The organism is Thalassobaculum salexigens DSM 19539, assembly GCF_000423805.1.
Taxonomy (GTDB): Bacteria; Pseudomonadota; Alphaproteobacteria; order Thalassobaculales; family Thalassobaculaceae; genus Thalassobaculum; species Thalassobaculum litoreum.
In genome coordinates this window covers 1-55,142 of record NZ_AUIR01000015.1, presented here as the reverse complement: position 1 = coordinate 55,142, position 55,142 = coordinate 1, and the positions used below count along the sequence as shown (strand labels likewise).

54 protein-coding genes are annotated in these 55,142 nt (G+C 67.6%); 24 read left to right on the top strand and 30 right to left on the bottom strand.

Features of this window, described 5'->3' with window-relative positions:
• From tnpA to G578_RS0104120, 3 genes are all read right to left on the bottom strand, one after another.
• The coding region (tnpA, locus tag G578_RS0104130) for an IS66 family insertion sequence element accessory protein TnpA (RefSeq protein WP_028793178.1) at positions 1-162 on the bottom strand (162 nt) is incomplete at its 3' end.
• Positions 163-211: 49 nt separating this feature from the next.
• Complete coding sequence (locus tag G578_RS28150) at positions 212-1,204, bottom strand: pentapeptide repeat-containing protein (RefSeq protein ID WP_051243893.1); 993 nt, start codon at positions 1,202-1,204, stop codon at positions 212-214.
• Between the two features lie 124 nt (positions 1,205-1,328).
• Positions 1,329-2,783, bottom strand: a complete 1,455-nt coding sequence (locus G578_RS0104120; protein ID WP_028793177.1) for an amidase — start codon at positions 2,781-2,783, stop codon at positions 1,329-1,331.
• A 239-nt stretch (positions 2,784-3,022) separates the two neighbouring features.
• Between G578_RS0104120 and G578_RS0104115 the strand changes: the two genes are divergently transcribed.
• Complete coding sequence (locus tag G578_RS0104115; RefSeq protein WP_084618681.1) at positions 3,023-3,493, top strand: PAS domain-containing protein; 471 nt, start codon at positions 3,023-3,025, stop codon at positions 3,491-3,493.
• On the opposite strand, the gene G578_RS0104110 is transcribed toward G578_RS0104115, so the two are convergent.
• Together G578_RS0104110 and G578_RS24615 are read right to left on the bottom strand one after the other, a co-directional pair.
• Positions 3,484-4,725 (bottom strand): MFS transporter, encoded by a 1,242-nt coding sequence (locus G578_RS0104110; RefSeq protein WP_028793175.1) that lies wholly within the window; start codon positions 4,723-4,725, stop codon positions 3,484-3,486. The genes G578_RS0104115 and G578_RS0104110 overlap by 10 nt on opposite strands.
• A 47-nt stretch (positions 4,726-4,772) precedes the next feature.
• The gene (locus G578_RS24615; RefSeq protein ID WP_084618680.1) at positions 4,773-5,657 is read right to left on the bottom strand and encodes a protein-methionine-sulfoxide reductase heme-binding subunit MsrQ; all 885 of its coding nucleotides are present in this window, start codon (positions 5,655-5,657) and stop codon (positions 4,773-4,775) included.
• A gap of 250 nt (positions 5,658-5,907) precedes the next feature.
• Here G578_RS24615 and G578_RS0104100 point away from each other — a divergent pair, with 250 nt between their 5' ends.
• Positions 5,908-6,930 carry an LLM class flavin-dependent oxidoreductase gene (locus G578_RS0104100; protein WP_028793174.1) on the top strand — a complete coding sequence of 341 codons (1,023 nt, stop codon included), beginning with the start codon at positions 5,908-5,910 and terminating at the stop codon, positions 6,928-6,930.
• A gap of 6 nt (positions 6,931-6,936) precedes the next feature.
• Here the strand turns inward: G578_RS0104100 and G578_RS24610 are convergent, their stop codons facing one another.
• From G578_RS24610 to G578_RS0104065, 6 genes are all read right to left on the bottom strand, one after another.
• A complete protein-coding gene (locus G578_RS24610) occupies positions 6,937-7,566 on the bottom strand; it encodes a hypothetical protein (protein WP_051243890.1) in 630 nt (209 codons plus the stop codon).
• 278 nt (positions 7,567-7,844) lie between these two features.
• On the bottom strand, positions 7,845-8,543 hold the full coding sequence (gene rsmI / locus G578_RS24605; protein ID WP_051243886.1) for a 16S rRNA (cytidine(1402)-2'-O)-methyltransferase: 699 nt from the start codon (positions 8,541-8,543) through the stop codon (positions 7,845-7,847).
• Positions 8,540-9,526 (bottom strand): RsmB/NOP family class I SAM-dependent RNA methyltransferase, encoded by a 987-nt coding sequence (locus G578_RS0104085; protein WP_028793173.1) that lies wholly within the window; start codon positions 9,524-9,526, stop codon positions 8,540-8,542. Before G578_RS0104085 ends, rsmI begins: the two co-directional genes overlap by 4 nt.
• A 1-nt stretch (position 9,527) precedes the next feature.
• A complete protein-coding gene (locus G578_RS0104080) occupies positions 9,528-10,352 on the bottom strand; it encodes a TrmH family RNA methyltransferase (RefSeq protein WP_028793172.1) in 825 nt (274 codons plus the stop codon).
• Positions 10,345-11,235, bottom strand: a complete 891-nt coding sequence (locus G578_RS0104075) for a class I SAM-dependent methyltransferase (protein ID WP_245565551.1) — start codon at positions 11,233-11,235, stop codon at positions 10,345-10,347. Before G578_RS0104075 ends, G578_RS0104080 begins: the two co-directional genes overlap by 8 nt.
• Before the next feature lie 264 nt (positions 11,236-11,499).
• Positions 11,500-12,237, bottom strand: a complete 738-nt coding sequence (locus G578_RS0104065) for a proteasome-type protease (RefSeq protein ID WP_028793170.1) — start codon at positions 12,235-12,237, stop codon at positions 11,500-11,502.
• Between the two features lie 112 nt (positions 12,238-12,349).
• Here G578_RS0104065 and G578_RS0104060 point away from each other — a divergent pair, with 112 nt between their 5' ends.
• Positions 12,350-12,820 (top strand): flavodoxin family protein, encoded by a 471-nt coding sequence (locus G578_RS0104060; protein ID WP_028793169.1) that lies wholly within the window; start codon positions 12,350-12,352, stop codon positions 12,818-12,820.
• Here G578_RS0104060 and G578_RS0104055 read toward each other — a convergent pair whose 3' ends face one another.
• A complete protein-coding gene (locus G578_RS0104055; RefSeq protein ID WP_028793168.1) occupies positions 12,821-13,369 on the bottom strand; it encodes an isochorismatase family protein in 549 nt (182 codons plus the stop codon).
• Positions 13,370-13,503: 134 nt separating this feature from the next.
• Between G578_RS0104055 and G578_RS0104050 the strand changes: the two genes are divergently transcribed.
• Positions 13,504-15,051, top strand: a complete 1,548-nt coding sequence (locus tag G578_RS0104050) for a DEAD/DEAH box helicase (protein ID WP_028793167.1) — start codon at positions 13,504-13,506, stop codon at positions 15,049-15,051.
• Between the two features lie 125 nt (positions 15,052-15,176).
• Entirely contained in the window at positions 15,177-15,419 is a 243-nt protein-coding gene (locus tag G578_RS0104045; RefSeq protein ID WP_028793166.1) for an Lrp/AsnC ligand binding domain-containing protein, read from the top strand.
• A 169-nt stretch (positions 15,420-15,588) separates the two neighbouring features.
• Here G578_RS0104045 and G578_RS0104040 read toward each other — a convergent pair whose 3' ends face one another.
• The 11 genes from G578_RS0104040 to G578_RS0103990 all read right to left on the bottom strand — a co-directional run bounded on the left by G578_RS0104040 (position 15,589) and on the right by G578_RS0103990 (position 28,050).
• Positions 15,589-16,476, bottom strand: coding sequence for a polysaccharide deacetylase family protein (locus G578_RS0104040; RefSeq protein ID WP_028793165.1), 888 nt, complete (start codon positions 16,474-16,476; stop codon positions 15,589-15,591).
• Between the two features lie 13 nt (positions 16,477-16,489).
• Complete coding sequence (locus G578_RS0104035) at positions 16,490-17,188, bottom strand: aspartate/glutamate racemase family protein (protein ID WP_028793164.1); 699 nt, start codon at positions 17,186-17,188, stop codon at positions 16,490-16,492.
• Positions 17,189-17,215: 27 nt separating this feature from the next.
• Positions 17,216-19,876: an aminopeptidase N gene (gene pepN, locus G578_RS0104030; RefSeq protein WP_038013544.1), complete on the bottom strand. Its 2,661-nt coding sequence runs from the start codon at positions 19,874-19,876 to the stop codon at positions 17,216-17,218.
• Between the two features lie 58 nt (positions 19,877-19,934).
• The gene (locus tag G578_RS0104025) at positions 19,935-20,711 is read right to left on the bottom strand and encodes an SDR family NAD(P)-dependent oxidoreductase (protein ID WP_028793162.1); all 777 of its coding nucleotides are present in this window, start codon (positions 20,709-20,711) and stop codon (positions 19,935-19,937) included.
• Between the two features lie 153 nt (positions 20,712-20,864).
• Positions 20,865-22,571: a thiamine pyrophosphate-binding protein gene (locus G578_RS0104020; protein WP_028793161.1), complete on the bottom strand. Its 1,707-nt coding sequence runs from the start codon at positions 22,569-22,571 to the stop codon at positions 20,865-20,867.
• On the bottom strand, positions 22,546-23,217 hold the full coding sequence (locus G578_RS0104015) for a hypothetical protein (RefSeq protein ID WP_028793160.1): 672 nt from the start codon (positions 23,215-23,217) through the stop codon (positions 22,546-22,548). The genes G578_RS0104020 and G578_RS0104015 overlap by 26 nt, the downstream gene beginning before the upstream one ends.
• A gap of 38 nt (positions 23,218-23,255) precedes the next feature.
• Entirely contained in the window at positions 23,256-23,900 is a 645-nt protein-coding gene (locus G578_RS0104010) for an ABC transporter ATP-binding protein (protein WP_028793159.1), read from the bottom strand.
• Positions 23,893-24,702: an ABC transporter ATP-binding protein gene (locus tag G578_RS24600; RefSeq protein WP_051243880.1), complete on the bottom strand. Its 810-nt coding sequence runs from the start codon at positions 24,700-24,702 to the stop codon at positions 23,893-23,895. Before G578_RS24600 ends, G578_RS0104010 begins: the two co-directional genes overlap by 8 nt.
• Complete coding sequence (locus G578_RS24595; protein ID WP_038013542.1) at positions 24,699-25,694, bottom strand: branched-chain amino acid ABC transporter permease; 996 nt, start codon at positions 25,692-25,694, stop codon at positions 24,699-24,701. The genes G578_RS24600 and G578_RS24595 overlap by 4 nt, the downstream gene beginning before the upstream one ends.
• Before the next feature lie 9 nt (positions 25,695-25,703).
• Entirely contained in the window at positions 25,704-26,600 is an 897-nt protein-coding gene (locus tag G578_RS0103995) for a branched-chain amino acid ABC transporter permease (protein ID WP_028793158.1), read from the bottom strand.
• Positions 26,601-26,742: 142 nt separating this feature from the next.
• On the bottom strand, positions 26,743-28,050 hold the full coding sequence (locus G578_RS0103990) for an ABC transporter substrate-binding protein (RefSeq protein ID WP_211228867.1): 1,308 nt from the start codon (positions 28,048-28,050) through the stop codon (positions 26,743-26,745).
• 219 nt (positions 28,051-28,269) lie between these two features.
• Between G578_RS0103990 and G578_RS0103985 the strand changes: the two genes are divergently transcribed.
• Positions 28,270-29,703, top strand: a complete 1,434-nt coding sequence (locus G578_RS0103985) for an aldehyde dehydrogenase family protein (protein WP_211228866.1) — start codon at positions 28,270-28,272, stop codon at positions 29,701-29,703.
• Positions 29,704-29,739: 36 nt separating this feature from the next.
• Here G578_RS0103985 and G578_RS0103980 read toward each other — a convergent pair whose 3' ends face one another.
• Positions 29,740-31,041, bottom strand: a complete 1,302-nt coding sequence (locus G578_RS0103980) for a pentapeptide repeat-containing protein (protein ID WP_038013540.1) — start codon at positions 31,039-31,041, stop codon at positions 29,740-29,742.
• Positions 31,042-31,161: 120 nt separating this feature from the next.
• Positions 31,162-31,920 carry a phosphonate metabolism transcriptional regulator PhnF gene (phnF, locus tag G578_RS24590; protein WP_038013537.1) on the bottom strand — a complete coding sequence of 253 codons (759 nt, stop codon included), beginning with the start codon at positions 31,918-31,920 and terminating at the stop codon, positions 31,162-31,164.
• Between the two features lie 111 nt (positions 31,921-32,031).
• Between phnF and phnG the strand changes: the two genes are divergently transcribed.
• The 15 genes from phnG to G578_RS24570 all read left to right on the top strand — a co-directional run bounded on the left by phnG (position 32,032) and on the right by G578_RS24570 (position 47,389).
• Positions 32,032-32,514: a phosphonate C-P lyase system protein PhnG gene (gene phnG / locus G578_RS0103970; protein ID WP_028793154.1), complete on the top strand. Its 483-nt coding sequence runs from the start codon at positions 32,032-32,034 to the stop codon at positions 32,512-32,514.
• Between the two features lie 2 nt (positions 32,515-32,516).
• Positions 32,517-33,113 carry a phosphonate C-P lyase system protein PhnH gene (gene phnH, locus G578_RS0103965; protein ID WP_038013533.1) on the top strand — a complete coding sequence of 199 codons (597 nt, stop codon included), beginning with the start codon at positions 32,517-32,519 and terminating at the stop codon, positions 33,111-33,113.
• Positions 33,114-33,116: 3 nt separating this feature from the next.
• On the top strand, positions 33,117-34,226 hold the full coding sequence (locus G578_RS0103960; protein WP_028793152.1) for a carbon-phosphorus lyase complex subunit: 1,110 nt from the start codon (positions 33,117-33,119) through the stop codon (positions 34,224-34,226).
• Between the two features lie 11 nt (positions 34,227-34,237).
• Positions 34,238-35,218: an alpha-D-ribose 1-methylphosphonate 5-phosphate C-P-lyase PhnJ gene (locus G578_RS24585; protein ID WP_084618678.1), complete on the top strand. Its 981-nt coding sequence runs from the start codon at positions 34,238-34,240 to the stop codon at positions 35,216-35,218.
• The gene (gene phnK / locus G578_RS0103950; RefSeq protein ID WP_342664891.1) at positions 35,215-36,012 is read left to right on the top strand and encodes a phosphonate C-P lyase system protein PhnK; all 798 of its coding nucleotides are present in this window, start codon (positions 35,215-35,217) and stop codon (positions 36,010-36,012) included. The genes G578_RS24585 and phnK overlap by 4 nt, the downstream gene beginning before the upstream one ends.
• A 4-nt stretch (positions 36,013-36,016) precedes the next feature.
• Positions 36,017-36,730 carry a phosphonate C-P lyase system protein PhnL gene (gene phnL, locus G578_RS0103945; RefSeq protein WP_028793150.1) on the top strand — a complete coding sequence of 238 codons (714 nt, stop codon included), beginning with the start codon at positions 36,017-36,019 and terminating at the stop codon, positions 36,728-36,730.
• A complete protein-coding gene (locus tag G578_RS0103940; RefSeq protein WP_028793149.1) occupies positions 36,727-37,872 on the top strand; it encodes an alpha-D-ribose 1-methylphosphonate 5-triphosphate diphosphatase in 1,146 nt (381 codons plus the stop codon). Before phnL ends, G578_RS0103940 begins: the two co-directional genes overlap by 4 nt.
• Positions 37,872-38,507 carry a DapH/DapD/GlmU-related protein gene (locus G578_RS0103935; protein WP_051243877.1) on the top strand — a complete coding sequence of 212 codons (636 nt, stop codon included), beginning with the start codon at positions 37,872-37,874 and terminating at the stop codon, positions 38,505-38,507. Before G578_RS0103940 ends, G578_RS0103935 begins: the two co-directional genes overlap by 1 nt.
• A 7-nt stretch (positions 38,508-38,514) precedes the next feature.
• Positions 38,515-39,078, top strand: coding sequence for a phosphonate metabolism protein/1,5-bisphosphokinase (PRPP-forming) PhnN (phnN, locus tag G578_RS24580; protein ID WP_038013530.1), 564 nt, complete (start codon positions 38,515-38,517; stop codon positions 39,076-39,078).
• Between the two features lie 171 nt (positions 39,079-39,249).
• Positions 39,250-40,074 carry a phosphonate ABC transporter ATP-binding protein gene (gene phnC, locus G578_RS24575; RefSeq protein ID WP_038013527.1) on the top strand — a complete coding sequence of 275 codons (825 nt, stop codon included), beginning with the start codon at positions 39,250-39,252 and terminating at the stop codon, positions 40,072-40,074.
• A gap of 66 nt (positions 40,075-40,140) precedes the next feature.
• The gene (phnD, locus tag G578_RS0103920) at positions 40,141-41,079 is read left to right on the top strand and encodes a phosphonate ABC transporter substrate-binding protein (RefSeq protein WP_156907204.1); all 939 of its coding nucleotides are present in this window, start codon (positions 40,141-40,143) and stop codon (positions 41,077-41,079) included.
• Positions 41,080-41,157: 78 nt separating this feature from the next.
• Positions 41,158-42,096, top strand: coding sequence for a phosphonate ABC transporter, permease protein PhnE (gene phnE, locus G578_RS0103915; RefSeq protein ID WP_211228865.1), 939 nt, complete (start codon positions 41,158-41,160; stop codon positions 42,094-42,096).
• Positions 42,093-42,944: a phosphonate ABC transporter, permease protein PhnE gene (gene phnE, locus G578_RS0103910; protein ID WP_028793145.1), complete on the top strand. Its 852-nt coding sequence runs from the start codon at positions 42,093-42,095 to the stop codon at positions 42,942-42,944. Before phnE (G578_RS0103915) ends, phnE (G578_RS0103910) begins: the two co-directional genes overlap by 4 nt.
• A gap of 59 nt (positions 42,945-43,003) precedes the next feature.
• Positions 43,004-44,038, top strand: coding sequence for an MBL fold metallo-hydrolase (locus G578_RS0103905; RefSeq protein ID WP_028793144.1), 1,035 nt, complete (start codon positions 43,004-43,006; stop codon positions 44,036-44,038).
• Positions 44,039-44,527: 489 nt separating this feature from the next.
• The gene (locus tag G578_RS24570; RefSeq protein ID WP_051243873.1) at positions 44,528-47,389 is read left to right on the top strand and encodes a phosphoenolpyruvate carboxylase; all 2,862 of its coding nucleotides are present in this window, start codon (positions 44,528-44,530) and stop codon (positions 47,387-47,389) included.
• A gap of 333 nt (positions 47,390-47,722) precedes the next feature.
• Here the strand turns inward: G578_RS24570 and G578_RS0103895 are convergent, their stop codons facing one another.
• The gene (locus G578_RS0103895; protein ID WP_028793143.1) at positions 47,723-48,748 is read right to left on the bottom strand and encodes a 5-oxoprolinase subunit C family protein; all 1,026 of its coding nucleotides are present in this window, start codon (positions 48,746-48,748) and stop codon (positions 47,723-47,725) included.
• Positions 48,745-49,512, bottom strand: a complete 768-nt coding sequence (gene pxpB, locus G578_RS0103890; protein ID WP_084618677.1) for a 5-oxoprolinase subunit PxpB — start codon at positions 49,510-49,512, stop codon at positions 48,745-48,747. The genes G578_RS0103895 and pxpB overlap by 4 nt, the downstream gene beginning before the upstream one ends.
• Before the next feature lie 63 nt (positions 49,513-49,575).
• On the opposite strand from pxpB, the gene G578_RS0103885 reads away from it, so the two are divergent.
• The 3 genes from G578_RS0103885 to typA all read left to right on the top strand — a co-directional run bounded on the left by G578_RS0103885 (position 49,576) and on the right by typA (position 53,519).
• Positions 49,576-50,352 (top strand): LamB/YcsF family protein, encoded by a 777-nt coding sequence (locus G578_RS0103885; RefSeq protein ID WP_028793141.1) that lies wholly within the window; start codon positions 49,576-49,578, stop codon positions 50,350-50,352.
• Between the two features lie 3 nt (positions 50,353-50,355).
• Entirely contained in the window at positions 50,356-51,534 is a 1,179-nt protein-coding gene (locus G578_RS0103880; protein WP_028793140.1) for a M24 family metallopeptidase, read from the top strand.
• Between the two features lie 155 nt (positions 51,535-51,689).
• Positions 51,690-53,519: a translational GTPase TypA gene (gene typA / locus G578_RS0103875; RefSeq protein WP_028793139.1), complete on the top strand. Its 1,830-nt coding sequence runs from the start codon at positions 51,690-51,692 to the stop codon at positions 53,517-53,519.
• Between the two features lie 46 nt (positions 53,520-53,565).
• On the opposite strand, the gene G578_RS0103870 is transcribed toward typA, so the two are convergent.
• From G578_RS0103870 to G578_RS0103860, 3 genes are all read right to left on the bottom strand, one after another.
• On the bottom strand, positions 53,566-54,477 hold the full coding sequence (locus G578_RS0103870) for an alpha/beta fold hydrolase (RefSeq protein WP_028793138.1): 912 nt from the start codon (positions 54,475-54,477) through the stop codon (positions 53,566-53,568).
• The gene (locus G578_RS0103865; RefSeq protein ID WP_038013523.1) at positions 54,464-54,769 is read right to left on the bottom strand and encodes an ArsR/SmtB family transcription factor; all 306 of its coding nucleotides are present in this window, start codon (positions 54,767-54,769) and stop codon (positions 54,464-54,466) included. Before G578_RS0103865 ends, G578_RS0103870 begins: the two co-directional genes overlap by 14 nt.
• A gap of 70 nt (positions 54,770-54,839) precedes the next feature.
• Positions 54,840-55,142 (bottom strand): integrase core domain-containing protein (locus G578_RS0103860; protein ID WP_028793136.1); only part of this gene is annotated, 303 nt, incomplete at its 5' end.

Here is a 55,142-nt window from a genome sequence, read left to right as displayed (position 1 = left end):
CTTCGCCTCCGACACCTCAAGGCCGCCGTACTTCGAACGCCACTTGTAGAAGGTCGCATCGCTGATCCCGTGTTTGCGGCAAAGCTCCGCCGCCGACAGGCCTGCCTGATGCTCCTTCAGGATCCCAATGATCTGTTCCTCGCTGAACCGACTGCGCTTCATCGTCCATCTCCTCGTCAGAGGAACAGACTAACCTCACAATGCGGAAGTTTCAGGGGAGCAGGTCAACATGCCCTTGCGTGATCGTGCTGCGCAAGTTGGGTATGCAGGAAAAGATACCTTCCAGAATCACAACGCCGTCGAACCGGCATCTCCGAAACGAGAGCGCCCTCAAACGCTTGGCGCCTGCACTGGTTTGCGGAGAAAACACAAAGGCGCCTCCAACGCTTGCGCCGGTGAAGGAAACGGCGCCGGCCCCGAAGGCCGTGTGGGCGAATGAAACGTCGCCGCCTCCGAACCTCGCGTTGACGAAGTATACGTCGCCATCCCCGAACGTCGCGTTGACGAAGTAGACGTCGCCGTCCCCGAACCTCGCGTTGGCGAAGTTGACGTCGCCGGCCCCAAACGTCGCGTTGGCGAAGGAGACGTTGCCGGCCCCGAACGTCGCATTGGTGAAGGAGACATCGCCGTCCCTAAACGTCGCGTTGGCGAAGGAGACGTGGCCGGCCCCGAAGGTCGTATTGGCGAAGTATACGCCGCAGTCCCCGAACCTCGAATCTTGGAAGGATACGCTGCCGTACCCGAACGTCGCACCGTAGAATGAGACGCGGCTTCCCCGGAATCTCGCGCCCTGGAAGGATACGCCGCCATTCCCGAACGTCGTGTCTTGGAAGTCGACGTCGCCGAACGACACGCTGGCGAAGGAGACATCGCCATCTCCAAACGCCGCGCCGACGAAGTAGACTTCGCCGTTTCCAAACTTCGCGCCGAAGAAGTTGACCTCTCCGTCCTCGAACCTCGCGCCCTGGAAGGATACTCCGCCGTCCCCAAACGTCGTGTTGGCGAAGGAGACGTGGCCAGTCGGAAACTTGTACCAAGAGAACGAAACCTCATCCCCCTCGGCAACGAGCTCGCCGAAGTTGACGCCCGTGAAAAGCACCGTTGCGACCGGATTCGCCTCGACCCAGGCATTCCATGCGTCACGCCCCTGTTTCCAGAGCGCGATTGAGTCGTCCCTGCCAAGTTTGATCGGCTCGTCAGCCATGGCCCGTTCCCCTTCTCAATCTGCAATTGAGCGGGATGGTACCCTGCGTTGATGCGCAGGCCCCAAAGAGTCCGGGAGCGCGCATGGTTATCGTCCGGTCTTTCTCTACCGGCCCGGCTGACGGTTACTCGTAGCCCTTCGGCGCGACGAACCCGCCGATTTCGCGTTCCATCATCTTGGCGAAGGCGATGGCCCGCTTGTCGTGGCCGTGCGGGGCGACGATCTGCAGGCCGACCGGCAGCCCGTCGCTGGCCAGGCCCACCGGCGCCACGGTGCTCGGCAGGTTGAACGCGCCGGTGTAGCCCGCCCAGAAGAGCTGGTCGGTCACCGGCACCAGCTTGTTGTTCACCACGATCTTGCGGTGGATGCGCTCGCCCTCCTGGTCGTGCGGGAAGGCGGTGGTCGAGGCGATCGGGCAGAGCAGCAGGTCGACCTCCTCGAACAGCGCCTGCCAGGTCTCGCGCATCTGGTTGCGGCGGTTGTTCAGCTTGATCCAGTCGCGGTGCAGCATGGTGTTGCCGCGCGCCATCTCGGAGATGTAGCTGTCGTCGTCGTCGCCCAGCTCGGCCAGCAGCGCGTGCTGCTTGGCCATCTCCTCGTCGTTCACACGGCCGGAGGTGGCGGCGCGCAGCAGGCGGATATAGAGGCTGTGCGCCTCCTTGGTGTCAAAGGCCGGCTTGGCGCCCGACACGATCTTCATGCCCTTGGCCGCCAGCGCATCGATCGCCTTCTGCAGGGCGTCGGTGAGCACCGTGTCCTGGTCGAGGTTCTGGTCCTCCAGCACCACCGCGACCTTGAAGTCGCCCGGCTCGCGCTGGGTGGCTTCCGGCAGGGTCAGGGTCCAGCAGGCGGCGTCGAGCCCGTGCGGTCCGGCCATGATGTCGAGGGAGATCTCCAGATCCTCGGCCGAGCGGGCGAGCGGGCCGATCACCGAGATGTCGGACGGGGTGATGGTGCCCGGCATCGCGTGGCCGCGCGGCGGCAGGATGCCCCAGGTCGGCTTGTGGCCGTACACGCCGCAGTAATGGGCCGGGTTGCGGATCGACGCGCCGATGTCGGATCCCGCCTCCAGCCCGGTCAGCCCGGCCGCCAGCGCCGCCGCCGATCCGCCGGAGGACCCGCCCGGCGTGCGGCTCAGATCCCAGGGGTTGTTGGTGCTGCCATAGACCGGATTGAAGCTCTGCCAGTCGGCCAGCAAGACCGGCACGTTGGTCTTGCCGAACACCACCGCCCCGGCCGCCTTCATGCGGGCGACGGGCACGCTGTCCTCGTCGGGGACATTCTTCGCCAGATGCTCCAACCCCCAGGTCGTCGGCATGTGGACCGCGTCGTAGCTCTCCTTGAAGGTCATCGGCACGCCGTGCAGCGGGCCGGAGACCTCGCCCCGCGCCAGGGCGGCATCGGCGTCGTCCGCCGCCTTCCGCGCGCCCTCGTAATCGGTGGCGATGATCGCGTTCAGCGGCGGATTGTACTTCTCCACCCGCGCCAGATAGTGCTCGAGCAACTCGCGCGACCCGATCTCCTTGGAGCGGATCTTGGCGGCGAGTTCATGCGCGGGCGCGAAAGCGATGTCGGTCATGGGACGGCTCCGGAAAACGGACGGACGGGGTGTCGAGGCGGGTCCTGCAGGCAGGGCCGTTAGCGTGACCCAGTCCCGCACGGCGATCAACTCACCGATCCGGTCGCGCCTCTGGCTTTCGAAAATGCGAAAATTATCATAGGGTGTGCGATATCGCACAAACTTCAGTTGACGCGCGACTCCTGCATACCGTCGTATGTCAATCCTTGGCGCAGAGTGACTTGGCACGGATACCTGGAATGGATGGCGACCAAAATTGGCCCGCTGAGCTGGATCTCACAGCTCCCGCGCACGTGGCCGCCTATGCCTACTGGCGCGCGCGCAAGCCGAGCGAGTCCCTGGTGCCGTCGCGCCACGACATCGACCCGCTGGAGATGCCGCGCACGCTGCTGCCCTGGATCAATCTGATCGAGGTCCACCGGAAGCATGGGAACCTGAGCTACCGCCATCGGCTGGTCGGGACCGGTATCGTCGACATGCGCAACCGCGACGGCACCGGGCGCTGGTTCGAGGACCTCTACGACCACGCCCGCCTGGCGCGGGTCCACCGGGTGCTCGATCCCGTCGTCCAGGACGGCCAGCCACGCGTCCTGCAGGACGATCTGGGCAATACCGGCCGCGCCTACCGCACCCTGCATTCCCTGGTGCTGCCGCTGGCCGCCGACGGGGTCACCATCGACATGCTGATGGCGGTCGCCCATTACGAGTAGGCGTCGTCACGCCGCCGCCGTGTCGCCAGTTCCGGCACCACCCAGAAGACCGTCATCGCCGCCAACATGAAGCCGCTCGAGATCACGAAGCCGACCGTATAGCCGCCGGTGAGGTCGTGCAGGAAACCGGCGAGCCAGGTGCCGATCGCCGCCCCCAGCCCCTGCCCCGTGGTGATCGTCCCGTAGATCGCGCCGATGCCCCGCCCGCTGAAGATCGTGGCGGCCAGGGTGGAGATGATCGGCCCGCGCGCGCCCATGGACCCGCCGAAGAACAGCACGAAGCCGACGACGAAGGCGAAGCCCGGATGCACCTGCACCAGGGCGAGCGACACGATCCCCACCAGGGTCGCGATATAGGTGACGCTGACCGTCACCCGGTTGCCGTAGCGGTCGGCGGCGGCCCCGACCACGAGCATGCCGAAGATCGACAGCATGCCGGCGAAACCGAAGGCGCTGGCGGCCTGGATCGGCGCGAAGCCCTGCTCGACCAGATAGGCGACGGTCTGCAGGGCGACGCCGTATCCGGCCACGGCGGTGAAGAAGAAGGCGAAGAACAGCGCCCAGAACGGCCGGGTCCGGATCGCCCGGGCGATGCCTTGAGTCGGCAGCCCGGCACTCGCCGCCGGTGCGCGCTCGACCACCCCCGCCGTGATCCGGCGCCAGGGCAGTAGCGCCACCGGCACGGCGAGCAGCAGGATCGTGCCGCCGATCAGCCCGTACCCGCCGCGCCAGCCGACGCTGTCCACCATCACCTGGGCCAGCGGCGCCAGCACCAGGGTGCCGGTGCCGAGCCCGGCCGAGGCGATCGCCATGGCCGTGCCCATGCGGGCGTCGAACCAGCGGCTGATCAGGATCGAGCCCGGAATCATGCCCAGGGACGCGATCCCCAGCCCGCCCATGACCCCGACGGTCATCGTCAGGTGCCACAGGTTCTGCATCTGCCCGGCGAGCCAGAACCCGCCGCCCAGGGAGATCAGGCCGAAGACATAGAGCGCACGGCCGCCGAACCGGTCGAACGCCGCCCCGACGAAGGGCGAGGCCAGGCCATTGGCCAGCATGTAGACGGAATAGACCGAGGTGAGATCGGCACGGTGCCAACCGGTCTCCTCGCCGATCGGCAGCAGGAAGACCGCGTAGGTCTCTCCCGCCCCGCGGGCCAGAGCATTCAGCAGAAAGCAGAGGGCGAGCACGCCGAGAGCGGCCCAGCCAGTCTTGGAGCCGGTCTTGCGCATGGGCGAAGTCTAGAAGGGCCGTTCCGCCCTGCCTACCCACCACGCGCCTAGGCCGTCCGCTCTACCGTCCGCTCGGCCGTCCGCTCGGCCGTCGACCGGGTGCCCGCCCTGATGCGCCGGCGCAGCGGCGTGAGCAGAAGCGGCAGCAGCGCGACCGCGAGCCCCGCCGCCAGCACCCACCAGGCCGGCCGGATGGTGTCGGGCAGCATCAGGTTCGCCTCCAGCACCCGCAGCGGCGGCACACTGGTGCCGGCCCAGAACCACAGCGCCTCGACCCCGGCCGTCAGCAGGCCGCCGGCCACGGCGATCGCCGCGAGAACCAGGGGCGACGTAAGGGACATCCGGCGCTTTGCCGCCAGCCGATACATCCCAAGCACCAGCAGGAAGCCGGCGATCAGGCTGGCCTCGTAGGCCTGGATCTTGGTCTGCATGAAGAAATGCACCGCCCCCAGGGCCGCCGCCGGATAGACCAGCATGTGCAGCTGGTTCCAGCGCCGCCCCAGGCGCCGGACCATGCCGTCGAAGCTGGTCGCGCCCAGCGCCGCCAGGATGACCAGGGCCACGAACCCGATGGTGAGGTAGGTCCGCAGTACGACCTCGCTGGCGACCTTCGGCAGGTCGAAGCCCTGATCGGCGATGTAGAGCCCGACATGCAGCAGCAGGTAGGCGAGCGCACTGACCCCGAGCATGCGGCGGACGGAGATCAGCCGGGGATAGGACAGGATCCGGATCGCCGGGCTGACCGCGAGCGAGACGGTGAGGATGCGGATCGCCCAGTCGCCGCTGCGGTGGATCGCCTCGTCGAACGGCCGCGCCCCGAGCCCGCCCAGCACCGCGTCGGCACCGAGGAGAACCGCCGGGACCGACACGGCGACCAGCGTCGCGATCTTCAGTCCGGAAACCCGTCCGGCCCGGTCATGCCACAGCGCCATGCGATCCTTCCGATGGAAATTGTCTTGGTCCGCCGGGGTTTGCCGGCGGTGTCGAGCCGAACATGAGGGGCGGACGCCCCGCCGTCCAGGCATCCGGCGACACACGGCCGATCACCATCGCGGCATCCTGGCCGGGCCTTATGTAGGTCCAGGCCTGCGGTTCACGACACTCGTGCCACGGCACCGGTTGGCAGCGGCGCGCGACACCCCCACCATAAGGGGCGATCGACCTCACAGCCTGTCCGGTGCCATGCCCCTGATTTCAGTTCTCGACCAGTCCCCGATCCGTGCCGGCGCCACGCCGGGCGATGCGGTCGCCGAAACCATCGAGCTCGCCCGCCTGGCCGACCGGCTGGGCTTCCACCGTTACTGGGTGGCCGAACACCATTCGTCGGAGGGTCTCGCCGGCTCGGTGCCGGAGATCCTGATCACCCGGCTGGCGAACGAGACCCGGCGGATCCGGGTCGGGTCCGGCGGGGTGATGCTGCCGCATTACGCGCCGCTGAAGGTGGCGGAGACGTTCCGCATGCTGGAGGCGATGTATCCCGGCCGCATCGATCTCGGCATCGGCCGCGCCCCCGGCTCCGACCAGCGCACCGCCCGGGCGCTCGCCTATACCCGCGATCCGATCCCGATCGAGTATTTCCCGCGCCAGGTCCAGGACCTGATGGACTGGATGGACGGGCGGCTGGAGGACGACCACCCGTTCCGCGGCGTCACCGCCCAGCCGGCCGGCCCCTCCTCGCCGCCGGTCTGGCTGCTCGGCTCCAGCGACCAGGGCGCCCAGGTGGCGGCCCATTTCGGCACCGCCTTCTCCTTCGCCCATTTCATCACCGAGGGCGGCGAGCCGGTGGTGGAGATGTACAGGAAGCGGTTCCAGCCCTCCTCGACCCTGTCCGAGCCCCAGGCCAATATCGGCGTCTTCGTGATCTGTGCGGAGACCGAGGAGGAGGCGAAGTACCACGCCGCCTCGCGCGATCTGTGGCGGGTGCGGCTCGACCAGGGCCACATCACCCCGATTCCGACGCCGGAGGAGGCGCTGAACTACGACTTCACCGAGTCCGAACGCGAGCGCGCCGCCTTCCACCGCCGCCGCAACATCGTCGGCACCCCGGAGCAGGTCCGCGAGAAGCTGGACGCGGTGATGGCGCGCTACGGCGTCGACGAGGCAGTGGTGGTGACGATCACCCACGACCATCAGGCCCGGCTGAAATCCTACGAACTGCTGGCCCAGGCCTACGACCTGGCCCCGGCGGCGCAGGCGGCGGAGTAGCCGGGGTCAGTCGGCGTACAGCTCGTCGCGCAGGGTGTTCCAGAGCCGCTTGCGTTCGCGCGAGGAGCGGATCTGACGGGTGCGTGGACTGCTCGGGACGATGCGCGGATCGTCGCCGTCCGGCCGGATGTCGAAGCTGCGGGTCGCGGCGATCGGCAGGTTCTCGGAGGCGTAGTGGGCCATGACCAGGATCTCGACGCAGTAGCGCCCGGTCTCCAGGTCCAGCGAGCCCGAGCCGGCGCTGTCATAGGCGCGCTCGATCACGCTCTCGAACGATCCCAGATCCATCATCTCGCCGGGCTGCAGCGGTCCCTGATGGGTCTGCTCGCGCACGTCGCCGCCCTTGCCGGTATCGGACGGGCGGCGGACATCGGTGATCGGGTGGGTCGAGGCACCGTTGTCGGAGCGGATCGAGACGGTGACGCTCATCACGTAGATGATCTGGGCGCTCATGTTGCAGATCATGCAATGGGCGCTCGCCCGCTGGCCGCCGCCGCGGGTGATCAGGATGGACGATCGCTCGTTCCGGCGGATGGTCTGGATGAACAGCCGCAGATAGATCAGCCAGATCAGCACCATCGCCGCGTTCACGCCGACGCTGAGAAGCTGGGAGTGGTTCTGGATCCAGGACAGCATGGGGCACTCTGAGGTCATGAAACGCACACGGCGCGGGACCTTCTGCTAACGGCGCAGCAGGCGGATCGTTCCGAGATCGATGTCGCCCAGGCCAACCCACATCACTCCCCGGCCTTGTGCCGGGGCAACCGCCGGGAGGTGGACGGGCCGGTGAGAATCAGCCGCTTGCCCGTCACGCCGCCCCGCTCACCCCGGCACAAGGCCGGGGAGCAGGGGATGGTGGGTTGGAGATATCGAGGAGAAGGAATGAAGGTGCCCGTTCGAACCGGGCACGCGCGTCACTCCGCCTCGAACCAGTCCGCCGCGACCTCGGCGCCGGCGATCACCAGACAGCATTCGCCGGTCGGCTGGGTGCCGCGACCGGCGAGGAACGCCTTCACCTCGCTCAGCCGCCCGCGCACCACCTCCTCGTGCAGCTTGGTCAGCTCGCGCGCCAGGGCCGCGGGCCGGTCGCCATAGACCTCCAGACACGCGTCCACCAGCTTGCCGATGCGATGCGGGCTCTCGTACAGCACCAGGGTGTGCGGGCTGGCGAGGTCCACTTCCAGGAAACGCTGGCGCTGGCCGGATTTCTTCGGCGGGAAACCGCGGAAGGTGATGCCGTGCACCGGCAGACCCGACAGCACCGCCGCCATCACGAAGGCCACCGGGCCCGGCACCATGGTGATCTCCACGCCAGCCCGCGCCGCCGCGCGTACCAGGGTGAAGCCCGGATCGCTGACCCCCGGCGTGCCGCCGTCGGTCGCCACCGCGATCCGCTGGCCCTGCCCGGCCCATTCGACCAGGGTCGCGGACATGTGGCGCTCGTTGTGCTCGTGATAGGCGACCATGCGCTTCTTCAGCCCGGCCGCCTGCAGCAGCCGGCCGGTGCGCCGGGTGTCCTCCGCCGCCACCACGTCGGCCTTCTCGAAGGCCTCGCGGGCACGCGGGCTCAGGTCGTCCAGGTTGCCGATCGGTGTGGCCACCAGCTCGATCATGCCGTCTCTCCAGTGGGCAGCTTGCCGGGGGGAAGCTTGCGGATCCGGCAGACGAAGAACGCCTCCAGAAAGTCGCTCGGCACCACCCGCATGGCATGGCGCAGGTCGGGATGGTAGCTGCGCCCCTCCCATTTCGCGAGGCCGGGACGGCCCTCCGGCACGTCGACGCCGATCGGCTCGATCGCCGCGTCGGCGTTGTGCCGGACCAGATGGTCGACCGGGGCCTCGTTCTCCTCCGGCGCGATGGTGCAGGTGGAATACACCAGCACCCCGCCGGGGCGGAGCTGCTTGAAGGCGGCGACCAGCATGCGCTGCTGCAGCCGGCTCATCTTCTCGATGCGGTCGGGCGTCCAGAATTTCAGCGCGTCGGGCCGCGACAGATCGGCCATGCCCTCGCCCGAACACTGGGCGTCGAGCAGGATGCGGTCGAAGGTGGCGTCGAGGAACTTGTCCAGGTACTGGCCCTGGATTTCCGTCATATCTGTGATCTCGACACCCAACAAATCAACCACTTCCTGGAGTTTCTTCAGACGCGCCCTGATCCCGTCATTGACGTGCAGCCGGGCCTTGTTGCCGGTGAGTGCGGCGATATGGGCCGCCTTGCCGCCGGGCGAGGAACAGATGTCGAGGATGTCCTCCCCGGGTTGGGGGTCCATGGCGAGGCCGGGGATCAGCGACGCAGCGTTCATCACATAGACCTCGCCGGCCGCATGGATCGCGCTCTCGGTCACCGCCTTGCGGTCGCCCAGGATGTGGAAGGCATTCGGGCACCAGGGAATCGCCTCGACCTCGGTGAGCGATTCAAGATCGGCCCGGATCTCGTCGACGGAGCGGGATTTCAGCGGGTTGATCCGCACGCTGGAGCGCAGCCCTCCGCTGGCGAGCCGCTCGGCCTCATAGGGCTTCACCTCCCAGACGGAAGCCGCACGGGCCAGGAAGGCGTCGCGCCGGCGCTGGTCGGCGGGATGGGGGCGCTTCGCCATGCTACTCCAGCCCCCCGGCCCCGCCGGCGAGGCCGTGCAGCATGATCGCCGTCGCCGCCGCCAGGTTCAGGCTGTCCGCCCCCGGCCGCATCGGAATGCGCACCAGGGTATCGCAGGCCCGCGCCATTTCGGTCGGCAGCCCGGCCTGCTCGTTGCCCATCAGCAGCACGGTCGGCGTCGGCGCGCGGAGGCCCTCGGGCCGGTGCGGCCCTGCCAGGTGGGTGCCGACGACCCGTCCCGGCCAGGAGGTGCGCCAGTCCAGGAACGCCGCCGCGTCGCAGCGCACCAGGGGCACGTTGACGATGGCGCCCATGGTCGCGCGTACCGACTCGATGGAGAACGGATCGACCGTATGGCCGACCAGAATCACGCCCTTCGCCCCGAAGGCGTCGGCGCTGCGCATGACCGAGCCGAGATTGCCCGGATCGCGCACGCTCTCCAGCGCCACCCACAACGCCCCCGGCTCCGGCGTGACGTCCGAGAGCGGGGACGTCTTCTGTTCGATCACGGCGATGACGCTCTGGGCGTTGTCGCGCTTGGCGATGCGGGTCATCAGCTCGCCGCTGACGGTGATCACCCGGCCGCCGGCGTCGAGGCAGGCCTGGCGCGCCTCGTCCATCACCGGGCTCGGCGCCTGTGTGTCGGCGACGATCAGCCGGCGGATCACCCAGCCGGCGCGGGCCGCCTCCACCACATGGCGCAGGCCTTCGGAGACGAAGGCGTTCTGCTGCTGACGGCCCTTCTTAGTAGCCAGCGCCTTGACCGCCTTGATCTCGGGATTGGCGGAACTGGTGATGACGAGATCAGCCCGTGTCTGCTCAGCCATGGCGGTCCCACCGCACGAACAGCGAGGTCGGCAGCAGCCGGCCGCTGCCCTCCTCCCGGATGGTCATCTCGCCATGGGTGATCGCACCGCCCAGCCCGGCCAGCGCATCCTCGACCAGCCGGCGCAGGGTGATCGCCGACAGGTGGGTGGCATAGGCGGTCAGCACCATGAAGGACGATCCGCCGTCCAGCATCGCCCGCACATCGGCCAGCAGGGTCGGCAACTGTTCCTCCAGGCGCCAGATCTCGTTCTTCGGGCCGCGGCCGTATTTCGGCGGGTCGAGCACGATGCCGTCGTAGCGGTTGCCGCGCCGTACCTCCCGGGCGGCGAAGCGGGCGGCATCGTCGCAGATCCAGCGCACCGGCGCCTCGGCCATGCCCGACGCCTCCTGGTTGGTGCGGGCCCAGGCGATCGCCTTCTTCGACGCATCCACATGGGTGACCTTCGCCCCCTTCGCCGCCGGCAGCAGCGAGGCGAGGCCGGTATAGCCGAACAGGTTCAGCAGGCTGAACTCCGGCCCCACGCGTTCTTCCATGAAGTCCCAGTGCACCCGCTGCTCGGGAAAGATGCCCACATGGCGGAAGCCGGAGAGCTGCGCCTCGCAGCGCACGTCGCCATAGGTCAGCGGCCAGGTACTGTCGGCGTGGCGTTTGAGGATGTCCCAGTTGCCCTGGCCTTCCTCGTCCTTGCCGCCGGTGAAGCGGGCATCGGCGGCGCCCCAGGCCTCGGCCGGCTGGCTGCGCGCCCACAGCGCCTGGCTGTCCGGCCGGTCGAGGATGCGGGCGCCGAAGCGCTCCAGCTTTCGACCCTCGCCGCTGTCCAGCAGAGCGTAGTCGCGCCAGGGCTCGGCGACGAGCGTTTCGGAGGAAGACAGGGTCGGCACGTGGAAAATCCGGCGGGTTGCGACGGGCCGGACAATAGCGCCGGCGGGGCCGAAATCCAAACCGCTCGGCAGCAGTCCCCGGCGCCGTCGTCCCGATGCAAATCAGGACCGAGCTTCAGACCTATCCGCGGTACCGGCTTCCGATCCTGACGGTCCTCAGGGTGACGGGAGAGGTGGAGAGGGAGGCCGCACGGTCCTGATCGTCATCAGGACGACGGGGAGAGTTGGACGGGTTGGTGCGCCAGGTTGACAGTCACCGCCCCCTCACCCCTCCGGACACAGCCTCGGTTCCGGGATGGCGTCCACCGTGGCCTGGATGCCGTCCGAATAGCGCTGCTTCAGCTCGGTGAAGTACGGGTCGCTGTTCTTGTACTTGATCAGGTTGCGCGTGGAGAAACTGTCCGTCTGGTAGCACAGCACGTCGATCGGCGGGCCGACCGACAGGTTGCTTCGGATCGTCGCGTCGAAGGAAATCAGCGCCAGCTTGGCCGCCCGGGCTAGTCCGTTGTCGAAGCGCAGGGCGCGGTCGAGGATCGGCTTGCCGTACTTGGTCTCGCCGATCTGGAGGTAGTGATTGCGCGGGGTCGCCTCCACGAAATTGCCGGCGGAATAGACCTGGAACAGCCGCGGCGGCTCGCCCCGGATCTGACCGGCCAGCAGGAAGGTGCCGTTCGGGTCGCCGAATCGCTCCACGTATGGCCCGTCGCGCTCCAGGATCCGGCGCAGCAAGCCGCCGACGGTCTGGGCCACGTCGAACATGGAATTATGCAGGAACAGGTCGCGGTCGGGCGTGCCGGTGCCGGCCGCCTGTTTCAGCGTGGTGACCACGGTCTGGGTGGTGGCGAGGTTGCCGGCGGACATCAGGGCGATGACCGCCTTGTCCGGGTTCTCCAGGATCGCGAGCTTTCGCACGGTGGCGATCTGGTCGACGCCGGCGTTGGTTCGGGAGTCGGAAGCGAGCACGAGGCCCTCCGGCAGGAGGATGCCAAGGCAGTAGGTCATGTCGGTCTCTCCCTCCGGCGCCCGTCCCACGATCCAATTTTCGGGCGTGCCGGCGGGCATCCGGGCGACGACACGTTGACCTTCCGGCCCCTGTGATGCAATGCCGTCGACCATGACCGAGCGCAAATGTCTGCTGATCGTTGCCCATGCCCCCTCGCCGAACACGCAGCGGCTGCGCGACGCGGTGGTCGAAGGCGCACGGAGCGAGGACGTGGACGGGGTCGAGGTGGTCGTGCTGTCGCCGTTCGACACCACACCGGAACACGTGCTGGCGGCCGACGCCATCATCCTGGGGACGACGGAGAACCTCGGCTACATGAGCGGCGCGCTGAAGGACTTCTTCGACCGCTGCTACTACCCCTGCCTGGAAGAGACTCAGGGTCGGCCCTATGCGCTGTACATCCGCGCCGGCCATGACGGCACCGGCACACGGCGCGGGGTGGAGACCATCGTCACCGGCCTGCGCTGGAAGGCGGTGCAGGAACCGCTGCTGTGCCGCGGCGATTGGGACGAGGCGTTCCTCGAGCAGGCCCGCGAGCTCGGCCTGTACCTGGCCGCCGGGCTGGAGGCCGGTGTTCTGTAGTCAACTCTCCTTGACGATCGCCAGTGCCTCGCGGAACGCCGGGTGGTCCGCGTTCTCCAGCCATTCGAAGATCAGCGCCTCCACGGTCACCGGCACCGCCCCCGCGGCGCGCAGCCGGGCGAGACCGACGGCCCTGTCCTCCGGCCGGCGGCTGCCGCAGGCATCCTCGACCACCGCCACCCGCCAGCCCAGCCGGCCGAGCCCGAGGACGGTCTGGGCGACGCAGACATGGGCTTCCACCCCCGCCACCACGGCGATCGGCCGCTCCAGCGCCGACAGCGCATCGGCCAGCCCAGGCTCCCGGGTCGCGTCGAAATGACGCTTGGCCAGGACCTCGTGCGACCCGAGGCGGTCGACGAGCGGCGAAACCGTCGCCCCGATCGCCTCCGGACAATGCTCGGTGGCGCGGATCGGAACGCCGAGAATCCGGGCGGCGCGGGTCAGGCGATCCATGGCCGCAACCAGGTCATCCCTCCGCGAAATCGCCGGAACCAGACGGGCTTGGGCGTCGATCACAAGAACGAAACAAGACTTAGCCGGACATGACATCCGGTCAATTGCGTTAATCGCCAATGAATCCGCGCCTTTCAGCGTCTCTTGGATTGACATGAAAGGTTTTGTCCTTATAGTCCGCTCGCATCTCGACCGGGACGATACCGGAAGAGTCCACAACCTAAGCCGACATGTCAGACACACAAAAAACATTCGCCGATCTCGGCCTTTCGGACGAGATTGTTGAGGCTGTTACCTCAGCCGGTTACGCCACCCCAACCCCGATCCAGGAAAAGGCGATCCCTTATGTCCTGATGGGCCGCGACGTGCTGGGATGCGCGCAGACGGGCACGGGCAAGACGGCGTCCTTTACCCTTCCGATGATCGACATCCTGTCGGCAGGCCGCGCCAAGGCGCGCATGCCGCGCTCGTTGATCATCGCGCCGACCCGGGAGCTTGCTGCCCAGGTTTCGGAGAACTTCACCAAGTACGGTGCCAACACCAAGCTGACGATGGCGCTGCTGATCGGGGGTGTATCCTTCGACGATCAGGAGTCCAAGCTGGACCGTGGCGTCGATGTGCTGATCGCCACGCCGGGCCGCCTGCTCGACCATTTCGAGCGGGGCAAGGTGCTGCTGACCGACGTCAAGGTGCTGGTCATCGACGAGGCCGACCGCATGCTGGACATGGGGTTCATCCCCGACGTCGAGCGGATCGTGTCGCTGCTGCCGACCATCCGGCAGACCCTGTTCTTCTCCGCCACCATGGCGCCGGAGATCAAGCGCATCGCCGACAAGTTCCTGATGAATCCGAAGGAAGTGACCGTCGCCCCGCCGACCTCCACAGCGGACACGGTCGCTCAGCACCTGGTGCGCTGCGATCCCAAGGACAAGCGCGACGTCCTGCGCAACATCATCAACCGCGAGAACGTCGAAAGCGCGCTGATCTTCTGCAACCGCAAGCGCGATATCGGCGTCCTGCACCGGTCCCTGGTGCGCCATGGCTTCGACGCAGTGCAGCTGCACGGCGACATGACCCAGCCGGCGCGCATGGAGACCCTGAAGAAGTTCAAGAACAACGAAGCCCGCCTGGTGGTGTGCAGCGACGTCGCCGCGCGCGGCCTCGACATCAAGGGGCTGAGCCACGTCTTCAACTTCGACGTGCCCTCCAACGCCGAGGACTACATCCACCGGATCGGCCGTACCGGCCGCGCCGGCATGACCGGACGCGCCTTCACGCTGACGACGTCGGACGACTCCAAGTTCCTGGCTGCCGTCCATCGCCTGATCAAGAAGGACATCCCGGAGATCGACGCCGACGGCAACCCGGTCGGCGCTTCCGCGAAGTCCGCCCCCAAGAAGGCCGACAACGCCAGGAATAAGGCGAAGCCCGAGGCAGCACCTGAGGCAGCCGAGGACACGCGTCCGACCGCCGCGGCCGAGGAGAAGCCCGAGGGCGAGAAGCGTTCGCGCCGGTCCCGCGGCGGCCGCAGGTCCGCCGGCAAGGACACGGCTCAGCAGAAGGACGCCGCCCCCCAGAAGGAGGCAGCGACCCAGAACGAAGCCCCTGCGGCCAAGACCGAGCGGGAGCCGTCGGTCACCGGCGGCGGCGTGGTCGAGCAGTTCCCGGACAAGCGCCGGCGCGGCGGTCGCGACGACAGCTCGCGCGTCGTCGGGTTCGGCGACGATGTGCCGGCGTTCGTGCTGCGCCCGGTGCCCAAGAAGGCGATGGGCGGCTGAGCCGCCCTTCCCCTGTCGTTTCCAAGACGGCAGTTTCCCGTTCCGCCCCTTGATTCGAACCGGCCGCTGACCGATCCTGCGGTCGCCCCGGTTCGACGGTGGACGGCAACGCGCGGTGACCCGACATGCAAACCATCTTCATCCAGGTCAAATGCGAGCTCGGCAAGGCCTATGACGTGGCCGACGCCGCCGTGCTCGACGTGGAGGAGGTCTCCGAGGTCTACTCGACCTCGGGCCAGTACGATCTGCTGATGAAGTGCTATCTGGGCGACGATCACGATATCGGCCGCTTCGTCACCGAAAACGTCCAGACCCTGCCCGGGGTAAAGGACACCTTCACGCTGATCACGTTCAAGGCCTTCGGGTAGCGAGCTCCGTTTCCATCGACGTCCTCTAAACAACCCCACCCGGGCGCGTCGAAGCGCCGCCCCTGAGCGTTCGAGCTGGGTTCCGGCCCGCGCCTGGATCAAGTCCGGGGCCGTCCGGAATGACGGGTCGGGGTTTAGAATCCGATCGTCGTCCCGGTGAGCGCCAGGCCTACCCCGCCTGTTCCCGCCAATGAGCGGCGATCTCGCCCGCCTCGCAGAGCCAGATGTCGTCGCGGTGCCGCGCGATGTGCTCCAACGCCGCCCGCAGCGGCCGCAACCGGTGCGGCTGGCCGACGATATACGGATGCAGCGCGATCCCCAGCACCAGCGGCTGCTTGGCGGACTGCGCGAGTTGCTCGTCGAATCCGTCGATGATCATCTCGGCGAAGGCGCGGCCCTCGACCTTGCGGGCGACCACCGCCGGAATGTCGTTCAGTTCCTGGGGATAGGGCACCGACAGGATGCGGCCGCCGTCGCGGGTCGCCATCCAGACCGGCTGATCGTCATGGCACCAGTCCAGCAGGTAGTCGTAGCCGGCCTCAGCCAGCAGGTCCGGAGTGGCGCGGCTCTGGGAGATCCAGGGGCCGAGCCAGCCCTTGGGCGGCCGCCCCTCCTCGCGCGCGATCACCTCGGTGGTCTCGGCGATCAGTGCCCGCTCGCCCGCCTCGTCCAGCACGCCCTGGCGTTCGGAGTTGGTGCGGCCGTGGGCCACCACCTCGTCGCCGCGCTTGCGGAACGCCTCCATGATGCCGGGAGCGGCGGTGTAGGTCTCGCTGTTGGCGAGCACGCTGACCGGCAGTTCCAGGCGGTAGAACTCGTCGAGCAGCCGCCAAACCCCGACCCGGTTGCCGTAGTCGCGCCACGCATAGTTCAGCACGTCGGGCTGCGGAATGCCGACCGACGCGCCCGGCGCCAGCTCCGCCCCCAGCCCCTCGCCGAAACCGAAAACCTCTACGTTCAGCGCGATGTAGACCGCCAGCCGCTTGCCGCCGGGCCAGTCCGGTGCGGCGCGGCTCTCGATGGCGGAATAGGCGTAGCGGCCGTGATCGGCGAGCACCGGGCGGCGCGCCTTACTCGGCAGCCATGGCCGGCGCGGCGGCAAGGCCGTTGGTCTGGCGCAGCATCACCGCGCCGATCGCCATGGAGACCGCCGCCTGGGTCGGATCGACCACGGGGATGCCGAGCCGGTCGGAGAGGCGCTCGCGGTAGCGCGCCATGCCGGCACAGCCCATGACCAGGACGTTGGCGCCGTCGGTGTCGCGCAGGGTGGTGCCGACCTGAACCATGCGCTCGAAGGTCTTGGACTCGTCGGACAGTTCCACGACGCCGAGCTCGATGCCCCGGTCGCCGGCCACCCTTCCCTCCACCCCGATGCCGCGGAAATAGCGCATGTGACGCGGCACCGAGCGGCTGAGGATGGCGATCACCCCGACCTTGGCGCCCAGCGACATGGCCGTCAGCATCCCGCTCTCGGCGATCCCGAAGACCGGTCGGCTGGTCGCCTCGCGGGCGGCGTAGATGCCCGGGTCGGAGAAGCAGGCGATGACGAAGGCGGCCGCGTCGGCATCGCGCTCGGCGATGATTCGGCGGATGTCGCGCGACACGTCGTCGGCATGGGCTTGGCATTCGATCCCGGCCGGACCTTTGGCGTTCGTCACGCTCTCGATCTCCGGCGCGCCGGCCAGGCGCAGCGGATCCAGCGCCCGGTCCATCGCCTCGGTCACGGCCTCGGTGGAGTTCGGATTGATGACGATGATGCGTCCGGTCATGGCGGGGTCCTCACGGGAGAGCGGATCTCAGGACAGGCCCTTCGAGGCGATCTCGAAGACGTCCTTCGACAGAGTGGGCTGCTCGACGATCCGGCGCAAGGCACCGGTCATCGCCTTGGCCCGCTCGCCGTCGAACCGGCGCCAGCGCACCAGCGGCTGGCACAGGCGTGAGGCGATCTGCGGATTGAGCTGGTCGATGCGCAGCACCTCGTCCGCCAGGAACGCATAGCCGGAGCCGTCACTGGCGTGGAAGCGCACCGGGTTGCCCATGGTGAAGCCGCCCACGAGCGCCCGGATGCGGTTCGGGTTCTTCGGATCGAAGCGCGGATGGGACTGCAGTTCCTTCACCCGGTCCAGCGTGCCCGGCAGGGCGGAGGACGCCTCCAGGGTGAACCACTTGTCGAGGACCAGCGGGTTGTCCTGCCAGCGGTCGTGGAACGCCTGAAGCGCCTCGGTACGCTCCGGACAATCGGTGTCGTTCAGCGCCGCCAGCGCGCTCATGACATCGGTCATGGACGCCGCCGCCTGCACCTGCGCCGCCGCCCGTGCCAGCCCTTCCGGCCGGCCGGACGAGACAAGGAACTGCAGCGCCCGGTTGCGCAGGGCCCGACGCCCCATGGCGGCGGTGGAGAGGTCGTCTGCCGCCGTCTCGCCGGACAGCCGGTCGTAAAGCGCCAGCCAGGTGTCGAACAGCGTGTCGCCCAGGGTCCGGATCGCGTCCTCGCGGGCCTCGTGCACCGCGTCCACATGCCAGACATCCATCGCCTGCCCCAGCATGGACTCGCCCGGCAGTGCCAGCAGTTCGGCCAGGAAGGCCGGCTCCAGCCGCGCGTCCTCCAGCCCGTCGCGCACGGCGGAGACCACCGCCGCGTCCAGCGACATCGGTCGGCCGGCGCGCTTGGCCTCGACCATAGCCAGGATGGCGCGGGTGGCGAGGGTCTGCAGCGCCTCCCAGCGCGAGAACGGGTCGTCGTCGGTTGCCGCCAGGAAGCCGAGATCGGCATCGCTCCAGGCGGCGTCCAACTTCACCGGAGCGGAGAAGCCGCGCAGCAGGGACGGCACCGCGCCCTTGGGCACGTCGCTGAAGGTCACGCGGCGCTCGGCCTCGTCCAGCACCAGCACGGTCTCGTCGCCGCTCTCCTCGCCGTCGACGGTCAGCGGCAGGCGCTGGCCGTTCTCGCCGATCAGCGCCGTGCGCAACGGGATAACCACCGGCTGCTTGTCCGGCTGGCCAGGGGTCGGGTCGGTCGTCTGGGCAAGGTCGAGGGTCAGGGTGCGGGCGGCCTCGTCGTAGCGCCAATCGGCCGAGACCCGCGGCGTGCCGGCCTGGGCGTACCAGCGCTTGAAGCGGGTCAGGTCGATGCCGCTGGCATCCTGCATGGCGGCGACGAAATCGTCGCAGGTCACCGCCTGGCCGTCATGGCGCTCGACATAGAGGTCGATGCCCTTGCGGTAGGCCTCGGCGCCGAGCAGGGAGTGGATCATCCGCACCACCTCGGCCCCCTTCTCGTAGACCGTGACGGTGTAGAAGTTGTTGATCTCGATATAGCTGTCGGGGCGCACCGGGTGGGCGGTCGGACCGCCATCCTCGGGGAACTGGGCGGCGCGCAGCAGGCGCACGTCGCCGACCCGTTTCACCCCGCGGTCATGGGTGTCGGCGGAGAATTCCTGGTCGCGGAAGACCGTCAGCCCCTCCTTCAGGGAGAGCTGGAACCAGTCGCGGCAGGTGATGCGGTTGCCGGTCCAGTTGTGGAAATACTCATGCGCGACGATCGCCTCGATGCGCTGGAAGTCGGCGTCGGTCGCCGTGGAGAGATCGGCCAGGATGAATTTATCATTAAATATATTCAGCCCCTTATTCTCCATTGCTCCCATATTGAATGAAGAAACGGCGACGATCATGAAGATGTCGAGATCGTACTCGAACCCGTACACCTCCTCGTCCCAGGCCATGGAGCGCTTCAGCGAATCCATGGCATGGCCGGTGCGACCCTCGTTGCCCGGCTCGACATAGATCTCCAGCGCCACCTCGCGGCCCGAGCGGGTGGTGAAGCTGTCGCGGTCGACCATGAGGTCGCCGGCCACCATGGCGAAGAGATAGGCAGGCTTGCGGAACGGGTCGTGCCACACGGCGTAGTGGCGGCCCTCCTCAAGGTCGCCCGTCTCGATCCGATTGCCGTTGGACAGCAGCACCGGGTAGCGCGCCTTGTCGGCCTCGATCCGCACGGTATAGACGGCCATCACGTCGGGCCGGTCGGGGAAATAGGTGATGCGGCGAAAGCCTTCCGCCTCGCACTGGGTGCAGTACATGCCGCCGGCCTTGTACAGGCCCTCCAGCCGGGTGTTGTCCTGCGGCTTGATCCGACCTTCCACCTCTAAGGTGAAATCGCCGGCGATGCCGGGGACGACGATCCCCTCCGGCTTCTGGCGCCAGTCGCCCTTCTCCAGCGTGCGGCCGTCCAGGGTGAGCGAGACCAGTTCCTGGTCCTCGCCGTCGAGATAGAGGTCCGCCGGACCGGAACCCGACGCCGGGTTGCGCCGGCCGACCAGCCTGCTGGACACGGTGGTGACGTCGTCGTTCAGACGGACGGTGAGCTCGATCGTGTCGATCAGGTGGGTCGGCGGGGTGTAGTCCTTCAGGAAGATCGTGCTCGGGTCGGTCTTCACGGCGGCGTCGGCGCGGTCCATCGGGATCCTCGGGGGGTTCAGTCCAGTCGGTTGGAGAAACCTATGTGGGTCGGCGGCCTCAGTTTGCCATCCAGCCGCCATCCACCATCAGGTTCTCGCCGGTAATGTAGCTCGCCTCGTCGCTGGCCAGGAACAGGGCCGCATTCGCCACGTCCAACGGCCGGCCAAGGCGCGGCCAGGGGGTGCGGCTGTGGGAGTACTCCAGCATTTCCGGGGCGATGGCACGGCCGGACTTGCCGGTCAGGATCTTGCCGGGTGCTACGGCGTTGCAGACGATGCCGTGCCCGGCATAGTCGCCGGCGATCTGCCGGGTCATGTAGACCACGGCGGCCTTGCCCACTCCGTAGGCGAAATCATGGGGCGCGCGGATCATGCCGTGCTGGGAGGAGATGTTGACGATCCGTCCCCGGACCTCCCCGTCGCCCTGCGGATCCTGCCCCATCATCTGGCGGACAGCGGCGCGGCAGCCGAGGAAGACACCCTTGGCGTTGACCGCCATGACCCGGTCGAAATCCTCCTCCGAGGTCTCGTGCAGCGGCGTGTCGGTGCCGATGGCGGCGTTGTTCACGATGACGTCGAGCCGCCCGCCGATCTCGACCGCGCGGGCCACGGCGGCCTCAAGGTCGGCCGGTCTGGTGACGTCGCATTTGAGAAACTCGGCCGTGCCGCCGGCCTCGATGATCGCATCGACCGTCGGCATGCCGCCCTCGCGCGGCTCCTCGGTGAGGTCGGCGACGATCACGCTCGCCCCTTCCTGGGCGAACCGGAGGGCGATGGCCTTGCCGATGCCGCCGGCGGCACCCGTGACGATGGCAGTTCGGTTGGCGAGGCGCATGGGGGCTCCCGTCGAATTCTCTCCGTCATCCCGGGAGACCCCGGACGTTTCCGGGGGCTGCCCGGGATCTTGCTGAGCTGTTCTGTACCCGGTCCCGGCCGAACCCCGGGTCGCGCCCGGGGTTCATCGGGATGACGTAGAAGAGATAGGAAGTTACAGCCCCGCCGCCAGGGCGGTCTCGCGGATCGAGGACAGCGACTTGGCGATGGTGAGGGCTTCCGGATCGACCTGGATCTCGATCAGGGCCGGCGTGCCCGCCGCCTTGGCCCGCTCAAAGGCCTGGGCGAAGTCGGCGGTGCGGGTCACCGTCTCGCCATGCGCCCCGTAGGCGCGCGCCAGGGCGGCGAAATCCGGGTTCTTCAGCCCCGTAGCGCTGACACGCCCCGGATACTCGCGCTCCTGGTGCATGCGGATGGTGCCGTACATGCCGTTGTTCACCACGATGAAGATGGTGTTCACGCCGTACTGCACCGCCGTGGCCAGCTCCTGGCCGTGCATCATGTAGCAGCCATCGCCATTGAACGAGATCACCGTACGCTCCGGATGCACCAGCTTGGCCGCCACGCCCGCCGGCACCCCATAGCCCATGGAGCCGCAGGTCGGCGCCAGGCAGCTGCGCCACGCCTTGTAGCCGTAGTAGCGGTGCACCCAGGTGGCGTAGTTGCCGGCGCCGTTGGTGATGATCGAATCCTCCGGCAGCATCTCGTCGAGATACTTCACGATCTCGGCCATCTGCACGTCGCCCGGGCCGTGCAGCACGGTGCGGGTCGCCTCGTACTCCGAGCGCGCGACCTTGGTGTCCTCGGCCCAGGCCGAGCTGTCCACCGGCTCCAGGGCGGCGGCCGCCTTGAAGAAGCTGCGCTGGCTGGCGTTGATCAGCAGGTCTCCCTGGTAGACCTGACCGAGCTCGTCGGAGCCGGCATGGACATGGACCAGGCCCTGGCGCGGCCGCGGGATGTCGAGCAGCGTGTAGCCGCTGGTGGTCATCTCGCCCAGGCGGGAGCCGACCACGATCAGAAGGTCGGAGTCCCGGACCCGGGCACCGAGCTTCGGATCGATGCCGATGCCCACATGGCCGACATAGTTCGGGTGCCGGTTGTCGAGATAATCCTGGCAACGGAACGAGGCGCCGACCGGCAGATTGTTGGCCTCGGCGAAGCGCGCCACGTCGGCGGCAACACCCTCATCCCAGCCGCCGCCGCCGATGATCACCAGCGGCGTCTTCGCCTTGGCCAGCAGCTCGCGGAACCGGGCCATGTCCTCCGCGCCCACATGGGGCTCGGTGCGCTTGTAGCGGTCGAAATCGCCGGTCTCCGCCCGCTCGGTCAGCATGTCCTCGGGCAGCGCCAGAACCACGGGTCCCGGTCGGCCGGAGGTGGCGACATGGAACGCGCGGCTGACGTACTCGGGAATGCGGGCCGGATCGTCGATCTGCGCCACCCACTTGGCCATCTGGCCGAACATGCGGCGATAGTCGAGCTCCTGGAAGGCCTCGCGGTCGAACATCTCGCGGCCGACCTGGCCGACCAGCAGGATCATCGGGGTGCTGTCCTGCATGGCGATGTGGACGCCGGCGCTGGCATTGGTGGCGCCCGGTCCACGGGTGACCATGCAGATGCCCGGCTTGCCGGTCAGCTTGCCATAGGCCTCGGCCATCATCGCGGCCCCGCCTTCCTGGCGGCACACGATCGTCTTGATCTCCGGCGCGTCGACCAGACCGTCGAGCACGGCGAGATAGCTCTCGCCCGGGACCGCGAAGGCGAGGTCGGCGCCATGGGCGCGCAGGCTCTCAACCAGGATGTGACCGCCGATCTTGCCGGCGTTGCGTCGTTGCTCAGTGCTCGATGGGTTCGTCGACATAATGCTGGTACCGCTGTGACTTAGGTTTATCGATGTCGTCCGGATTGACGTATTGGATGGAGCTCTTACCACGCAGCTCGGCGGGCAGCACCATGACCCGGACGAAGGAGGTGCAGCGCTCCGAGCAGGCCTGGGCGAAGACCGGCTCCGGCCCCGGCTCGAACCAGGCGTCGCCCGGCTGGTATTCCCTGGTCCGGCCCGCCGTCTCGATCCGGATCTTACCCTCGCGCAGGCAGCGGATGCCCGGACCCTGGTGGATATGCGAGAACGCCTGGCCGCCCATCGGGAACTTCACCCCGTCGCAGCGCAGGATCCAGTCGCCGGAGGGATCGGGCCCCTCGATCTCGGATTCAAGCGTGAGCACCGACGAAACTCCGGTGCCGGCCGCCATCTTCGCCGACGAACCGCTGTCCGCCAGCTCGTAGCGCCAGATCACCGCGCCGTCGTCCCCCGCCTGTACCGTGACGCTGCCGGACCCGAACCAGGCCCGATCCTCGCCGACCGTCTCGTCTTCCTTGCCGACCACCGCGAAGGATCCCTCGCGGCAGTACAGAACGCGGTTGAGTGCCGGCAGGGGCTCGAAATACGCCGCCCCCGGAGCCAGCCGATCGACGATGTGGCGGAGTTTGTACCCCGTTCTCGACATCGCTTCCTCCCTGAGACCCTTGCGGTCTTCGTTATCAATCACTGGTCCTGCACGCTCCCGCGTTCGATCACGTAGGTGCGATCGAGCAGACCGTGCAGATGTGTATCGTTGGACTCGGCGATGAGGACCGACAACCCCTCTTGTTTCAAATCCGATAGAACCTCGACAATTCGCCGCGCCAGAACCGGCGCGATGCCCTCGGTCGGCTCGTCCAGAAGCAGCAGCCGCTCGCCCACCATCAGCGCGCGGGCCAGGGCCACCAGCTTCTGCTGCCCGCCGGACAGGCTGGTGGATGCGCGCGCCCGGAAATCCGCGACTTCCGGCATCAGCTTGTAGACCCAGGCCAGCCGGTCCTCGGCATCGGGGATCTCGGTCGACCAGACCGGCAGCAGGATGTTCTCCTCGGCCGTCAGGGACGGCACCAGCTTGCGGTCCTCCGGCATGTAACCAATTCCGAAATGCGCACGCTTGAAGTCGGCCACCTTGACCAGATCGTGGTGGTCGAAGCCGATGCTGCCGGCCGAGGCGGCCAGCAGGCCCATGACGCTGCGCATGAAAGTGGTCTTGCCCGCCCCATTGCGGCCGATCAGCCCGCACATGGCCCCGGTCGGCACCTGCAGCGAGACCTGCCGCAGGATCGGGATCGGGCCGATATCGACATCGAGCCCCTGAACGTCAAGCATCGCTCCCCTCCCCCGCCGGAGCCAGTCCGGCCCGCTCGCGCATCGCCTGCCCCTGCGGCTCGTCGCCGATGACGAATTCGATGACCTTGGGGTCGATCAGCGCCTGCGCCGGCGGCGCGTCGCAGATGATCTCGCCCTGATAGAAGGCGAGCACCCGGCCGACATAGCGCTCGACGATCTCCATGTCGTGCTCGACGAACAGCACGGTCACCCCGTCCTCCTTCAGCGCCGACATGACGATGTCCATCAGGCCGAACTTCTCCTCCACCGAGATGCCGGAGGTCGGCTCGTCCAGCAGCAGGATCTTCGGCTCGGCCACCATGGCCATGGCAATGTCGAGCAGCTTGCGGATGCCCTGGGGCAGCGTGCTGGCGACCTGGTCGCGGTACTCGTGGATCCGGTAGCGCCGCAGGATTGCGTCCGCCCGCGCCTCGCGCTCGGCCAGGCGCAACGGCTTCAGCACCGCCAGTCCGTGGCTGTCGGCGATGCCGAGCGCGATCATCAGGTTGTCGAACACCGTGGCGGTCATGAACACCTGGGCCACCTGGAACGACCGGCAGATGCCCAGCCGGGTGATCCGGCGCGGCGCGAGTCCGGTGATGTCCCGGCCGTCGAACCGGATGGCCCCCGATGTCGGCGTCAGCCAGCCGGTGACCATATTCACGAACGTGGTCTTGCCGGCCCCGTTGGCGCCGATGATGCCGACGATCTCGTCGCGGGCGACGGCGATGTTGATGTCCTTGGCCGCCGTCACCGCGCCGAAGGTCTTGTTGAGGTCGCTCGCCTCCAGAATGGCGGTCATCGCTCGCCCTCCCCCCGGTTACCGCCCGGCTGTGCCGCCCGGTCACGGCCGCCGAGCTTGGAGATCAGGGACCACAGGCCGCCCGGCAGGAAGAAGATCACGGCCAGCAGGGTACCGCCGACGATCAGCTGCCAGGCATAGGGCACCAGTTCGAAGGCGTAAGTCCGCAGCAGTTCGAACAGCAGGGAGCCGATGAAGGGTGCCGCCACGCTGCCCGGCCCGGACAGCACGGTGACGAAGACCAGCTCGCCCGAGACGGTCCAGTTCACCATCGATTCCGGATCGACCTGTCCGAGCGCCAGCGCCGTGAATCCGCCGGCGAGGCCGGTGAGCGCGGCCGACATCACGTATTTGCCGTGGATCGCCTGGGCTACCGAGTAGCCGAGATACTCGACGCGGATCTCGTTGTCGCGCACCGCCGTGGTCAGGCTGCCCAGGACCGAGCCCAGATAGCGGTGCACCAGCACGGCGGACAGCCAGCCGACGGCGCAGACCGCGAGGAACAGCACCGTCAGCTTGACGGTCGAGTCCTCCGTCCCGATGCCGAACAGGGTCGGCTGCTCGACGCTGAACCCGTCGGTCGAGCCGAGCGCCTCGGTCTTCACCAGGATGCCGAACAGCACCATGGAGAAGGCGAGGTTCAGCATGGCGAAGAAGATCTCGCGGTATTTGCGGATGATGAAGCCGAGCGCGAAGCCGACGACCGCCGCCACCAGCCCCGCGGCCGGCAGGGTGATCAATACCTCGGTCACGCCGAGATCCTTGCCGAGCATCGCCACCGTATAGGCGCCGAGGCCGAAATACAGGGCGTGACCGAAGGAGATCAGCCCGGTGCGCCACAGCACGACGAGGCCGAGCACGGCGAGCGCGCGGGAGAAGGCGATCAGGACCTGGCTCATCAGCCAGTCCGGCAGAACGAAAACGCCGAGCAGGGCGACAAGGGCGAAACCGAGGGTGAGGCCGATCACGGTGCGGTCCATGAACTGTGTCATCTCGGGCCCTCAGATCTTGCGGGCTTTGGCGGGGGCGAACAGGCCCTCCGGGCGGAAGATCAGGACCGCGGCCATGACGGCATAGACCACGAACAGCTCGATCTCGGGCCATTGCAGCACCGCGTAGGCGCGCAGCAGGCCGACCATCAGCGCCCCGATGGCGGCACCGCCGATGCTGCCCATGCCGCCGATCACCACCACTGCGAAGGACAGCACGATGACCTCGACGCCAAAGCCGGGGGAGACCGAGATCGTCGGCGCGATATAGGCCCCGCCCAACGCGCCGAGCACCGCGCCGGCGACGAAGACGACGTAGAAGACGCGGCGCACGTTGACGCCCATGGCGACGGCGAGCTCGCTGTCGAAGATGATCGCGGAGACCAGCTTGCCCCAATGGGTGCGGTTCAGGACGATCCAGGAGATCAGCCCGACGACGAGGCTGAGGGCGATCATCGTCAGCTTGTAGCCGTCCTGGTAGATGCCGCCGATCTGCACGCCCGGCATCGCCAGGGTCGGCTGGAACGCGAAATACGGGTCGACGCCGAACACCAGCAGGATGACGTCCTCCAGCACCAGGAACAGCCCGAAGGTCGCCAGCACGATGATCACCTCGTCGCGGCCGTAGAGGTTGCGGATGATGGTCCGCTCGATGGCCGAGCCGAGCACCACGCCGACCACCAGGGCGGCGATCGGGATCGCGATCATGGTGCCGAGGTCGGACACACCCATCGTCGAGAGCTCGCCGATCAGGAAGGCGCAGGAATAGGCCCCCCAGGCGTAGAACGCCCCGTGGGCGACGTTCAGGATCTTCAGCACGCCGAAGATGATCGTCAGGCCGAGAGAGACGATGAACAGATAGGACGCGTAGCCCAATCCCTCGACCAGAATTGTCAGTGCTAGGTTCATAGGACGATACCCGGCCGGGGCTGCCACGAAGTCCGGGGCCGCCGGCGGTGAGACAAAGGATCCAACGAAAGAGTGACGGCGCCGGGCGCCGTCACTCGCGCTGTAAAATCAGGCGGCAGAGTCAGGCCGCTTGATCAGGCGCTCAGCACTTGGCGCCCGGCATGCCGGCTTCGATCCACTCGACGCTGGTCTTGTCGGCCGGCGGCATGACGCATTCGGCCGGATAGACCTTCACGTCGCGCAGGCCGAGCTCGCCGGCATCCTCGTTCCACTGCACGATGCCGTACATGTGCTCGGTGATCGCCTGGTGCCCGTTGCCCAGCGCCATCTTCACCGGCGCCGCGAAGCTCTCGAACTCCAGCCCGGTCAGCGCGTCGCGCACCTGCTTCTCGTCCGGGAACGAACCGGCCGCCTCGGCCGCCTTGTCATAGGCGATCTTGGTGGCGAGGATCGCCTGGGCGTACTGATAGGCCGCACCCGACGGATACTCGCCATAGGCTTCCTTGTAGGTCTCGACGAACCAGGTGTTCAGCGGCGTGTCGCGGTCGCGGACCAGGATGCCGTACGGACCGCGGCTGCCGATCGCCACGCCGTCCGGCAGGCGCTTGCCGAGCCGGTAGGCGCTGACGCCGCCGACGGTGAGCACCACCTTCTTCTGCTGGAAGAAGCCGCGCGGCGTCGCCTGCAGGATGAAGGCCTCGAAATCGCCGCCCCAGAACGAGGAATGCACCAGCTCGGCGTCGTCCAGCGACAGCGCCGAGATCTCCGACCCGTACTGGCCGGCGAAGATCTTCGGGAACTGCGGCTTGTCGGAGACCTTGGCGTCCGGCATGACGTCGGTCATGGCCAGCGAGAAGTCGCGCCAGCTGTCCTGCCCCCAGGCGTAGTTCTGGTTGATGCCGGTGTAGGACTTCACGTCCGGCATCATCTCCTTGACGTAATGCGCCGCGGCGATGTTGTCGGCCGTGGCGTGGCTCATGGTCCGGAACACGTACTCGCGCGGCGCTTCCTCGAAGATCCGGGGCGTGCCGCAGACCGCCATGACCGTCAGCTTCTGCAGTTCCTCGGCGACCGGCGCGATGGCCGCGCAGGATCCGGAGGACACGTAGCCGACGACCGCGTCGACCTCGCGCTTCTGCACCAGGTTGCGGTACTCGGAGACCTGCTTGGTGTTGCCGCCGGATTCATCGATGTACTCGGCCTCCACGGTCGCGCCTGCGAACCCCTTGGTGTCGTAGGGTGCGGGAAGCGTTCCCTGGTTGATGGCCTCGATGACCATCTCGGCGCCATTGCGCCCGGGAACGCCGTACGGACCCGCCGCCGGACCGGACAGGAACGCAACGATTCCGAGCGATACGGTGTCCTTCGCCGCCACCGACGCCGGCGCGGACAGCGCAAACGCAGCAGCCAGGCCGGCGCCAACAACACCAGCATATCTCATTGGTTTCATGCGATCTTTCCCTCTCTCAAACGGTGAAGCCCGTTACGGAATCGGCGTCGCGGAAGCGGGGTCGTCTCGCCCGTCTTCTCGGCTCCGCGAGGCCGCGGTTCGTGCAAGGGTAACCATGCTCTTCGCTGCGATGCAACGTAGAGGACCGCTTGCATGGGCCCGGCCGGAGGGTTACCTCAGTCTCCCAAATGCTTCTGAACCCCTGAAGGGAGAAAGCACATGGGCGTGCAGCAGAACTATATCGGTGGCAAATGGACCGACGGCGCCACCGCCAAGGACAACGTGAATCCGTCCGATCTTAAGGACGTCATCGGCAGCTATGCGCAGGCCGACGCCACCGGGGTCGCAGCAGCCGTCGATGCCGCCAAGGCGGCGGCCCATGGCTGGAATCGCTCCACGCCGCAGCAGCGCTACGACGTCCTGGAGTTCGTCGGCAACGAGATCATGGCGCGGCGCGAGGAACTCGGCCGCCTGCTCTCCCGCGAGGAAGGCAAGACCCTGCCGGAAGGCATCGGCGAGGCGACCCGTGCGGCGCAGATCTTCAAGTTCTTCGCCGGCGAGGCCCTGCGCATCCAGGGCGAGAAGCTCGCCAGCGTGCGGCCGGGCGTCGAGGTCGAGATCACCCGCGAGCCGGTCGGCATCGTCGGCATCATCACGCCGTGGAACTTCCCGATCGCCATCCCGGCCTGGAAGATCGCCCCGGCCCTGGCCTACGGCAACTGCGTGGTGTTCAAGCCGGCCGATCTGGTCCCGGGCTGCGCCTGGGCGCTGGCCGAGATCCTGTCGCGCGCCGGCCTGCCGGAGGGTGTGTTCAACCTGGTGATGGGCCGCGGCTCCGTCGTCGGCGAGGCGATCCTCAACGCCGACGCGCTGGGTGCCATCAGCTTCACCGGGTCGGTGGAGACCGGCAAGCACGTGGCGGCGACCTGTGCGGGCCGTCTGGCCAAGGTCCAGCTCGAGATGGGCGGCAAGAACCCGTTCGTCGTGCTCGACGACGCCGATCTCAATGTCGCGGTCAACTGCGCGGTCAACAGCGCCTTCTTCTCCACCGGCCAGCGCTGCACCGCGTCCTCGCGCCTGATCGTGACGGAGGGCATCCACGACAAGTTCGTCAAGGCGATGTCCGACCGCATCGGCACCCTCAAGGTCGACGATGCGCTCGCCGAGGGCACCGAGATCGGTCCGGTGGTCGACGAGAACCAGCTCAAGCAGGACATGGACTACCTGGAGATCGGCCGCAAGGAAGGAGCGAAGCTGATCGGCGGCGACCGCCTGACGCTCTCGAAGGACGGCTATTACATGAAGCCGGCCCTGTTCACCGAGACCACGAACGACATGCGGATCAACCGCGAGGAGATCTTCGGTCCGGTGGCGTCGGTCATCCGGGTGAAGGACTACGACGAGGCCCTGGCCGTCGCCAACGACACCAGCTTCGGCCTGTCCTCCGGCATCGCCACGACGTCGCTGAAACTCGCCAGTGACTTCAAGCGGAACGCCGAGGCCGGCATGGTCATGGTCAATCTGCCGACGGCGGGCGTCGACTATCACGTACCGTTCGGCGGCCGGAAGGGCTCCAGCTACGGTCCGCGCGAGCAGGGCCGCTACGCCGCGGAGTTCTACACCACGGTGAAGACCGCCTACATCCAGCCGTAAGGCTTTCCGACCCCCTTCGTTACGGAGCGGCCGGCGTCAGTGGGCGTCGGCCGCAGCCGTATTCTGGGCCGCCTCCGTCTCGGCCGACGGCATCCGGGTGCGGTCCAGATTGGCATTCTCGAAACTGGTCCCGTCGATCGTGCACTCGGCTAGGTGTGCGTGGGACAGGTCGCAGCCGTCCAGCACCGCCCCCGACAGGTTGGCCGACGTGAAATCGACGCGCTGGAAATTGGCGCCGGTCGCCTTGGCCCCGGACAGATCCGCCGCCCAGATCCCCTTCTCCTCCCCCGAGCGTGGATCGACCACCCGCATCGGTGTCAGCACGGCCGCCTGGAAATTGGCCTCGTCGAGGATGGCGTTGCGGAAATTGGCGCCGCGCAGGTCGCTGCGCTGAATCTGCGCGCCGGCGAGGCTGGCGGTGGTGAACTTGGTGAATCGGAACGAGCAGCGCCGCAGGTTGGCGCGGTTCAGATTGGCACCGGTGAAATCCGCCGCCGACAGATCGGCGCCGGAGAAGTTCACGCCCTCCAGGTTACGGCCGGAGAAATCGGCCGGCGCGCCCTTGCGGCCACCGGAACTGATCCAGGCGAAATGCCGGACCAGCAAGTCGCGCACGTCGGCGTCCAATGCCTCCATGTCCGAGGCGATCACGCAGTCGGACAGGTCGGCGCCGGACATGTCCGCACCGTCGAGGTGACAGGACCGCAGGTCGGCCCCGGTCAGGTCGGTATTGGCGAGCCGGGCGTCGGCGAAGTTCACGTCCTGCAGATTGGCGCCGCGCAGGCTGGAATTCTCGAAGGTGGCACCGGTCAGGATCGCGCCCTTCAGGTTGGTCGCGTCCATGGTGCAGCCGTCGAAATGCGCGCCGCTCGCCGTGACGCCCATCATGTTGGCGCGGCCCAGATTGGTGCGCACGGCCCGGGCATTCTCCAGGTCGGCGCCGCCGAGATTGGTGACCGTCTCCTCGCCCTTCTTTGCGCCGATCTTGGTGGACCGGAAATCGGCGTCGGTCAGGTCGGCGGAGGAAAGGCGGGCCTGTTCCAGGTCGGCCCCGCGGAAATCGGTCTTCACCAGCTTCGCCCCGGTCAGGTCCGCCGCGCGGAGCTGCGTGCCGGCGAGCGAAGCCTCCGAGAGGTTGGCGCCGACGAACTGGGCGCCGCGGAAATCGGCGTTACTGATGAGCGCGCGGCGAAGGTCCACACCGTTCAGCAGCGCGCCCCGTTGCTGATAACCGCGCAGGTCCGCCCGCTTGCCGTCACCATAGTTGTTCAGGAAGTTGACATGCTTCCTGATGATGTCGGCGAGTTTCCAGTCCACATTGCTTGGGTCGAATGCCAAGCGCCTTCTCCTTGGATCCCTACTATCCCCGGCTGTGGCCGGATCGCGCATCTTCGGGTATCCGGCCGAGGATACGCTATCTTTTACTGTACCGCATAACCTGCAGCACTGCAGACATTTTCAGTCGCCTTCAAAGTACTTGGCGCCTTCGGAGAGAGTTTCGAACACCATCTGGAAGCGGTCTGCGGCATATCTCACATGGGACAGCTGAACCGGGACACCGTCGGGATCGACATTAACCGCCTCGACGTAAAGCACGGGACGGTTGCGCGGCTGCCCCAGCACCTCGGCTTCGGTCACATCCGGCATGCGGGCCGTCACCTTGGTCACGGCGCGGGCATAGTTCGGGATGCCGTGATGTTCCATCACCCGGGTGATGGAGTGGGTGGCGTCGTAGACCTCCTGGAAATCCGGGAATCGTTTCGCCGGAAACCAGTGGGCACCGACGGACAGAGGGCGGTCATCCACCTGATTGACCGTCTCCACCTGCAGGACCGCGGTCCCCGGGGTCAGCCGCAGAACCTCGGCCACATCCTTCGGCGCCCGCATCCGTTTGAAGGACAGCAGCCGGCCGCTGGCCGACCGGTTGGCGCGGCGGACGTTCTCGGTGAACCGGGTGCGCTGTCCGACCAGGTATTCCAGCACGTTCTCGCGTACGAACGCGCCGCGCCCCTGCTCCACCCGCACCAGCCCGCGGTCGACCAGGGCCGAGACCGCCCGGCGCAGGGTGTGGCGGTTCACGCCGAAGCGCTGCGACAGCTCCGCCTCCGTCGGCAGCCGCTGGCCCTCCGTCCAGCGACGGCTGCGGATCTCCTCGGCGAGCGTCTCCTCGATCTGCCGCCAAACCGCCAGTCCGGAATCCCGATCGATCGCGGTCACGCAGGTCCTCCCGTCACGAAAGCTTAATCATCGACGGCTTTACAGCCGCGGATTTGTTGATCATATTGCGCTCAATAAGTCTGGATGTCTAGACAAATTGGAAATTCGTCGATGACCTCGAAACGCCCCACAGCCTGCTCCCCGGAACAAAGTGCGGAACGCCGCGCGCGCCAGCGCTGGATGTCCGCCCTCGCCAAGGCGGAGTTCGGCGATCTGGATTCGCTCTGGAACAACCTGCCCTCCAAGCCGGCCTGGACGGTGATCCGCGCGCCGGAGGTCGGCATGGTCATGGCCCGCGGCCGCGCCGGCGGCACCGGTGCCCGGTTCAACATCGGCGAGGTGACGGTCACCCGCTGCGCCGTGCAGCTCGACTACGGGGCTGTCGGCTTCGGTTACGTCATGGGCCGCAACAAGCGGCACGCCGAGCTGGCGGCGGTGGTCGACGCGATCATGCAGACGCCGTCGCGCCGCGAGGCGCTGGAACGGGCGGTAATCGCTCCGCTGAGTCTGCGCCAGGACGCGGCGAAGCGGGAACGCGGCCAGAAGGCGGCATCGACCAAGGTCGATTTCTTCACCCTCGTGCGGGAGAGCTGACCATGGCACCGATGACCGACATCAAGCCGGGCTTCCGCGACCCGGTCCTCGACTCCCAGGCCACGTTCCGCGCCGTGCTCGACACCATGGCGCGGCCCGGCAGGCTGCGGACCCTCGCCCTGCTGGAAGACGTCCCCGCCCCGCTGGCGCCGGCCACCGCGGCGGTCTGCCTCGCCCTGGTGGATCAGGACACGCCTTTGTGGATCGCGCCGGACCTGCGCTCCCAGGCGGCGGAGACCTTCCTGAAGTTCCATTGCGGCTGCCCGATCGTCGACGACCGCGCCAAGGCCGCCTTCGCCATCGCCTCGGCTGCCAAACTGCCGTCGCTTGGCGGCTACGCGATCGGCGACGACGCCTATCCGGAGACCTCGACCACGGTGATCGTCCAGACCGGCGGGCTTGCGGCCGGCGACGGTCTCACCCTGAGCGGCCCCGGCATCGAGGACACCCACCGCCTCGCCGTCTCCGGCCTGCGATCCGGGGTCTGGCGCGAGTGGATGGAGAACGGGGTTCTGTTCCCCTGCGGTATCGACCTGATCCTGGTGGACGGCGCCACGCTCGCCGCCCTGCCCCGCACCACCACCGTCACGGAGGCCTGAGCCATGTATGTCGCCGTCAAGGGTGGCGAGAAGGCCATCGCGAATTCCCAGAAGCTGCTGGCCGAGGAGCGCCGGGGCAACCCCAAGGTTCCCGAGCTAAGCCTCGATCAGATCCGAGAGCAGATGAGCCTCGCCGTCGACCGGGTGATGACCGAGGGCTCGCTCTACGATCCCGAACTGGCCGCGCTGGCGATCAAGCAGGCCCGCGGCGATCTGCAGGAGGCGATCTTCCTGCTGCGCGCCTATCGCACCACCCTGCCCCGCTTCGGCGATGGCGAGCCGATCGACACCGCCGAGATGAACGTGCGCCGCCGGATCTCCGCCACCTACAAGGATCTGCCGGGCGGCCAGGTGCTGGGGCCGAGCTTCGACTACACCCACCGGCTGCTCGATTTCGCGCTGGCCGCCGGCGACAACCGGCCGGCCGCCGAGATCGCCGAGGCGCCCGTCGAAGGCGGCATGCCCAGGGTCACCGAAATCCTGAACTACGAAGGCCTGATCGAGACCGAGCAGCCGGACCATCCGAACGACCCGGTCGTCGATCTGACCCGCAACTCGCCGCGCTATCCGGCGGAACGCGCCGCCCGGCTGCAGAACCTGGCGCGCGGCGACGAGGGCTTCCTGCTGGCGCTCGGCTATTCGACCCAGCGCGGCTACGGCAACAACCACCCCTTCGCCGGCGAGATCCGCATGGGCGAGGTCGCGGTCGAATTCGCGCCGGAGGAGCTCGGCTTCCCGATCGAGATCGGCGAGATCACCGTGACCGAGTGCCAGATGATCAACCAGTTCAAGGGCTCGGCCACCCAGCCGCCGCAGTTCACGCAGGGCTACGGCCTGACCTTCGGCCATTGCGAGCGCAAGGCGATGTCCATGGCGCTGGTCGACCGGGCGTTGCGGGCGCGCGAGTTCGACGAACACATCGACGCCCCGGCCCAGGACGAGGAGTTCGTCATGGCCCATTCCGACAATGTGGAGGCGTCCGGCTTCGTTCAGCACCTGAAGCTGCCGCACTACGTCGACTTCCAGGCCGAGCTGGTCACCGTGCGGGCCCTGCGCAAGGCGTTCGAACAACGCGCCGAAGACAGCGACACCGTCTCCGACGCGGCGGAATGAGGAATAGAAGAATGGCTGACGTGATCGACCACCCGAGCCGCACCGCCGCCGCCGAGACGCGCGCCGCGACCGGCTACAACTTCGCGTATCTGGACGAGCAGACGAAGCGGATGATCCGCCGCGCGATCCTCAAGGGCGTGGCCGTCCCCGGCTATCAGGTGCCCTTCGGCTCGCGCGAGATGCCGCTGCCCTACGGCTGGGGCACCGGCGGCATCCAGGTCACCGCCGCCGTGATCGGACCGGACGACACCCTGAAGGTCATCGACCAGGGCGCCGACGACACCACCAACGCCGTCAACATCCGCAGCTTCTTCGCCAAGACCGCCGGCGTGGCGACGACGGAGAAGACGGTGGAGGCCTCGGTGATCCAGACCCGCCACCGCATCCCGGAGACGCCGCTGAGCGAGGATCAGATCCTGGTCTATCAGGTGCCGATCCCGGAGCCCCTGCGCTGGCTGGAGCCCCGCGAGACCGAGACCCGCAAGATGCACGCGCTGGAGGAATACGGCGCGATGCATGTGAGCCTCTACGAGGACATCGCCAAGTACGGCCGCATCACCAAGTCCTACAACTACCCGGTCCGGGTGAACGGCCGCTACGTGATGTCGCCGAGCCCGATCCCGAAATTCGACAACCCGAAGATGGACCGGATGCCGGCCCTGCAGCTCTTCGGCGCCGGGCGGGAGAAGCGGATCTACGCGGTGCCGCCCTATACACGGGTGAAGTCTCTGGATTTCGAGGATCACCCCTTCACCATCGAGACCTGGGACCAGTGCTGCGCGCTCTGCGGCGCCGGCGACAGCTACCTGGACGAGGTCGTGACCGACGACAAGGGCGGCAAGATGTACGTCTGCTCCGACAGCGACTACTGCGAGCAGCGTCGCGAGGCCGGCCATGTGGGCGACGGCGGCGACCCCGCCTATGCCGCGCGCAACCAGATCCCCGCAGGAGACGCGCCGGCAGGAGACGAGCCCGCAGGAGACAAGCAATGACCGCCGCCCCCGCTTTCCGGATGCCCGACCCGCTGCTGCAGGTGCGCGGGCTGACCCATCGCTACGGCCCGCATATCGGCTGCCGCGACGTGTCCTTCGACCTGTATCCGGGCGAGGTGCTCGGCATCGTCGGGGAGTCCGGCTCCGGCAAGACCACCCTGCTGAAATGCGTCTCCGGCCAGATGGAGCCGACCGAAGGCTCGGTGGAATACGAGACCCGCGACGCCGGCCTCATCGACCTGTTCCGCATGAGCGAGGCGCGCCGACGTCTGCTGATGCGCACCGACTGGGGCATCGTCTATCAGAACCCGCGCGACGGCTTGCGCATGCGGGTCTCCGCCGGCGCCAATGTGGGCGAGCGGCTGATGGCGATCGGCGACCGGCATTACGGCCATATCCGGTCGGAGGCGGTCGACTGGCTGGAGCGGGTGGAGATGGATATCGGCCGTATCGACGACATGCCGCACACCTTCTCCGGCGGCATGCAGCAGCGCCTGCAGATCGCCCGCAACCTGGTGACCAAGCCGCGGCTGGTGTTCATGGACGAGCCGACCTCCGGCCTCGACGTGTCGGTGCAGGCCCGCCTGCTCGACCTGGTGCGCGGCCTGGTGCGGACCCTCGGCATCGCCTGCGTGATCGTGACCCACGATCTCGGCGTGGTGCGGCTGCTGTCGCACCGGCTGATGGTGATGAAGGGCGGCAACGTGGTGGAGAGCGGCCTGACCGACCAGGTGCTCGACGACCCGCAGCACCCCTACACCCAGCTCCTCGTCTCCTCGATCCTTCCGGTGTGATGCCATGACCCAATTCGACGACACCGTGATGCTCCATGCCCAGGGCCTGTCGAAGCATTTCGTCCTGCACAATCAGGGCGGGGTGAAGATCGACGTGTTCGAGAAGGTGGAGTTCACCGCCCGCCAGGGCGAATGCGTGATCCTCGCCGGTCCCTCCGGCTCCGGCAAATCGACCCTGCTGCGCTCGCTCTACGCCAACTACAAGCCGCAGGCGGGGTCGATCTACGTGCGCCACGGCGAGGCCTGGGTGGATCTCTGCGCCGCCCGCCCGTTCCAGATCATGGAGGTCCGCCGCGACACGCTGGGCTATGTCAGCCAGTTCCTCCGGGTGATCCCACGCGTCGCGACCCTGGATCTGGTCAGCGAGCCGCTGATCGGACAGGGCCTGACCGAGGAGGCCGCCCGCAAGCGCGCCGAAACGATCCTCACCCGTCTGCGCATTCCCGAGGCGCTCTGGTCGCTGCCGCCCTCCACCTTCTCCGGCGGCGAGCAGCAGCGGGTGAACATCGCCATGACCTTCGTGCAGGACTACCCGATTCTGCTGCTGGACGAGCCGACCGCCTCGCTGGACAAGGACAACCGCGAGACCGTGATCGCGCTGATCAACGAGGCCAAGGGCCGCGGCGCCGCGATCATCGGGATCTTCCACGATGCCGAGGTGCGCGCCGCCGTCGGCACCCGGTCCTACGACGTCACCGAAGCGAGACAGGCCGCATGAACCACGCCCTCACCCTGACCAACGCGCAGATCGTTCTCGACGACGAGATCGTCCACGGCACCCTCCGCATCGAGAACGGCCGCATCGCCGATGTGAGCAACGGCGGCACCGGCACCACGGCCGCCGAGGACCTGGAGGGCGACTACCTCTGCGCCGGGCTGGTGGAGCTGCATACCGACAACCTGGAGAAGCACGTCCAGCCGCGCCCGAAGGTCAAATGGCCGACCTCCTCGGCCCTGCTCGCCCATGACGCCCAGGTGGTCGCCTCCGGCATCACCACCGTGCTCGACGCCATCGCCGTCGGCGGCACGCTGAGCGAAGACGTGCGCGACTATCTGGTGCGGGAATCCTCCGAGGCGATCCACGCCTTCCGGGCCGACGGGCTGCTGCGCGCCGACCACCACCTGCACATGCGCTGCGAGGTGGCGCACAAGGACGTGCTGACCCTGTTCGAGCCGTTCAAGAACGACCCGCTGGTGAAGCTGGTCTCGCTCATGGACCATACCCCCGGCCAGCGCCAGTTCGTGAACCTGGAAAAGCTGCGGGTCTACTACAAGGGCCGCCACCACCTGGACGATGCCGCCTTCGAGCAGATGATCATCGACCGCAAGGAGGCCCAGGCGCTGTATTCCGACAAGCACCGCCGGATCCTGGTGGAGATGGCGCGCGAGGCCGGCTATCCGATCGCCAGCCACGACGATGCCACCGTCGAGCATGTCGACGAGGCGGCGGAGATGGGCCTGACCATCAGCGAGTTCCCCACCACCATGGAAGCCGCCAAGGCCGCCCACGCCAAGGGCCTGCGCACCATCATGGGCGGGCCGAACGTGGTCCGCGGCGGCTCCCATTCCGGCAACGTCTCTGCCGGCGACTTGGCCGAGGCCGGCGTACTCGACGCCCTGTCCAGCGACTACGTGCCGGCGAGCCTGCTGCACGGCGCGCTGCTGCTGACCAGCCAGCACGGCATCGCGCTCCCGAAGGCGCTGGCGACGGTCACCGGCAATCCTGCGGATATGGTGGGCATGGACGACCGGGGCCGGATCGCTTCGGGTAAGCGCGCCGACTTGGTGCGCTTCAGGGCCCTGCCGGACGGGGTGCCGGCGGTGCGGCGGGTTTGGCGCGAAGGGATGCGGGTGCTGTGATGGACGCCCTGAAACCGAGCCCGAAGAAGCTGAAAGCCGACGGCCCGCTGATCCATCCTGAGGCCCATGTGCAGGATAGCACCTTCGGCGCCTGGACCGAGGTCGGCGCGCGCACCAGCGTGGTGGAGAGCAGCTTCGGCGACTACAGCTACGTCGTCTCCGACAGCCAGATCATCTACACCACGGTCGGCAAGTTCGCGAACATCGCCTCCCACACCCGCATCAACCCGGGCAACCACCCGCACTGGCGGGCCAGCCTGCACCACTTCATGTACCGCTCGGCCTCCTACGACCTGGGCGAGGATGACGGGGAGTTCTTCGACTGGCGCCGCGACCATCACTGCACCATCGGCCATGACACCTGGATCGGCCACGGCGCGGTGATCATGGCCGGGGTGAGCGTCGGCGACGGTGCCATCATCGGCTCCGGCGCCATCGTCACCAAGGACGTGCCGGCCTACACCATCGTCGTCGGCAACCCGGCCCGCGTCCTGCGCCGCCGGGTGTCGGAGGCGGCGGAGGAGAAGCTGCGCGCGATCGCCTGGTGGGACTGGAGCCACGACCTGCTGCGCGAGCGTATGGAGGACTTCCGGTCGCTCGACGCCGAGGCCTTTTCCGACAAATACGCGGTCTGACGGTCGAATGGCACGCGGCACGCTCATCCTGGTCGTCGGACCGTCCGGGTCCGGCAAGGACACGCTGATCGACGCGGCCAAGGCGGCGCTGGCGGACGATCCCCGCTTTCACTTCCCCCAACGCGACATCACCCGCCCGGCCGAGGCCGGCGGCGAGGACCATAATCCCGTCGACACCGCCACCTTCAAGAGCCGGCAGGCGGCGAGCGCCTATGCCCTGTCCTGGGGCGCCCACGAGCTGTTCTACGGCGTGCCGACCGCGATTGCCGACCACCTGACGCGCGGCACCTCGGTGGTGGTGAACGTGTCGCGCTCGGTGATCGCCGAGGCCCGAGACGGCTTCCCGCCGACCGCCGTGGTCAGCCTGTCGGTGCCCGAGGACGTGCTGCGCCTGCGCCTAGCCGCCCGTGGGCGAGAGACGGCCGAGCAGATCGACGCCCGGGTCGCCCGCGCCGCCGCCGTGCCGGTCTCCGGACCGCATGTCTTCCAGGTGGTCAACGACGATACGGTTGAGACGGCGGTCGCCCGTTTCCTCGCCGCCCTGGACGCCGCGGCATCCCTCACCGGCTGACGGCCGTCATCAAACCGTCACCCGGACCTCTCTGAAACTTAACAGGGCTGTCACGGGCGTTTTGCCGGCCACGCGTATCCACCTCCCTGCACACATTGAACAGCGTGATCTCCGCCCCGCCGCCGGCCCCGGCGTGGCGGTGCTTTCCGTTCACAAAACGCGGGGCTCGCAATGCTGCAGATCCACCATCTCGACAAGCACTTCGGCACGGTCCGGGCGGTAGACGACGTGTCCTTGCAGATCCCGAACGGCCAGATGGTCGGGGTGATCGGCCGCTCCGGCGCCGGCAAGTCGACCCTGCTGCGCCTGATCAACCGGCTAGCCGAACCGACCGGCGGCAGCATCACCTTCGATGGCCAGGAAGTCAGCACGCTGAAGGGCCGCGACCTGATGGCCTGGCGGGCCCGCTGCTCGATGATCTTCCAGCAGTTCAATCTGGTGAACCGCCTCGACGTGATCACCAACGTCCTGCTCGGCCGCCTGAACTATCACGGCTTCCTCGACAGCATGCTCAAACGGTTTTCCCCGGCCGAGCGGGCGATGGCGATCTACGCCCTCGACCGGCTCGACATGGCCCAGACGGCGCTGCAGCGCGCCGACACCCTGTCCGGCGGCCAGCAGCAGCGTGTCGCCATCGCCCGCGCCCTGATGCAGGAACCCCGCATCCTGCTCGCCGACGAGCCGATCGCCTCGCTCGATCCCCGCAACGCCGCGGTGGTGATGGACGCCCTGCGCGCGATCAACAAAGAGGAAGGGATCACCGTCGTCTGCAACCTCCACACGCTCGACACCGCCCGCGCCTATTGCGACCGCATCATCGGCATGCAGGCGGGACGTGTGGTGTTCGACGGCACCCCGGACTCGCTGACCACAGACGCCGCCCGCGAGATCTACGGCGTCGACGGTTTGGACGAAGCGCTCAGCGAGAGCGTGACCTCCACCTCTCTCGGCTCCCCCGACGACGGGGCCGAGCCGCGCCGGGCCGCGGTCGCCTGACCGCACCCGCCCGCCGCCCCGACGCATCCGCGTTCCCAGAAATCCTGCCCTCAAGGAGACAAGGCAATGATCGCACGTCGCATTCTGCTCGCTGCTGCCGGCATGGCGGCCCTGGCGACCTCCGTTTCGACCGACGTCCTGGCCGCCGACGACTGGCGCGAGCAGGTGCCGGTGTTCCGCGTCGGCATCCTCGGCGGCGAGAATGAGGCCGACCGGCTGAAGAACTACGCCTGCTTCAAGGACCACCTGGAGACCCGCCTGGGCGTGCCGGTCGAGCTCTATCCCGCCTCCGATTATGCCGGCGTCATGCAGGGCCTGATCTCCGGCAACCTGGAATATGCCGGTCTCGGCTCGTCGGGCTATGCCGGCATCTCCATTCAGGAGCCGGACGCGGTCGAGCCGCTGGTCACCACCGAGCAGGTCGACGGCTCGCTCGGCTACTACTCGGTCATGTATGTCCGCGCCGACAGCCCCTACAAGTCGCTGGACGACCTGAAGGACAAGACCCTGGCCTTCGCCGATCCGAACTCCACCTCTGGCTATCTCGTGCCGGCCTACGAGCTGAAGAGCCAGGGCTACGACCCGAAGGAGTTCTTCTCCAAGACCGGTTTCGGCGGCGGTCACGAGCAGGCCGTCGTCGCCGTGCTGAATAACCAGTACGACGCGGGCGTCACCTGGACGTCGGGCGTCGGCGAGAAATCCAAGGGCTACTCCCGCGGCAACCTGCGCAAGATGGTCGACAAGGGCGCCCTGAACATGGACGACATCCGGATCATCTGGCAGTCGAACCTGATCACCAACGGTCCGCGCGTCATCCGCAAGGACGTCCCGCAGGAGCTGAAGGACCTGATGCGCGGCATCCTGGTCAATCTGCCGCTTGAGGACCGCGACTGCGCCGAGGCGGTCGCCGGCGGCAAGATCAACGGTTTCCAGCCGATCGGCCACGACTTCTACAAGCCGATCATCGAGATGCGCCGCGAGCTGCTGGCCTCGCGCCGCGGCTGATCGCCGATCATCCCGGCGGGCGAAGGGCATCGGCGCTTCGCCCGCCTCCCCCGTTTTCAACGTTTCGGAGCCGGCCTCGTGAGCAACGGCCACGCCGACCCCAAGAGCATCCGGATTCCCGACGGCCATGATCCGGCGGACGTGTTCGAGCGTCACCGGGCCGAGCTGGAACGCTCACGTCGTGCGGCCACGCTGCTCTATGGCGGCCTGTTCGTCCTGGCCCTGGCCGCCGCGGTCTACATCTCCAATTTCTATCCGGACAAACTGGCCGCCGGCGTGCCGAAGATCGGCGACTACATCTACGACATCCTGCCGGTCCTCGACCCGGCGCTGCTGTTCGCGGGCACCAAGACCGAGGGCTCTATCGCCTACTGGTATTTCAACCTGCCGAAATATCTCCAGCTCCTTGCCGAGACCATCAACATGGCGCTGTTCGCGACGATCTTCGGCGCGTTCGGCGGCTTCGTCCTGTGCTTCCCGGCGAGCCGCAACCTCGCGCCGAACGGCTGGGTCTACTTCCTGTGCCGGCGCTACATGGAATTCTGCCGCGGCGTGCCCGAGGTGATCTTCGCCATCGCCTTCGTCTGGGCCTTCGGCATCGGCCCGTTGGCCGGCATCGTCGCCATTGCCATCCACTCGGCGGGCGCCCTGGGCAAACTGTTCTCCGAGGTGAACGAGAACGTCGACACCAAACCGATGGAGGGCATCCGCGCCTCCGGCGGCTCCTGGTTCGACGAGATCCGTCACGGCGTGGTGCCGCAGGTTCTGCCGAATTTCGTCAGCTACACGTTGCTGCGCTTCGAGATCAATATCCGCGCCTCCTCGATCATCGGCTTCGTCGGCGGCGGCGGTGTCGGCCAGGAGCTCTATTACGTCATCAACTTCAACTTCTACGAAGAGGTGAGCGCGCTGGTACTGCTGATCGTCGCTACGGTGACCTGCGTCGATCTGATCTCAGAGCGCGTGCGTCACCGCTTCATCGGCCGCGAGAACCTCGTCCGGGAGAACCTCGCATGACCAGTGTCTCCGACGCCGACATCCGCGCCGCGGCCGAACGCTTCCCCGACGTCTTCCATGAGCCGACCCGGCTGGTCTGGGGTCGGCGCGCCCTGGTCGTCGGCATGATCGCCTATTTCGCCTTCTGCGTCTGGGCCTTCGACATCACGTTCGAGCGGCTGTTCGGCGGACTGCACAAGATGGGGCACGTGCTCTACAGCATGGTGATCTGGAAGGATTTCCTGACCTGGGATTTCAGCGGCATCCTGATCGGCCTCGCCGAGACCGTGGGCATGGCCCTGCTCGGCACCACCATCGCCTCGCTGTTCGCCATCGTGCTCGGCTTCGTCGCCGCCAAGAACGTGGTGCCCAACCGATTCGTCCACCACATCGTCCGCCGCTTCCTCGATCTGCTGCGCGGGGTCGACACGCTGATCTGGGCCCTGGTCTTCGTGCGCGCTGTGGGGCTGGGGCCGCTGGCCGGCGTCCTGTCGATCATCGTCAGCGACACCGGCACGCTGTCGAAGCTCTATTCGGAGGCGGTGGAGAATGTCGACCGCAAGCCGATCGAGGGCGTGCGGTCCACCGGGGCCAGCCACATGCAGCGCTATCGCTTCGGCTTCCTGCCCCAGGTGATGCCGGTGTTCCTGTCCATGTCGCTTTACTGGTTCGAGAGCAACACGCGCTCGGCGACCATCCTCGGGATCGTCGGCGCCGGCGGCATCGGCATGCAGCTCTCCGAGCGGATGAAGGTGCAGTACTGGGACCAGGCGGCGTTCATTATCCTGCTGATCCTGCTCACCGTGGCGATCATCGACACCCTGTCCAAGTGGATCCGGATGCGGTTGATCGGCAAGCGCGAGCTTTAGACGCCGCAAAGTGCCGCGGCATCTTGCGCCTCCGGGAAATCCGGTTACCGTCCCGCCCCATGAAAACAGACGTTGATTACATCTTCGGCGAGACCCTGCCCGAGCCGGGCACGGCCATGGAGGTCGCTCCCGGAATCCGCTGGATCCGGATGCCCCTGCCCTTCGCCCTCGACCATGTGAACCTGTTCCTGCTGGATGACGGCGAGGACGGCTGGGTTCTGGTGGACACCGGCGCCGCGTTGAAGCCGACCCAGGACCTGTGGGGACTGGTGCTGGCGAACGAGCTCCAGGGCAAGCCGATCTCGCAGATCATCGTCACCCATTTCCACCCGGACCATGTCGGCAATGCCGGCTGGCTGCAGGAGCGCACCGGCGCGCCGCTGTGGATGAGCCGCACCGAGTGGCTGTCCGCCCGGGTCAACCGCGCGGAGCCGCCGGAACAGTTCCAGCAATACGCCCCGGACTTCTACAGCCGTGCCGGCCTGTCCGACCTGCTGGTGGGCGAGCTGCGCGACCTCGGCAACCACTTCCACTCCCTGGTGTCGCCGGTGCCGCCGATCTATCGGCGGATCAGCGAGGAGACGGCCCTGGAGATCGGCGGCCGGACCTGGGTTCCGATCCTGTCCGGCGGCCACTCGCCGGAGCATATCTGCCTGTACTGCCCGGACGACAACATGGTGCTCGGCGGCGACTTCCTGCTACCGCGGATCTCGCCGAACGTGTCGGTCTGGTGGAACGAGCCGGAAGGCAACCCGCTGGCCGACTACATCCGGTTCCTGCAGAACCTGGACTATATGGATGACGACATCCTAGTGCTGCCGTCGCACGACCGCCCCTATCGTGGCCTGCACGAGCGACGCGCCGACCTGATCGCCCATCACCACGAGCGCTTCGAGCTGGCCCTGGAGGTCTGTGCCGAGCCGTCGACGGCGGCCGACGTCATGTACCAGATGTTCAAGCGCCAGCTCGACGCCCACCAGAGCCGCTTCGCCATCGGCGAGGCCCTGGCGCACCTGAACTATCTGGTGGAGGACGGCCAGCTCGACCGCAGCCTGGACGAGAGCGGGGTGTGGCGCTACCGGGCGGAGGCGTGAGGGGACGGTAGCTCCCTCCGATCACTCTCACGCTCTCTCTTTTCCGACTCCTCGGACCTGTTCCGGGGCAAGCCCGTCCGCATGGCGAGCGCGGGAGCTCAGTGCAGCGGCGATGAATCCCTCTTCGTCGCTCGCCCCGGAACAGGTCCGGGGAGTGATTGAGTGGGTTTGAAGGGCAGAAAAAGCGCGTCTCTCCCCGTCTCCCCGGCCTTGCGCCGGGGTCCAGGGGGACGCTCTCCGGACCCCTTCCAACACATCCGACTGCTCCCAGCCTCGATCCCGCATCAGGGCCGGGAAGACGCTGAAGCGAACGGTGCCGCCACAGAACCCCCTCGAACCCGCACCCGGATTCGTGGAATACTGAGCCTGTGGCGCGCCAGCGTGACCGCGCGACACCCGGAGGAGCGGAAAACCGCCCCCGGCTTGGGAGGACGCCCCCGGAAGTCAGCGAAGCACCCGCTCGGGCGCGGTGACAGGAGGGTTTTACCCGTGTCCCAGGCCGACATCTCCCGCGACGATCCGCCCAAGGCGTCGACCGACACGGCGGTCCACCCGCTGCGACCGGCCTCCCACGATCTGGTCGCCTGGTGCCTCGACCGGCTGAACCACCACGATTCCATCGCCCAGCACGACCCGCTGGCCACCGGGGTGCGCAGCCTCGCCATCGACCTGCTGGAGCATCTGGAGGACGGGTCCCTCGACCTTCCCGCGCTGCATTCGGTGGTACGCCAGATCAGCGACCGTGCCCTGATCGAGCGCGCCGGCCGGCTGCGCGAGCAGTGCCCGCCGGCCGACTGGAAAGCCACCGTCGACGCCGCCCTGGCGCCCCTGGAGGAGGCCGGCGTGGCCGAGATCCGCGCCGCGGTGGAGACCACAAGGGCCGGCGTGGTCTTCACCGCCCATCCGACCTTCGCCCTGTCCCGCCGGATGCGGGCCATCCTGGCCGACATCGCCAGCGGCGAGGCCGACGCCGCTTCCAAGCTTGGCGACGTGCCCCATGCGCCCGACCCGGCGATCACGCTCTCGGCCGAGCACGAGGACGTGCGCGCCGCCCTGCTGAACGCCCAGGACGCCCTGCGCAAACTGAACGGCGCCATCCTCGACTGGCTGGAGCTCCACGTCCCGAGCAAATGGTGGAGCATCCGTCCGGCGCCGCTGCAGCTCGCCACCTGGGTCGGCTACGACCTGGACGGGCGCACCGACATCCACTGGGCCGAGACCCTCCGGATCCGGCTGGAGGAGAAGGCGCTGCAGCTCGCCCGCTACCGTGACGGACTGGCGGAGATCGGCGGCGACGGCGTGCAGCCGCTGATCGACCGGCTGGGCGCCGCCGAGGTCGAGACCGCCGCCCAGGCCGCCCAGTTCGCCGGCGACCTGGAGAACCCAGAGACCGTCGTGGCGGCCGCCAACCGGCTGACCGCCGACGGCCCGGGCCGCCTCACCTCCCTCACCCCGATCCTGGAGGCGATGGACCACCTCATCGCCGAGGAGAGCGACACCGCCCGGCGCAAGGCGCTCTGCGTGCTTGCCGCCGAAATGGCCACCTGCGGGCTCGGCATCGGCCTGATCCACTTGCGGGTCAACGCCGCCCAGGTGCGCTCCGCCGTGCAGGCCGATCTCGACCTGTCGGGCCTGGCCGAATTCCACGACCGCCGCGCGCTCGCCGCCGCCGCCGAGAAATCCGCCCAGGCGAAGGCCGCCAACGTGAATTTCGGCGCGGTATTCCAGGAAAGCATGACGGCGCGCCGGCAGATGATGCTCTGCGCCCAGATCCTGAAACACATCGACGCCGACGCGCCGATCCGCTTCCTCATCGCCGAGGTGGAGGCGCCGGCCACCATCATGGGGGCGGTCTACCTCGCCCGGCACTACGGCATCGCCGACAAGGTCGACATCTCTCCGCTGTTCGAATCCCCGCCGGTGATCGAACGCGGCGCCCGCTTCATGGAGCGGCTGTTCGACGAGGAGGAATACGTCGCCTATATCCGCGGCCGCGGACGGGTCAGCCTGCAGTTCGGCTTCTCCGACAGCGGCCGGTTCATGGGACAGATCGGCGCCGACCTGGCGATCGAGCGGCTGCAGATCCAGGTCGCCCGGGCGATGGCCAAGCGTGAGATCGAGGGGGTGGAGGTGCTGCTGTTCAACACCCATGGGGAATCCATGGGCCGCGGCGGCTTTCCCGGCACCCTGGCCGAGCGCTTCGACCATCTCTTCACCCCCTGGGCCCGCGCGCGCTACGCCCAGAAAGGCCTGCGGGCGCTGGCGGAGATGAGCTTCCAGGGGGGCGACGGCTATCTGTACTTCGCCACCCCGGCGCTGGCCGAGGCGACCGCCTGCGGCATCGCCCGCTGGGCCTTCGCGCCGCCCGGCATCGAGAAGCCGGACGACGATGCGTTCTACGGCGATATCGACTTCTCCTGGGACATCTACCGGGCGGTGAAGTCCTGGCAGGAGGCGCTGTTCGAGGACGAGCATTACCAGGACGTGCTCGGCGCCTTCCCGCCGAACCTGCTGCCCGCCACCGGCTCGCGCAAGACGCGGCGGCAGAGCGGCACGTCGAAGGGCTCGGGGGCCAGGGGCATGCGGGCGATCCCGCACAACGCCGCCCTGCAGCAGCTCGCCGCCCCGGCCAATGTCATGGGCGGGCTCGGCCTGGCGGCGCGGCGGGAGCCGGAACGGTTCCTGGCGCTGGTCGAGGGCTCGCCCCGGTTCTCGCGGCTGATGGCCATGGTGATGCGGTCGCGCCGGTTGACCAGCATGGCGGTGCTGCGGAGCTATGCCGACCTGTACAGCCCGAGCTTCTGGACCATCCAGGCCTCGCGCACCGACAGCGAGGACGCCGCCAAGGTGGCCTACCGCATCGCCGACCGGCTGAGCCGGCGCGACCACGACCACGCGATCCAGCGGCTGGCCAACCTGCTGTCCCGCGACCGCCGCCAGCTCGACACGGTCTGCGGCGACATGGTGAGCGACGGGATCGGCGACCGCAGTTTCCCGCGCGAGCTCTATGTGCTGCATGCGGTGCGGCTGGTGCTGGTGATGCAGGCCTTCTCCCTGACCGCCTCGACGCCGGGCTTCTCCCACCGCCACGACCTGACCCATGCGGTACTGATCGACATGGCGCTCGACCTGCGCTTCGCGGAGGTGGCGGAGACCATCGAGACGATCTTCCCCACGGGAACCGAGGCGGCGGAGGCATTCTCCGCGCTGACGGAGCAGAGCGACATCGCCGCCGAGCAGGCGGGGTATCCTGAGGTGAAACGCGGCATCGCCGACCCGCTGCGCTGGATCGACGGGGCGATCAAGGAAATCAGCGTCGGCATCGCGCATTTCTATGGGGCATATGGGTAGGCGGCCGACCACCCATTTTCTTTCTGCGTCATCCCGGTTGGCCCCGGGCTTGACCCGGGGGAAGACCGGGACCTCGTAACGGGCGCCCGACCATGGGTCCCGGCCCGCCCCCGGAACGGGTCCGGGGTCGTCCGGGATGACGGGAACGGGAAGTTGGTTGAGGAAAGCGCTCCCGCTTCCCTCCTCCCGCACTCCCCGGATTTATTCCGGGGTGAGACATCCGACGCGCGAACTCTCGGTCGTTCGGTACTGCCTCATCCGCTCGCCCCGGAAAAAAATCCGGAGAGTGCCGAAAGAGAGGTGGGAGGGTGAGGCGAGAACGCCCCCGCCCCCTCAATCCATCGGTCCGACCACGCCGCTGACCAGATTCTCGCGGTAGAGTGCGGCCTCGTCGAGCCAGGCACCCGCCCGCTCGAAGCGGTCGATCGCCTTTGCCGTCGCCGCCTCCAGCTCGGCCCGGGCCGCCTGCGCGTCCTCCACCGAGATTTCCTCGAAGCGGATCTCGTCGCCCGGACGCAGCCGGCCCAGCCGCGGCACGTCGGCGGAGATCACCGTGCCGACCTTCGGGTAGCCGCCGGTGGTCTGGTGATCCGCCAGCAGCAGGATCGGCATGCCGTTGCCCGGCACCTGGATCGCGCCGGTGACGATGCCGTCGGACACGATGTCGTGGCCCTTCACATGGGTCAGCGCCGGCCCGTCGAGTCGGATGCCCATGCGGTCGGCCTCGCGCGTGCAGGTATAGGTCTCGGCGAACAGCCCGGCGATGCTGTCGTCGGAGAAGAAATCGTCCTGCGGTCCGAGCACCACCCGGATCGGGCCGCTGACCCGCGCCCAGTCCAGGCTCGGGCACTTCATCTCGCTGCGTTCGCCGACGCTGTCCTGGGCCAGCGGCAGCAGGTCGCCGTCCTTCACCGCCCGGCCCTCGATCCCGCCGATCTGCGAGCGGGTATAGGTGGCGCGGGAGCCGTAGATCTCCGGCACGTCGATCCCGCCCTCCACGGCGAGATAGGCGACGCCGGTATCGGACAGCCCGCCGATCCGGAACTTGGTTCCCCGGCCGAAGCGCACCGAGCGGTTGGCGTCCACCGGGCCGCCGCGCTCGCCCTGCACCTCCAGGGCGGCCACGGTGCCGACCAGGGCGACGCGAGCGGAGTCGGCCTCGACCTCCAGGGTCGGGCCCATCACCCGCAGCTCCAGGGCGGCGGCACCCGGCGGGTTGCCGACCAGCGCGTTGGCGATGGCCAGGGCCACCGGGTCGAGCGCGCCGGAGGGCGGCACGCCCAGATGCTGCACATGGGGACGGCCGAGATCCTGGATGGTCGGCGCGAAGCCGGCGCTGACGACGCGAAGCCCGCTCATGCGCCGTCTCCCGCCTGGTCAATCTCCTGCGGCTCGATCACCGGATCGCCCTCGTCGGCCCGGGCGCGCATCTCGCGATAGGTGGCCTCGTCGATCTCGTAGAACTGCACGCTGTCGCCGGCATTCAGCAGGATCGGCTCGTCGCGGCGCAGGTCGAACAGCTCGATCGGCGTGCGGCCCAGCAGGTGCCAGCCGCCAGGCGATTCCTTGGTGTAGATGTTGGTGAGGTTGGTGGCGATCGAGACCGATCCGCCCGGCACGCGCACCCGCGGCTCGGTGCGGCGCGGCAGGGCCAGCTCGTCCGGCAGGATGCCGAGATAGCCCAGCCCCGGCATGAACCCCATCATGTAGCACTCGTAGGTGCCGCCGGAATGGATCTCCACGACCTTTTCCGGCGTCATCCCGGTCCGCTCGGCGACGTCCTCCAGGTCGGGACCGTATTCGCCCCCATACAGGGTCGGCACCCGCCAGAGCCGGCCGCCGGTCGCCTCGTCGCTGAGGTCGGGCAGCAGGGCGTTGACCTTGTCCTCGATCGCGGCGCGGCGCACCACGGTCGGATCGTAATGCACCATCAGCGAGCGGAAGGTCGGCACCAGATCGACTATGCCCGCCATCTCCGCCGCCCGCAGCGCCCGGCCGAGGCTGGTCACGCGTCGGTTGATCGCCCGGTCGACGACCGTGCCGAACTCGACCACCACGGCCGTATCGCCCGCCGCCAGGAAGCGCGGGGCCTTTGACGTTTCGTCTGCCGTGGCTGGAGGCATGGACCTGTCCGTTCGTGAGGTGTTTACTCAGAGCAGTTCCCACCTCCGTAGGATGAAGTCGCAATGGCTCGCAAGGTCAATTTGAACGCCGATATGGGTGAAGGTTTCGGCGATTACGACATCGGCAACGACACCGAGATGCTGAAGATCATCAAATCGGCCAATGTTGCCTGCGGTTTCCATGGCGGCGACTGGAACGTGATGGACCGGGTCTGCAAGCAGTCCAAGGAGCGCGGCGTGTCCGTCGGCGCCCATCCGGGCTTCAACGACCTCTGGGGCTTCGGCCGCCGCAAGATCCAGATGGCGACCGACGATGTGGAGCGGATGGTCTGCTACCAGATCGGCGCGTTGCAGGGCATGGCGGCGGCCAACGGCATGAAGGTGACCCATGTGAAGACCCATGGCGCGCTGGGCAACATCTGCGCCGTCGAGCTGGACTGGGCCCAGGCCATCGGCCGGGCGATCAAGGCGGTCGATCCCTCGCTGATCTTCCTCGCCCCGACCGGCTGCAAGATGATCGAGGTCGCCCAGGACATGGGCCTGACCTTCGCGTCGGAGGTCTTCGCCGACCGGACCTATGACGACGACGGCAACCTGACCCCGCGCAGCCAGCCCAACGCCATGGTCCACGACCCGGACGAGGCGGCGGAGCGGGTCATTCACATGATCCAGAACCAGGAGATCGTCTCGACCTCCGGCAAGCACGTGCCGGCGGTGGTGCACAGCATCTGCGTCCATGGCGACGGGCCGACCGCGGTCGCCGTCGCCACCAAGGTCCGCGCCGGCATCGAGGCCGCGGGCATCGACATCGTTCCCCTTCCCGAGATGGAGCTTGGCTGACCCATGACCTCACCCGCCTTCTCCCACGCCGAGTACACCGCCCGTCAGGACGCCGTTCGGCGCTCCATGGAGAAGGCGGGCATCGACACGCTGGTCGTCACCGAACCGGCCAACTTGTGCTACCTGACCGGCTATGACGGCTGGTCTTTCTACACGCCGCAATGCCTGCTGGTGGCGCTGACGCTGGACGAGCCGGTGCTGATCGTGCGCGGCATGGACGCCAATGCCGGCAAGGTCACCACCCATCTGCGCCACGAGAACATCCTGGGCTTCCCGGATCACTACGTGCAGCAACCGGACCGCCACCCCATGGACTGGGTGGCCGAGGAGATGGGGCGCCGCGGCATAAACGGCGGCACCGTCGGGCTGGAGATGGACAGCTACTACTTCTCGCCGATGGCCTACGAGCACATCAGGAAGGGCCTGCCCAACGCCCGCTTCGCCAACGGCAACAACGTCGTGAACTGGGTCCGGTCGATCAAGTCGCCGGCCGAACTCGCCTATATGCGCGAGGCGGCCAAGATCATCGCCGAGACCATGCGGGTCGGCATCGAGGCGGTGCAGCCCGGCGTGCGCCAATGCGATGCGGTGGCGCGGATCTACGACACCGCGATCCGTGGCGTCGACGGGATCGGCGGCGACTATCCCGCCATCGTGCCGATGCTGCCCTCGGGCATCGGCGCCTCGACCCCGCACCTGACCTGGTCGGACGCGCCGTTCAAGTCCGGCGAGGCGACGATCCTGGAGCTGGCCGGCGTGCGCCGACGCTACCACTGCCCGATGGCCCGCACGGTCTCCCTGGGCAAGCCGCCGCAGAAACTGGCCGACGCCAGTGCGACGATCTGCGACGGCATCGCCGCCGCCCTGGACGCCGCCAGGCCCGGGGCGACCTGCGAGGAGGTCGAGGCCGCCTGGCGCCGGGAACTGGCGAAGTCCGGGTTCGAGAAGGAGAGCCGGATCGGCTACTCGGTCGGTCTGAACTACCCGCCGGACTGGGGCGAGCACACCATGAGCCTGCGTCCGGGCGACAAGACGGTGATCCAGCCGAACATGACCTTCCACATGATTCCCGGTCTGATGCTCGACGATTGCGGCATCGAGATCTCGGAATGCTTCCTGATTACCGAAAAGGGCGCGGAATGCTTCTACGACTTCCCGCGGCCGATGGTGGTCAAGGATTGAGGCTAAACCGCCGCGACGGTTGGGATTTGACCGTCGCGGCCACCCCGCTGCAAAAGACACACTGCGGGTAATTCTTCTATATAGCCGTCAGTAAATCTTGCAGTGCAACAAAAGATCGCTATTTTCCGGCCATCCCAACGTTGGTGGCCCCCAAAATGTCGCTCCGCAATATCGCGATCATCGCGCACGTCGATCATGGCAAGACAACCCTCGTCGACGTCCTGCTGAAACAGTCCGGTACCTTCCGCGAAAACCAGCAGACCGCTGAGCGGATGATGGACAGCAACGACATCGAACGCGAGCGTGGCATCACCATTCTCGCCAAGTGCACCTCCGTCGACTGGAAGGGCACGCGGGTCAACATCGTCGACACGCCGGGCCACGCCGATTTCGGCGGCGAGGTGGAACGCATCCTGACCATGGTCGACGGCGCCCTGCTGCTGGTCGACGCCTCGGAAGGCCCGATGCCGCAGACCAAGTTCGTGCTCGGCAAGGCGCTGGCCCTCGGCCTGCGCCCGATCGTCGTGGTCAACAAGGTCGACAAGCCCGAGCAGCGCGCCTACGAGGTCCAGGACGAGGTATTCGACCTGTTCAGCGCGCTCGGCGCCGACGAGCACCAGCTCGACTTCCCGACCATTTTCGCCTCGGCCAAGATGGGCTGGGCGTCGGAGACCCCGGACGAGAAGGGCACCGACATGGCGGTCCTGTTCGAGCGGATCGTCGCCCATGTGCCGGAGCCGACCGTGCAGCCGGACGAGCCGTTCTCGATGCTGGCCACGACCGTCGAGGCCGACCCGTATCTCGGCCGTATCCTGACCGGTCGCATCCAGTCCGGCCGGATCAAGCCGAACACCAGCCTGAAGGCCCTGTCGCGCGACGGCAAGGAGCTGGAGCGGGCCCGCGTGTCGAAGATCCTGTCCTTCCGGGGCCTGGAGCGCACGCCGCTGGACGAGGCCTCGGCCGGCGACATCGTCGCCCTGGCCGGCTTCTCGGAGGCCACCGTCGCCGACACGCTCTGCGCGCCGGAAGTGGCGGCCCCCCTGCCCGCCAACCCGATCGATCCGTCGACCATCGCCGTCACCTTCGCGGTGAACGACAGCCCGCTGTCCGGCCGCGAGGGCGAGAAGGTCACTTCCCGCCTGATCCGCGACCGCCTGTTCCGCGAGGCCGAGGGCAATGTCGCCATCCGGGTGCAGGAAACCGAGGACAAGGACGCTTTCGAAGTCGCCGGCCGCGGCGAGCTTCAGCTTGCGGTGCTGATCGAGCAGATGCGCCGTGAGGGCTTCGAGCTGTCGATCAGCCGGCCGCGCGTGCTGCTGAAGACCGATCCGGAGACCGGCCAGCGCCAGGAGCCGATCGACGAGGTCTTCGTCGACGTGGACGAGGAGTTCTCCGGCGCGGTGATCGAGGCGATCACCATCCGCAAGGGCGAACTGCAGGAGATGAAGCCGTCCGGCGGCGGCAAGCAGCGGCTGGTGTTCAGTGCGCCGGCGCGTGGCCTGATCGGCTATCACGGCGAGTTCCTGACCGCGACCCGCGGCACCGGCATCATGAACCGGGTGTTCCAGGGCTACGCGCCCTACAAGGGCCCGATCCCCGGCCGCCGCGCCGGCGTCATGGTCTCCATGGAACAGGGCGAGGCCATGGCCTATGCCCTGCAGAACCTGGAGGACCGCGGCCCGCTGATGGTCTCGCCGGGCGACAAGGTCTATTCCGGCATGGTCCTGGGCGAGCACAACAAGGGCCAGGACCTCGAGGTGAACCCGCTGAAATCGAAGCAGCTCACCAACTTCCGCGCCTCCGGCAAGGACGAGAACGTCGACCTGACCCCGCCGATCCGCATGACCCTGGAAAGGGCCATCGCCTATATCGAGGACGACGAGCTGGTCGAGGTCACGCCGAAGAGCATCCGCCTGCGCAAGCGGTATCTCGACCCGCACGAGCGCAAGCGCATGCTGAAGAAGAGCGTCCAGCAGAGCGCCTGAGGTAACGGGGCGTCCGATCGGATCGGGCGCCCAATCCTTTCCCCGGTCAGGCCGCCAGCAGAAACGGCCTGAGCCGGTCGAGGACCGCGTCCGGCGCCTCCTCGGGGACGAAGTGCCCGGACGGGACCGGCAGGAACTCGGGCTTGGAGGCCCATTGCCGCCAGATCCCCGGAATATCGTAGTGCCGCCCGATCACGCCGTTCTCGCCCCAGATCACCAAGGTCGGGCAGTCGATCCGATCGCCCCGGTCACGGCTTTCACGATCGTCGGTCGTGTCGCAGGCGATTCCGGCCCGGAAGCACTCGCACATGGCCGTCACTGAGTCCGGCCGGGCAGCCATCTCGAGATACAGCGCCAGAGCCTCGTCGGCATAGTGGGGTGCCTCGCTGCCAAGCCCGCAGAGAAGGTCGCGCAGGAAGCCGTCCGCATCGCCGGCGATCCAGTGCTCCGGCCGCGGGTGCGGCTGGGTGAGGAAGAAGAAGTAGAAATAGTCCTGCGCCGCCTCGGCCGTGACCCGGTCGTAGAGATCCAGCGCCGGCACGATATCCATCACGCAGAGCCGCTCCACCGCCTCCGGATGGTCCAGCGCCAACCGTGTCGCGACCCGCGCGCCGCGGTCATGAGCGACCAGCCGGTATCGTTCGAAGCCCAGCGCCACCATGACCTGGTGCTGCTCCGCCGCCATCCGGCGCTTCGAATAGGCCGCGTGGCCCGACGTCACGCCCGGCATATGGGACTCGCCGCGCCCTCTCAGATCGGTCAACACGACGGTGAATCGGTCCGTCAGCCACGGGGCGATCAGGTGCCAGCAGAGATGGGTCTGCGGATCGCCATGCAGCATCAGAACCGGCGGCCCCTCGCCGCCGACCAGCGCCATGATCTGCCCCTCTGCGGTCTGGACAGGCACGCGCCTGAAGCCGGGCAGCAGGGCGGCGTCGGCACGCTCAAACGGTGTCATGCAGCCTCCGTTGATAGGCTTTGAGTTCGGCCTCGTCGCGCGCGTAGAAGGCCCAGCCGGCGATCCGCCGAACCTTCACGAACCCGGCGCGACGCAGGAGCTCCAGATGCCGGCTGGTCGTCGGCTGGCTCACCCCGAGCTTCTTGGCAATCAGGGACACGCAGACGCCGACCTCCTCAGGATCGCCCGAAAGCTGATCGGGGAAGTGCCGTCCCGGCTCCTTCAACCAGCCCAGAATTGACAATCGCACGTCGCTCGCCAGGGCCTTCGTCTGTTCGACCAGTTCATCCATAGAACGCGATATAGCAAATTAGCTAATTATATGGATAGAAAAAATGACCTGCTCCCCGATATGTCCTCGTTCAGAAGTTAGTTCTGTTCCGGTTTTGGTCCTCGATTGACCGGTTGCGGTATTCCCACGGTGTGAGCCCGCCGAGGCTCGTGTGGGGGCGGTGTTGGTTGTAGTCGTCGCGCCAGGCGCCGATCAACTGGCGGGCATGGCGCAGGCTGGAGAACAGGTGCTCGTTCAGGCACTCGTCGCGCAGCCGTCCGTTGAAGCTTTCGACCAGGCCGTTCTGCATCGGTTTGCCGGGCGCGATGTAATGCCACTCGACACCGCGCTCTTCTTGCCAAGCCAGGATGGCGTTCGAGGTCAGCTCGGTTCC

Bases quoted from the DNA above. Each gene is read 5' to 3' on its own strand.
- G578_RS28150 (WP_051243893.1), bottom strand. From the start codon at position 1,204: ATGGCTGACGAGCCGATCAAACTTGGCAGGGACGACTCAATCGCGCTC.
- G578_RS0104120 (WP_028793177.1), bottom strand. From the start codon at position 2,783: ATGACCGACATCGCTTTCGCGCCCGCGCATGAACTCGCCGCCAAGATC.
- G578_RS0104115 (WP_084618681.1), top strand. From the start codon at position 3,023: ATGGATGGCGACCAAAATTGGCCCGCTGAGCTGGATCTCACAGCTCCC.
- G578_RS0104110 (WP_028793175.1), bottom strand. From the start codon at position 4,725: ATGCGCAAGACCGGCTCCAAGACTGGCTGGGCCGCTCTCGGCGTGCTC.
- G578_RS24615 (WP_084618680.1), bottom strand. From the start codon at position 5,657: ATGGCGCTGTGGCATGACCGGGCCGGACGGGTTTCCGGACTGAAGATC.
- G578_RS0104100 (WP_028793174.1), top strand. From the start codon at position 5,908: ATGCCCCTGATTTCAGTTCTCGACCAGTCCCCGATCCGTGCCGGCGCC.
- G578_RS24610 (WP_051243890.1), bottom strand. From the start codon at position 7,566: ATGCTGTCCTGGATCCAGAACCACTCCCAGCTTCTCAGCGTCGGCGTG.
- rsmI (WP_051243886.1), bottom strand. From the start codon at position 8,543: ATGATCGAGCTGGTGGCCACACCGATCGGCAACCTGGACGACCTGAGC.
- G578_RS0104085 (WP_028793173.1), bottom strand. From the start codon at position 9,526: ATGGCGAAGCGCCCCCATCCCGCCGACCAGCGCCGGCGCGACGCCTTC.
- G578_RS0104080 (WP_028793172.1), bottom strand. From the start codon at position 10,352: ATGGCTGAGCAGACACGGGCTGATCTCGTCATCACCAGTTCCGCCAAT.
- G578_RS0104065 (WP_028793170.1), bottom strand. From the start codon at position 12,237: ATGACCTACTGCCTTGGCATCCTCCTGCCGGAGGGCCTCGTGCTCGCT.
- G578_RS0104060 (WP_028793169.1), top strand. From the start codon at position 12,350: ATGACCGAGCGCAAATGTCTGCTGATCGTTGCCCATGCCCCCTCGCCG.
- G578_RS0104055 (WP_028793168.1), bottom strand. From the start codon at position 13,369: ATGTCATGTCCGGCTAAGTCTTGTTTCGTTCTTGTGATCGACGCCCAA.
- G578_RS0104050 (WP_028793167.1), top strand. From the start codon at position 13,504: ATGTCAGACACACAAAAAACATTCGCCGATCTCGGCCTTTCGGACGAG.
- G578_RS0104045 (WP_028793166.1), top strand. From the start codon at position 15,177: ATGCAAACCATCTTCATCCAGGTCAAATGCGAGCTCGGCAAGGCCTAT.
- G578_RS0104035 (WP_028793164.1), bottom strand. From the start codon at position 17,188: ATGACCGGACGCATCATCGTCATCAATCCGAACTCCACCGAGGCCGTG.
- pepN (WP_038013544.1), bottom strand. From the start codon at position 19,876: ATGGACCGCGCCGACGCCGCCGTGAAGACCGACCCGAGCACGATCTTC.
- G578_RS0104025 (WP_028793162.1), bottom strand. From the start codon at position 20,711: ATGCGCCTCGCCAACCGAACTGCCATCGTCACGGGTGCCGCCGGCGGC.
- G578_RS0104020 (WP_028793161.1), bottom strand. From the start codon at position 22,571: ATGTCGACGAACCCATCGAGCACTGAGCAACGACGCAACGCCGGCAAG.
- G578_RS0104015 (WP_028793160.1), bottom strand. From the start codon at position 23,217: ATGTCGAGAACGGGGTACAAACTCCGCCACATCGTCGATCGGCTGGCT.
- G578_RS0104010 (WP_028793159.1), bottom strand. From the start codon at position 23,900: ATGCTTGACGTTCAGGGGCTCGATGTCGATATCGGCCCGATCCCGATC.
- G578_RS24600 (WP_051243880.1), bottom strand. From the start codon at position 24,702: ATGACCGCCATTCTGGAGGCGAGCGACCTCAACAAGACCTTCGGCGCG.
- G578_RS24595 (WP_038013542.1), bottom strand. From the start codon at position 25,694: ATGACACAGTTCATGGACCGCACCGTGATCGGCCTCACCCTCGGTTTC.
- G578_RS0103995 (WP_028793158.1), bottom strand. From the start codon at position 26,600: ATGAACCTAGCACTGACAATTCTGGTCGAGGGATTGGGCTACGCGTCC.
- G578_RS0103990 (WP_211228867.1), bottom strand. From the start codon at position 28,050: ATGAAACCAATGAGATATGCTGGTGTTGTTGGCGCCGGCCTGGCTGCT.
- G578_RS0103985 (WP_211228866.1), top strand. From the start codon at position 28,270: ATGGGCGTGCAGCAGAACTATATCGGTGGCAAATGGACCGACGGCGCC.
- phnG (WP_028793154.1), top strand. From the start codon at position 32,032: ATGACCTCGAAACGCCCCACAGCCTGCTCCCCGGAACAAAGTGCGGAA.
- phnH (WP_038013533.1), top strand. From the start codon at position 32,517: ATGGCACCGATGACCGACATCAAGCCGGGCTTCCGCGACCCGGTCCTC.
- G578_RS0103960 (WP_028793152.1), top strand. From the start codon at position 33,117: ATGTATGTCGCCGTCAAGGGTGGCGAGAAGGCCATCGCGAATTCCCAG.
- G578_RS24585 (WP_084618678.1), top strand. From the start codon at position 34,238: ATGGCTGACGTGATCGACCACCCGAGCCGCACCGCCGCCGCCGAGACG.
- phnK (WP_342664891.1), top strand. From the start codon at position 35,215: ATGACCGCCGCCCCCGCTTTCCGGATGCCCGACCCGCTGCTGCAGGTG.
- phnL (WP_028793150.1), top strand. From the start codon at position 36,017: ATGACCCAATTCGACGACACCGTGATGCTCCATGCCCAGGGCCTGTCG.
- G578_RS0103940 (WP_028793149.1), top strand. From the start codon at position 36,727: ATGAACCACGCCCTCACCCTGACCAACGCGCAGATCGTTCTCGACGAC.
- G578_RS0103935 (WP_051243877.1), top strand. From the start codon at position 37,872: ATGGACGCCCTGAAACCGAGCCCGAAGAAGCTGAAAGCCGACGGCCCG.
- phnN (WP_038013530.1), top strand. From the start codon at position 38,515: ATGGCACGCGGCACGCTCATCCTGGTCGTCGGACCGTCCGGGTCCGGC.
- phnC (WP_038013527.1), top strand. From the start codon at position 39,250: ATGCTGCAGATCCACCATCTCGACAAGCACTTCGGCACGGTCCGGGCG.
- phnD (WP_156907204.1), top strand. From the start codon at position 40,141: ATGATCGCACGTCGCATTCTGCTCGCTGCTGCCGGCATGGCGGCCCTG.
- phnE (WP_028793145.1), top strand. From the start codon at position 42,093: ATGACCAGTGTCTCCGACGCCGACATCCGCGCCGCGGCCGAACGCTTC.
- G578_RS0103905 (WP_028793144.1), top strand. From the start codon at position 43,004: ATGAAAACAGACGTTGATTACATCTTCGGCGAGACCCTGCCCGAGCCG.
- G578_RS0103895 (WP_028793143.1), bottom strand. From the start codon at position 48,748: ATGAGCGGGCTTCGCGTCGTCAGCGCCGGCTTCGCGCCGACCATCCAG.
- pxpB (WP_084618677.1), bottom strand. From the start codon at position 49,512: ATGCCTCCAGCCACGGCAGACGAAACGTCAAAGGCCCCGCGCTTCCTG.
- G578_RS0103885 (WP_028793141.1), top strand. From the start codon at position 49,576: ATGGCTCGCAAGGTCAATTTGAACGCCGATATGGGTGAAGGTTTCGGC.
- G578_RS0103880 (WP_028793140.1), top strand. From the start codon at position 50,356: ATGACCTCACCCGCCTTCTCCCACGCCGAGTACACCGCCCGTCAGGAC.
- typA (WP_028793139.1), top strand. From the start codon at position 51,690: ATGTCGCTCCGCAATATCGCGATCATCGCGCACGTCGATCATGGCAAG.
- G578_RS0103870 (WP_028793138.1), bottom strand. From the start codon at position 54,477: ATGACACCGTTTGAGCGTGCCGACGCCGCCCTGCTGCCCGGCTTCAGG.
- G578_RS0103865 (WP_038013523.1), bottom strand. From the start codon at position 54,769: ATGGATGAACTGGTCGAACAGACGAAGGCCCTGGCGAGCGACGTGCGA.